Source organism: Wolbachia endosymbiont (group B) of Philonthus cognatus, from assembly GCF_947179345.1.
Classification (GTDB): domain Bacteria; phylum Pseudomonadota; class Alphaproteobacteria; order Rickettsiales; family Anaplasmataceae; genus Wolbachia.
Genome location: NZ_CAMXBG010000002.1, coordinates 807,402 through 865,072 on the forward strand (window position 1 = coordinate 807,402; position 57,671 = coordinate 865,072).

At 33.9% G+C, this 57,671-nt stretch carries 43 protein-coding genes, 1 tRNA gene and 7 pseudogenes (2 of these 51 cut by a window edge); 18 read left to right on the top strand and 33 right to left on the bottom strand.

The window, feature by feature from the left end:
• The 8 genes and pseudogenes from ONG78_RS08145 to ONG78_RS05730 all read left to right on the top strand — a co-directional run.
• Positions 1 to 550: the end of a TomO hydrophobic C-terminal domain-containing protein gene (locus ONG78_RS08145; protein WP_458694287.1), read on the top strand. 680 nt of this gene lie to the left of the window's left edge; only the last 550 of its 1,230 coding nucleotides appear in the window; its start codon lies off the left edge, out of view; it ends in the stop codon at positions 548 to 550.
• A gap of 237 nt (positions 551 to 787) precedes the next feature.
• Positions 788 to 1,135 carry a ferredoxin family 2Fe-2S iron-sulfur cluster binding protein gene (locus ONG78_RS05695; RefSeq protein ID WP_006013713.1) on the top strand — a complete coding sequence of 116 codons (348 nt, stop codon included), beginning with the start codon at positions 788 to 790 and terminating at the stop codon, positions 1,133 to 1,135.
• Positions 1,136 to 1,142: 7 nt separating this feature from the next.
• A complete protein-coding gene (locus tag ONG78_RS05700) occupies positions 1,143 to 2,156 on the top strand; it encodes a hypothetical protein (protein ID WP_264377899.1) in 1,014 nt (337 codons plus the stop codon).
• Complete coding sequence (locus ONG78_RS05705) at positions 2,140 to 2,541, top strand: cytochrome c-type biogenesis protein (RefSeq protein ID WP_010401557.1); 402 nt, start codon at positions 2,140 to 2,142, stop codon at positions 2,539 to 2,541. Before ONG78_RS05700 ends, ONG78_RS05705 begins: the two co-directional genes overlap by 17 nt.
• Positions 2,542 to 2,670: 129 nt before the next feature.
• Positions 2,671 to 2,796: pseudogene (locus tag ONG78_RS05710) on the top strand (IS256 family transposase); the annotation flags it as partial.
• 504 nt (positions 2,797 to 3,300) lie between these two features.
• Positions 3,301 to 3,714 carry a hypothetical protein gene (locus ONG78_RS05720; protein ID WP_264377900.1) on the top strand — a complete coding sequence of 138 codons (414 nt, stop codon included), beginning with the start codon at positions 3,301 to 3,303 and terminating at the stop codon, positions 3,712 to 3,714.
• 175 nt (positions 3,715 to 3,889) lie between these two features.
• Positions 3,890 to 4,423 carry an HK97 family phage prohead protease gene (locus ONG78_RS05725; protein ID WP_264374754.1) on the top strand — a complete coding sequence of 178 codons (534 nt, stop codon included), beginning with the start codon at positions 3,890 to 3,892 and terminating at the stop codon, positions 4,421 to 4,423.
• A gap of 101 nt (positions 4,424 to 4,524) precedes the next feature.
• Positions 4,525 to 6,771: a hypothetical protein gene (locus ONG78_RS05730; protein WP_264377901.1), complete on the top strand. Its 2,247-nt coding sequence runs from the start codon at positions 4,525 to 4,527 to the stop codon at positions 6,769 to 6,771.
• Here ONG78_RS05730 and ONG78_RS05735 read toward each other — a convergent pair whose 3' ends face one another.
• A complete protein-coding gene (locus ONG78_RS05735; protein ID WP_264374751.1) occupies positions 6,772 to 7,998 on the bottom strand; it encodes a CCA tRNA nucleotidyltransferase in 1,227 nt (408 codons plus the stop codon). It lies immediately after the preceding gene.
• Positions 7,999 to 8,500: 502 nt separating this feature from the next.
• On the opposite strand from ONG78_RS05735, the gene ONG78_RS05740 reads away from it, so the two are divergent.
• Positions 8,501 to 9,358, top strand: coding sequence for a WD_0033/WD_0034 family tandem repeat-containing protein (locus ONG78_RS05740; protein WP_264374750.1), 858 nt, complete (start codon positions 8,501 to 8,503; stop codon positions 9,356 to 9,358).
• A gap of 118 nt (positions 9,359 to 9,476) precedes the next feature.
• On the opposite strand, the gene typA is transcribed toward ONG78_RS05740, so the two are convergent.
• Entirely contained in the window at positions 9,477 to 11,306 is a 1,830-nt protein-coding gene (gene typA, locus ONG78_RS05745) for a translational GTPase TypA (protein WP_264377902.1), read from the bottom strand.
• 213 nt (positions 11,307 to 11,519) lie between these two features.
• Here typA and gltX point away from each other — a divergent pair, with 213 nt between their 5' ends.
• On the top strand, positions 11,520 to 12,869 hold the full coding sequence (gltX, locus tag ONG78_RS05750; protein ID WP_264377903.1) for a glutamate--tRNA ligase: 1,350 nt from the start codon (positions 11,520 to 11,522) through the stop codon (positions 12,867 to 12,869).
• On the opposite strand, the gene holA is transcribed toward gltX, so the two are convergent.
• The 5 genes from holA to ONG78_RS05775 form a co-directional block, all read right to left on the bottom strand.
• Positions 12,830 to 13,861, bottom strand: coding sequence for a DNA polymerase III subunit delta (holA, locus tag ONG78_RS05755; RefSeq protein ID WP_264377904.1), 1,032 nt, complete (start codon positions 13,859 to 13,861; stop codon positions 12,830 to 12,832). The two genes, gltX and holA, sit on opposite strands and share 40 nt — an antisense overlap.
• Before the next feature lie 5 nt (positions 13,862 to 13,866).
• Positions 13,867 to 14,049, bottom strand: coding sequence for a hypothetical protein (locus ONG78_RS05760; protein WP_264374746.1), 183 nt, complete (start codon positions 14,047 to 14,049; stop codon positions 13,867 to 13,869).
• A gap of 114 nt (positions 14,050 to 14,163) precedes the next feature.
• Positions 14,164 to 14,973, bottom strand: coding sequence for a metal ABC transporter permease (locus ONG78_RS05765; protein WP_007302687.1), 810 nt, complete (start codon positions 14,971 to 14,973; stop codon positions 14,164 to 14,166).
• A complete protein-coding gene (locus ONG78_RS05770) occupies positions 14,967 to 15,314 on the bottom strand; it encodes an Mth938-like domain-containing protein (protein ID WP_264377905.1) in 348 nt (115 codons plus the stop codon). The genes ONG78_RS05765 and ONG78_RS05770 overlap by 7 nt, the downstream gene beginning before the upstream one ends.
• A 3-nt stretch (positions 15,315 to 15,317) precedes the next feature.
• Entirely contained in the window at positions 15,318 to 16,184 is an 867-nt protein-coding gene (locus ONG78_RS05775; protein ID WP_264377906.1) for a 4-(cytidine 5'-diphospho)-2-C-methyl-D-erythritol kinase, read from the bottom strand.
• A gap of 74 nt (positions 16,185 to 16,258) precedes the next feature.
• Between ONG78_RS05775 and ONG78_RS05780 the strand changes: the two genes are divergently transcribed.
• Positions 16,259 to 19,528 (top strand): UvrD-helicase domain-containing protein, encoded by a 3,270-nt coding sequence (locus ONG78_RS05780; protein ID WP_264377907.1) that lies wholly within the window; start codon positions 16,259 to 16,261, stop codon positions 19,526 to 19,528.
• A gap of 165 nt (positions 19,529 to 19,693) precedes the next feature.
• On the opposite strand, the pseudogene ONG78_RS05790 reads toward ONG78_RS05780, so the two are convergent.
• The 6 genes and pseudogenes from ONG78_RS05790 to ONG78_RS05815 form a co-directional block, all read right to left on the bottom strand.
• A pseudogene (locus tag ONG78_RS05790) lies at positions 19,694 to 19,831 on the bottom strand (IS256 family transposase); the annotation flags it as partial.
• A gap of 60 nt (positions 19,832 to 19,891) precedes the next feature.
• Complete coding sequence (locus tag ONG78_RS05795) at positions 19,892 to 22,168, bottom strand: hypothetical protein (protein WP_264377908.1); 2,277 nt, start codon at positions 22,166 to 22,168, stop codon at positions 19,892 to 19,894.
• Between the two features lie 186 nt (positions 22,169 to 22,354).
• Positions 22,355 to 23,764 carry a group II intron reverse transcriptase/maturase gene (ltrA, locus tag ONG78_RS05800; RefSeq protein WP_264377598.1) on the bottom strand — a complete coding sequence of 470 codons (1,410 nt, stop codon included), beginning with the start codon at positions 23,762 to 23,764 and terminating at the stop codon, positions 22,355 to 22,357.
• Between the two features lie 375 nt (positions 23,765 to 24,139).
• The gene (locus ONG78_RS05805) at positions 24,140 to 26,686 is read right to left on the bottom strand and encodes a tetratricopeptide repeat protein (protein WP_264377909.1); all 2,547 of its coding nucleotides are present in this window, start codon (positions 26,684 to 26,686) and stop codon (positions 24,140 to 24,142) included.
• Between the two features lie 292 nt (positions 26,687 to 26,978).
• Positions 26,979 to 27,683, bottom strand: a pseudogene (locus ONG78_RS05810) (IS110 family transposase); the annotation flags it as partial.
• Positions 27,659 to 29,449: an ankyrin repeat domain-containing protein gene (locus ONG78_RS05815; protein WP_264377910.1), complete on the bottom strand. Its 1,791-nt coding sequence runs from the start codon at positions 29,447 to 29,449 to the stop codon at positions 27,659 to 27,661. The gene ONG78_RS05815 and the pseudogene ONG78_RS05810, both read right to left, overlap by 25 nt.
• Before the next feature lie 730 nt (positions 29,450 to 30,179).
• Here ONG78_RS05815 and ONG78_RS05820 point away from each other — a divergent pair.
• The 3 genes and pseudogenes from ONG78_RS05820 to ONG78_RS05830 all read left to right on the top strand — a co-directional run bounded on the left by ONG78_RS05820 (position 30,180) and on the right by ONG78_RS05830 (position 34,991).
• The gene (locus ONG78_RS05820; protein WP_264377911.1) at positions 30,180 to 32,546 is read left to right on the top strand and encodes a coiled-coil domain-containing protein; all 2,367 of its coding nucleotides are present in this window, start codon (positions 30,180 to 30,182) and stop codon (positions 32,544 to 32,546) included.
• A gap of 378 nt (positions 32,547 to 32,924) precedes the next feature.
• Positions 32,925 to 33,745 (top strand): annotated as a pseudogene (locus ONG78_RS05825) (IS256 family transposase); the annotation flags it as partial.
• Positions 33,746 to 33,971: 226 nt separating this feature from the next.
• Positions 33,972 to 34,991, top strand: coding sequence for an IS110 family RNA-guided transposase (locus tag ONG78_RS05830; protein WP_264377526.1), 1,020 nt, complete (start codon positions 33,972 to 33,974; stop codon positions 34,989 to 34,991).
• Between the two features lie 105 nt (positions 34,992 to 35,096).
• Here ONG78_RS05830 and ONG78_RS05835 read toward each other — a convergent pair whose 3' ends face one another.
• A complete protein-coding gene (locus ONG78_RS05835) occupies positions 35,097 to 36,335 on the bottom strand; it encodes an IS256 family transposase (RefSeq protein WP_019078875.1) in 1,239 nt (412 codons plus the stop codon).
• Between the two features lie 71 nt (positions 36,336 to 36,406).
• Here ONG78_RS05835 and ONG78_RS05840 point away from each other — a divergent pair.
• A pseudogene (locus ONG78_RS05840) lies at positions 36,407 to 36,652 on the top strand (transposase); the annotation flags it as partial.
• A gap of 19 nt (positions 36,653 to 36,671) precedes the next feature.
• On the opposite strand, the pseudogene ONG78_RS05845 reads toward ONG78_RS05840, so the two are convergent.
• From ONG78_RS05845 to ONG78_RS05890, 10 genes and pseudogenes are all read right to left on the bottom strand, one after another.
• Positions 36,672 to 37,019, bottom strand: a pseudogene (locus ONG78_RS05845) (hypothetical protein); the annotation flags it as partial.
• Between the two features lie 111 nt (positions 37,020 to 37,130).
• Positions 37,131 to 38,405, bottom strand: coding sequence for an ankyrin repeat domain-containing protein (locus ONG78_RS05850; protein WP_319606850.1), 1,275 nt, complete (start codon positions 38,403 to 38,405; stop codon positions 37,131 to 37,133).
• A gap of 176 nt (positions 38,406 to 38,581) precedes the next feature.
• Entirely contained in the window at positions 38,582 to 39,862 is a 1,281-nt protein-coding gene (gene ispG / locus ONG78_RS05855; protein ID WP_264377912.1) for a flavodoxin-dependent (E)-4-hydroxy-3-methylbut-2-enyl-diphosphate synthase, read from the bottom strand.
• A gap of 16 nt (positions 39,863 to 39,878) precedes the next feature.
• Positions 39,879 to 40,505 carry a TRP75-related protein gene (locus ONG78_RS05860; protein WP_264330408.1) on the bottom strand — a complete coding sequence of 209 codons (627 nt, stop codon included), beginning with the start codon at positions 40,503 to 40,505 and terminating at the stop codon, positions 39,879 to 39,881.
• 176 nt (positions 40,506 to 40,681) lie between these two features.
• Positions 40,682 to 41,239, bottom strand: a complete 558-nt coding sequence (locus ONG78_RS05865; RefSeq protein ID WP_007302667.1) for a hypothetical protein — start codon at positions 41,237 to 41,239, stop codon at positions 40,682 to 40,684.
• A 182-nt stretch (positions 41,240 to 41,421) separates the two neighbouring features.
• Entirely contained in the window at positions 41,422 to 43,530 is a 2,109-nt protein-coding gene (locus ONG78_RS05870; protein WP_264377913.1) for an FtsK/SpoIIIE family DNA translocase, read from the bottom strand.
• A complete protein-coding gene (locus ONG78_RS05875; RefSeq protein ID WP_214250092.1) occupies positions 43,531 to 43,809 on the bottom strand; it encodes a YggT family protein in 279 nt (92 codons plus the stop codon).
• Between the two features lie 183 nt (positions 43,810 to 43,992).
• A pseudogene (locus ONG78_RS05880) lies at positions 43,993 to 44,614 on the bottom strand (IS6 family transposase).
• Between the two features lie 66 nt (positions 44,615 to 44,680).
• Complete coding sequence (locus ONG78_RS05885) at positions 44,681 to 45,298, bottom strand: RDD family protein (protein ID WP_264374840.1); 618 nt, start codon at positions 45,296 to 45,298, stop codon at positions 44,681 to 44,683.
• Between the two features lie 22 nt (positions 45,299 to 45,320).
• A tRNA-Leu gene (locus tag ONG78_RS05890) sits at positions 45,321 to 45,403 on the bottom strand.
• A 102-nt stretch (positions 45,404 to 45,505) separates the two neighbouring features.
• Between ONG78_RS05890 and ONG78_RS05895 the strand changes: the two genes are divergently transcribed.
• The gene (locus tag ONG78_RS05895) at positions 45,506 to 46,948 is read left to right on the top strand and encodes a replicative DNA helicase (protein WP_139686507.1); all 1,443 of its coding nucleotides are present in this window, start codon (positions 45,506 to 45,508) and stop codon (positions 46,946 to 46,948) included.
• Positions 46,949 to 47,295: 347 nt separating this feature from the next.
• On the top strand, positions 47,296 to 48,792 hold the full coding sequence (locus ONG78_RS05900; protein ID WP_010407433.1) for a proton-conducting transporter transmembrane domain-containing protein: 1,497 nt from the start codon (positions 47,296 to 47,298) through the stop codon (positions 48,790 to 48,792).
• A gap of 6 nt (positions 48,793 to 48,798) precedes the next feature.
• Here the strand turns inward: ONG78_RS05900 and ONG78_RS05905 are convergent, their stop codons facing one another.
• The 5 genes from ONG78_RS05905 to ONG78_RS05925 form a co-directional block, all read right to left on the bottom strand.
• Entirely contained in the window at positions 48,799 to 49,458 is a 660-nt protein-coding gene (locus tag ONG78_RS05905; RefSeq protein WP_264377914.1) for a VirB8/TrbF family protein, read from the bottom strand.
• 44 nt (positions 49,459 to 49,502) lie between these two features.
• A complete protein-coding gene (locus ONG78_RS05910; RefSeq protein ID WP_264377915.1) occupies positions 49,503 to 50,297 on the bottom strand; it encodes a hypothetical protein in 795 nt (264 codons plus the stop codon).
• A gap of 36 nt (positions 50,298 to 50,333) precedes the next feature.
• The gene (locus ONG78_RS05915) at positions 50,334 to 51,185 is read right to left on the bottom strand and encodes a DNA polymerase III subunit delta' (RefSeq protein ID WP_264377916.1); all 852 of its coding nucleotides are present in this window, start codon (positions 51,183 to 51,185) and stop codon (positions 50,334 to 50,336) included.
• A 17-nt stretch (positions 51,186 to 51,202) separates the two neighbouring features.
• Positions 51,203 to 51,790 carry an L-threonylcarbamoyladenylate synthase gene (locus ONG78_RS05920; RefSeq protein ID WP_264377917.1) on the bottom strand — a complete coding sequence of 196 codons (588 nt, stop codon included), beginning with the start codon at positions 51,788 to 51,790 and terminating at the stop codon, positions 51,203 to 51,205.
• Positions 51,791 to 51,936: 146 nt separating this feature from the next.
• Positions 51,937 to 52,407 carry a hypothetical protein gene (locus ONG78_RS05925; RefSeq protein WP_127464170.1) on the bottom strand — a complete coding sequence of 157 codons (471 nt, stop codon included), beginning with the start codon at positions 52,405 to 52,407 and terminating at the stop codon, positions 51,937 to 51,939.
• A gap of 75 nt (positions 52,408 to 52,482) precedes the next feature.
• Between ONG78_RS05925 and miaA the strand changes: the two genes are divergently transcribed.
• On the top strand, positions 52,483 to 53,367 hold the full coding sequence (gene miaA / locus ONG78_RS05930; protein WP_010407423.1) for a tRNA (adenosine(37)-N6)-dimethylallyltransferase MiaA: 885 nt from the start codon (positions 52,483 to 52,485) through the stop codon (positions 53,365 to 53,367).
• A 367-nt stretch (positions 53,368 to 53,734) separates the two neighbouring features.
• Here the strand turns inward: miaA and ONG78_RS05935 are convergent, their stop codons facing one another.
• The 4 genes from ONG78_RS05935 to dnaK all read right to left on the bottom strand — a co-directional run.
• Positions 53,735 to 55,297, bottom strand: a complete 1,563-nt coding sequence (locus ONG78_RS05935) for a Mur ligase family protein (RefSeq protein WP_264378074.1) — start codon at positions 55,295 to 55,297, stop codon at positions 53,735 to 53,737.
• Complete coding sequence (metC, locus tag ONG78_RS05940; RefSeq protein WP_264377918.1) at positions 55,266 to 56,498, bottom strand: cystathionine beta-lyase; 1,233 nt, start codon at positions 56,496 to 56,498, stop codon at positions 55,266 to 55,268. The genes ONG78_RS05935 and metC overlap by 32 nt, the downstream gene beginning before the upstream one ends.
• A 7-nt stretch (positions 56,499 to 56,505) precedes the next feature.
• A complete protein-coding gene (locus tag ONG78_RS05945) occupies positions 56,506 to 56,790 on the bottom strand; it encodes a BolA family protein (protein ID WP_264374834.1) in 285 nt (94 codons plus the stop codon).
• A gap of 72 nt (positions 56,791 to 56,862) precedes the next feature.
• Positions 56,863 to 57,671 carry the 3' portion of a molecular chaperone DnaK gene (gene dnaK, locus ONG78_RS05950; protein ID WP_264374833.1) on the bottom strand. Its footprint extends 1,114 nt past the window's final position, so only the last 809 of its 1,923 coding nucleotides appear in the window; its start codon lies beyond the right edge, outside the window — the gene reads right to left on this strand; it ends in the stop codon at positions 56,863 to 56,865.

The window sequence follows — 57,671 nt, forward strand, 5'->3', positions numbered from 1 at the left end:
TAAAAATAAAATTGACTATCAAGATGAAAGTGGGGATACAGCTCTACATCATGCTTTAAGAAACTTACACTCCGATAAGTCAATGCTTTGCAAAGTTGAATCACTTGTGAGTGCAGGTGCGAGATTTTATGTTAAAAATGACCAAGGTGAAACTCCGTTTGATCTCTTGGTTGAATATGTTGAGAAGGGGTTTTATGGTCAAGCGTCAAGGTTAAGTTATGCTTGGAAGTTGCTTAACAAATGTGAAAATAAAGATGTACTAAGAGAGCTAAAATATAAAGATGGTACTACTGCATTAGATAAACTAAATGAGCTTCGTATTAAGTGTCGTAATACTTCTATCATAGTTGCTTCTACGTTAGCAGTAGTAGGAGTTGCTTTAGAAGTAGCTATTGCAGTTTACTCAGGAATGTTAGCGTTAGGGATAGGAATTGGAGTTTGTTGTCTTGTTGTTGCTGCAATCATATACCATTGTAATAGTCCTGCAAATTTATTGAAAGATAGCAATGCTGAAGTTGCAATTAATCAAATGGCATTAGTAAAATTATAACTTAAGATCAGAAGAAATGGCAGATCAAGTTCAATAATGTTAATTCAGTAATATATTTAGTAAAATCTAAAACTAAGAAAATTCTATACTTGCAACTCTGTGAGATGCTGGTGGTATCTATCTTACTTTCTTGATAGGAATATAGATGACAAGAGATAGGCAATGGAATTACAAAGAGTTTGCAAATATTAGTTATTATTTGTAGAATATAGAGAAATTAGTAGAGATTTTAATAGTATGCCATCCGTTACTTTTATTTTACCTGATGGAAGTAAGAAAAGTTATGAAGCTGCAGAGGGAGAAACTCTTCTTAATTTAGCCCATAGAAGTGATCCAGATCTGCTTGAAGGTGCATGTGAAGGTTCTCTTGCTTGCTCTACATGCCATGTGATTGTTGATCCAAAATTTTATGATGTTGTAGAAACACATAATCCTATATCTGATGAGGAAAATGACATGCTGGATCTAGCTTTCGGTTTAACAGAGACATCGAGGCTTGGATGCCAAATAAAAATCACAAAAGATATTGACGGTTTGTGCGTAACCGTGCCCAGAGGTACAAGAAATATATCATTAGATAAATAAGAGGATAATGCGTAAAATTTTTATCTATATTCTCATCTCCTTACCTTTGTTTATTCCTCTAGCGTATAGTGGTTTTTGGTATTTTTCTGCATTTAAGGTAAAAAGTCTTTTAACTGATTACATTAATGACGAAAAAGTTGATATTTCACATGATTTTAAGGGATTTCCTTTTAACCTAGTTTTTCGTGTAACGAATCCAAAATTTTCTAATGAGCAATTAACTGTTTCATCTGAAGCTTTAGTGATAAAAAACAGATTATTTGATAAGTCAGTATATATCTATATACCAAGCAATAAAGTAAACATTGCTGTCCGTAGTGATGAGAAAAAGAATATAAAGTGTCACACACACGTGAGTAGCCACTTTGTTGTTAAACTAAATGATTTACTATCTTCATTAAAATTCAACAGAAATAACACTGTAATAGACTATATAGATACATTTCGTTACGAAGATTATGGATTAAAATGTGATGTTTTAGAAAATCAGCAAAGTGTTATAACTGAAGTGAATGATAAAAGTAATTACATTCAATTTCACTTTGATAAAGAACTGAATGAAAATACTAAACTAGAATTTGATTTTTATACTTACCGTTATAAACATACTGCAAGTCCTGAAAATTACCTTAGTGTCGACGCTAAATTAGATTATGAATTTGTAAACCATATTTCAGCTTCTAAGATTAATTTCAACATAGAAAAATTTTTGATTGAGAGTAATAACTTTTCTATTGCTGCGAATGGTGGAGTAAGTAATTACAATTTAGTTACATCTTCATTTGAAGATAAAATCAATGTAGCCATATCAAATTATAAAGAATTAATTTCGTTTGTGACTAATGATTCAAAGACTGCAGATAAATTGGAAAAATCAATATCTTCCTTATCAGAAAAAATCACTGATAACGACATTCAATTTTCAATAAAGTACGACAATAATGTAGGTTCAGGCTTTATTGGAAAATTATCCACTACTGATTTTATCACTCAATTCACCAAGAATGAGAATAGTAATTAGCTTACTTTTTACATTGATATTCCATTTAAGCATAAATGCTTTTACTTTGGATGATAAACTAAGAGACGAAAGTATGGAAGAGCGAGCAAGTAGCTTATTTGCAGTAATAAAGTGTCCTGTATGCTCTGGTGAATTATTATCCGAATCTGAGTCTCAAGTTGCATATGGTATGCGTAAGACAATTCGCAAGAAGATCAGTGATGGATATACTAACGAGCAAATAGTTTCAGAATTAAAAAATTCTTATGGAGATTCAATTATCATTGTACCACCTGTAAAATCTAGTACCTACATTTTATGGTTTATTCCTTTTATAATTCTTCTTATTGGATGTTTTTTAATACGAAAATCAGTTCAGAAAATAGATAAGGTAGTAAAAAGATAACTATAGAGTAAAAGTGAGTTTACAACAAATGCAAGTAGCTACTATACGAACATGAGTTGGGAGTGTTAAATAAACTGTGTCAAACCGAGAAGTAAAGTAATAAATTGATAAAAAAATGGAGGTTTGACAATGAGTCAAGCAAACACAACTACCAGTTTGGTAGACTATAAAGAATTAGAAACAAATATCTTATCATCTATACGAGAAGGAAGACCATTGACAGGAAGAGATGGAGCATTAACACCATTTATAAAAAACTGCTAGAGGGAAGGCGTATTGTGCTATAAAGAAGGCAGGAGAGAAATGGACTATGCCTATACATGATTGGGCTTTAACTATCTCTCAACTTGATATCTTTTTTCCTGGTAGGTTAAAAATCGAGTTGAACTAAAAATGCGATTTGACACAGTTTATTTAACACTCCTGAAAATGCTACCACTGAACAACAAAATATTCAAGGACAGAGGACAGAGCATATAGCTACTTTTACCGTTATCCCAGTATTGTAAAACTGGGATAGCACTTTCTACTATGAAAATTATCTAAAATGTTCGTACAGTTTTTACTGAAATTACAACTCACTGCAAATCATATAGCTGGGTTTTGCAGTCCAGAAAAGCTTAATTTATTTTCTTTTAGTGATTAATTTAAGCAATCATATTAATATAGTAAATATTTACTTAATATACTAGTATTTACCTTGACTAAACAATTATAGTGCTGTATGATTTGTACTTAAGCTTTAATAGTGAGGTGTTGATGGACACACAAGAATTAGAAAACTTACAGAAAAGTTCATCAACAAAATCCCAAGATGCTGAGGAGAAAACATCAGAAGAGTTGGAAAGAAATTTAAACCTGAATGAAGCCAATAATAAAGGTCTAAGAGAAGTTGAGTTGAGAAGACAGAGAGTAGCTGAAACAAGTAAACTGGTTGGATCAATGATTGGAGCATTCTTAGGCACAATGATATATTCTAAAATCTATCAAGAATACGAGGGAGAAACATGGACAGAGTCATTAATGAATGGTTTTATAGCCGCTGTTTCTTTGGGATTTGGCTTCCTTCTAGGAAAAATAATTAATCCTACAAATGAAGCTGTTTCTACAAATCTGGAAAACGCTGCTGTTGAACAACCCAATGTGCAACAAACCCTACCCTTATGTATATAAAATGACAAATTTTATAACTAAAAAAGTACTTCCCCATTTTCAAAGCACTGCATACAATAGAATTATATTGTAGTGCCTTATACTCATCCTGAGATATAGGAAAACAATCTATACAACATTTTAAGCTGGCTCAGAGCGCTGGCAAACCCAATACCATAATTTACAAGGAGGACTTATGAATAAGAAATTTCTCTATTCACCATTATCAATAAAAAGCATAGAAGAAAACGGAGTATTTTCTGGCTATGCGAGCGTTTTTAATATAGTTGATAAGCAAAATGATCTGATATTACCCGGAGCATTTAAGAACAACTTAAATAAAAGTCAGATAAAACTTCTTTGGCAGCACAACCCAAGTGAGCCTATAGGTAATATTACAGATATTTGCGAAAATGATGTTGGCCTATATATAACTGCACATTTGCTTTTTGGTATTCAAAAAGCAGAGGAAGCATATTTAATGCTAAAAACTGGAACTATTAACGGTCTTTCGATTGGCTATATACCGATAGAGTATGATGTTGATCATGAAAGCGGAGCTCGAGTGTTAAAACAAGTGGAGCTATGGGAAGTTAGTTTAGTCACTTTCCCTGCAAATTTGTCAGCTCAGGTAATCAATGTGAAGAATCATTACAATGAACAAGAAATGTTAGCAAGAGCAATAGAAAAAGCAAATTCTGTGCTTACGAACATGTGTATTTCTACTTAAAATCTATAAAAATTTTCACACAATTTAACATTTATATTATTATTTATTTAATAATTATATTAATATATATAACTTCAATACTTTAAAAATTAGGTAATTTTATGGTAAATACTAAAAATAAGATTAATGACGAACCTAGTATTAAACAAAAGGAAAAAAAATATAGCTTATCCACTGTGCTTGCTTGGCTATATCTAAAAACAATCGGACGAATATTGCCAGAGAGGTGGAATAAATGGGCAGAGAGTATCCTATATTACAATAAAGTTATTGCAGATAATGGGGTTCAAACTGATGATCTTTTAGAATCTGAAAGAGAAAAGGAATTGAAGGATGAAAATGAGAAATTACAAGAAAAATTGAAAGAAATGAACGAACTTACAGAACAAGTAAAATTATTAGGAGAGGAAAAAGAAATATTTGCTAAATTTTTTGCAGCACAAGCACAGCAGATTGGAAACTTAAAATTAGAAAATGAAGAGTTAAAGTCTAAACTTGCAGGACTTAAAAAGAACTATAGTGAATTGGTAGAAATTGCACAAAAAAGAGGAGAAGAATTTTTAGCACAGTTCAAGGAAAAGTCTGAGGAGATATTACATTTGCAGAAAGAATTAATTGAGTGCAGCAAAGAATTTGCAAATAAAATAGAAACGCTCTCAGCAGATATAGAAGAAAAAGATGGGAAAATAGTTAGTTTTACGAAATTCAATGAAGTATTAGAACAAGAGAAAAAGGAAATGGAGAATAAAAATAACGCACAACAGCAAATCATACTTGATCGAGAGGAAAAAATAGACAAACAAGGCGCTTTAATTACTTCACTTACTGATAAAAATAAAGACATAAATGAAACTGTGAGGAAAGATAATGAAAGCCTAAGAGCGCAAAACACAGATTTAGAAAGTAAAGCTATTGAGTGGAAAAACAAATATGATACTAAAATAAAGGAATTAAAAAATCAACTTGAGGAGAAACAAGCAGAATTAGAACAAGCTAAGGAAAAAGATGCTGAATTAGAGGATCTTAGAAAAAAATTGAAAAATACTCAGCAACAATTAGTGCAAGAAAAGACTAATCTAAAAGATGAATTAAAGGATTCAAGTAGTAAACTAAATGCTGCTAAAGAGGAGAAAAAAGTCTTAGAAAGTGAAGTTGACAAATTGCAGGAAAAATCACAGAAATTAGAAGAAAGTAACGTTGAAATAAAGAAACAAAAGGCAGATTTGGAGGGAAAATTAAAATCTTCACAAGAAGAGAATAAAAAGTTACAAGAACAAGTACAGACATTAGAAAAAGGTAAAGAGTGGGAATCAGCTGGAATAGATGATAGCTTAAAGCAAACTTCTGCAAAGAAAGAGAAGCAGATTGAGCAGTTACAAGAGGAACGTAAGCAAGCAGAATATCAAGCGAAAGCTGATATTACAAAACTACAGGAAGAAAAAAGAGGTCTGTTAGTTAAAATAGATAGCTTAAAGGAAAATTTGTCAGTTGCGCAAGAACAGTTACAGAAACAACTAAAGTTAAATAATCAAGAGTTACTGGAATTGAAAAAAGAGAAGAGAAATGTTGATACAAAGTTAGAAGATATGGATAAAAAAACTAAAGAGGTAGATGCAATTAGTATAGCATCTACTACAAAAAAAACACTTTTTCATTCTATGAAGTCAAGCTTTTCAAATGGTTCTTATGATCTTTTCAGTAATAAGAAGCTCAAGGAATTTTTATCTCATAAAAATAGAGAGTTGAAAAAAGGTTTTCCTGAACTTGAAGGAAAACACTTTTGCCATAACGTGCTTGGTGAAACTATAAAATCTCTATCAAATCAAAGTGATGGTAAATTTGAAAGCAATAAGTTACTTGAATTATTAAAAAATAATTTGAAAAAATTAGCAAGTGAGATCATAGAAGCTGAAGTTAAAGGAGTTGTCAAAAAATATTGTAATATTGGAAATATAGATAAGGAGTTACGTGATGGTGTGTTAAAAGACAAGCTGTTACTTTCTATTAAAAAATGCATGAAAAATTTAAGTTGGGATGAGGAAGCTGCTAATGCAATTACAGATTCTGTCTTGAACAACTTTCATAGCAAAGATAATAGCAATCTCCAAGAAATTGTTTCGGAGGAGTTAATAAAAGGTAGAATGGAATTTTTTTCAAGTAATATCGAGTTGTTACAACTAGCATCAAGTATAAGAGATAAATTTTTATCCCCAGATCAGGGAATGTGTAATCAGACTCAAGGAGGAGTAAACGAGTATCAATTAACAGAAAAAGCTAAAAAAGAATACACACCTAATTCTTCCATGAGTCACACTACTATATCAAACATGAAGAGATTAGCTAGATAACTAGAGTAGGCTCTTAGCATAAAGTATTAGCTCCTCCTTTGTTAAAGTGTAGGAGCTGTCTTCCCAATGTTGTCGTAGCAATTCCAAGTTTCTACCTAAACTTTTCCCTGGTTGATGACCTATAGTTATTAAATCATCACCAGATAAAGGAAATTTTGGAATGTTAAACATCTTAGCAAATGAAATATACTCATCAACATTTATTCCAGACTCAATACCACAAATCTTCATTAAGTCACAATATAATTCCTTACCAAATAAAGATATGTATTTCTTTTGCTCTTTTTCTGAAAGCTCTGTTTTGATATTGTTTGATAATAAAAATAATATTTTTTTCTTTTGCTTATTTGAAAGACGTAAAAACTTGCTCACTTCTTCCCCAAGACTAACTCTATCTTCAGCAGTCCTAATAAGCAACGCTAATTTTGTTAGTGCATCGATTGTGGGATCTAGGAAAGGCGTATGGACATACGCTGAGGGTTTTGTAGGAGGTTTAGTGTTGATAAGAAGTGGTGAAGATAAAATTTCGCATTTTACTTCTTTTGGAATAATTTTTTGTAAAACATCAGATTTTTGCATGCTCTTAAGTGTCGGAGCAGGATCATTGCATTCCAAGAGTTTAAATATTTCTTCTCTTATCCTCTCTCCAGAGAGGTTTTGAATCATGTGTGAATGCTTTTTGCACACATCCAATATTTCATCACTTAAATCTCCTATGCATATTTTAGCGTGAAAACGAAACGCTCTTAAAATACGTAGATAGTCTTCCTTAATCCTATCTTCAGCGTTACCTATAAAGTTTAACTTTCGTGCTTTTAAGTCCTGAATGCCACCAAAGTAGTCGTATATATGGCCATATTTGTCTGCATAAAGAGCATTAAACGTAAAGTCGCGCCTTGAAGCATCAGCTTGCCAATCATTAGTAAATTCTACCTTCGCATGTCTACCGTCACACTTTACATCATGCCTTAGCGTTGTAATCTCAAAGGATCTTTTATTTAAAATCGCAGTAATAGTTCCATGTTTTAAGCCAGTTGGAATAGTTTTTATATTACGGAGTTTTAACGCTTTAACTGCTTGATTAGGCAGCAGATTAGTAGCAAGATCAATGTCGTGAATTTCACGCTGCAAAATTGAATCTCTAACACATCCACCAACAAGTCTTGCCTCACCACCAAATTTCTCTATGGCCTCAATAATTACACTAGTTTCGTGATCAATTTGCATTTAGGTTACACATACTGAAAATCATGTTACAAAAAATGCGAAACTTTTGCAAAAATCCTCATATAAAAATATATAGGCAGGAGAGTGGTAAAATAAGAGGGTAAAGTGATAGAGTAAGTCTACAACAAATCCAGTGCCTAGAAACTTATAAGTATAAAAGTAATGTTAAAATACAATGTTTTCGATGATTATAAAAAAGCTGGATGAGCTACTTGCATGACACCTTTGTAGCCTTCTCTTGTCATCCCAGTATCTGCTCAAGTAACTGACACTGGTTCCCTTTATGATGGTGTTATCCGAGTAGCTCATCCAGATTTTTATCAGGAACGTTGATTACTCCTTATTCTTCGCCCTTCCTGCACGCTTACGTTCATTCGGATCAAGTGTACTTTCATTGTCTATATACGCTCTCTAAAAAACCCTTTAATATTATTCTAGCGTATATTGACACATTAATTTTAATAATTAAACTACATTGACTTTAAAGCGAGGTTACAAAAATATGCTAAATCATCAAAATTTAACACGAAAACAAAAAGATTTGTATTTTCAGTTAAAAAGGGCCATATGGAATAGAAAGAGCATTAATAATATTTTAGAAGCAGCCTCAGAGAATGATTTACTAAAAGTTCTTACAGTTGGATATACTACACGATTTCCAAGAGGTGGGGGACGCACTCTAACACTGCTGAACCTTGCTATATATAAAGATAATAATGAATCTGTTGATCTTATTTTAACACACTCTAACAACAAAGGTATACTGCAAGAAATTCTTAAGACTTCAAGTACTATGAACTATACAATAAGAGGTTATACTTACACTTTGACACCACTTGCGTTTGCTATACATAGAAGTAATAACGAATGTATCAATTCTATTTTAATGCAGGCTCAATATAGTGGTATACTGCACAATATCCTTGCTTCTAAAGATATTGTACAGTTTCCAGGTCTGACGTATATCATCACACCACTTAACTTTGCTATATATAAAGGCAATAACGAATGTATCAATTCTATTTTAATAAGAGCTCAAAATAGTGGTATACTACACAATATCCTTACTTCTAAAGATATTATGCAATTTCCAAGCCTGACGTATGTCATCAAACCACTTGCCTTTGCTATATATAAAGGTAATAACGAATGTATCAATTCTATTTTGATACAAGCTCGAAATAGTGGTATACTACAAGAAGTCTTTATTGCAGTAAGTACTGTACTGTCTCCATATGTTGAATATACTTTAAATGCTTTTGAGCTATCTGTAGTTATTCATCAGAACGGTACTAATGTTAGAACTGCATTAGATAATGTATCTATTTCTCATAGACTACAAGAAAATAGAAGAACTTAATCAGTGTCCGTTCAACAGAGTGGCAAAAAAGCCCAGTATCAATAATGTCGTGACAGTACTTCTTCTCCTATCATGCAAGTAGTTACACTGGGATTCAGATTTTTATCAGGAACGTTGATTACTCTTTATTCTTCGCCCTTCCTGCACGTTTACGTTCATTTGGATCGAGGAATCTCTTGCGCAGACGTATAGACTTTGGAGTTACTTCTACCAATTCATCATCATCTATATACGCTATCATGTCCTCCAGTGTCATTATTTTTGGTGGAGTAAGCTTTATAGCTTCATCGCTACCTGAAGCTCTTACGTTTGTTAATTGCTTACCTTTAAGTACATTTATTTCTAAATCATTGTCACGACTATGCTGACCGACGATCATGCCACAATATACTTTATCCTGTGGCTTAATAAACATAATTCCCCTATCTTGCAGATTGAAAATTGCATACGCTACTGCTTCGCCTTTGTCTGTTGAAATTAAAACCCCATTACGCCTTCCGGAAATTGAACCTTTATGTGGAGCATAACTGTGAAATAAACGGTTGATTATACCAGTGCCGCGAGAATCAGTTAAAAATTCTCCTTGATAGCCAATTAATCCCCTTGATGGCACTAAAAATGTCAACCTAGTTCTGCCACTACCAGAAGGTCTCATGTCAGTTACTTCACCTTTTCGAAAGCTAAGTTTTTCCATGATGATTCCACTATACTCATCATCTACATCAATTACTACTTCCTCTATAGGTTCAAGTTTTTTGCCATCTTCTTCTTTAAACAGCACTCGAGGCCGTGAAACTGAAAGTTCAAAACCTTCCCTTCTCATATTTTCAATCAGTACCCCAAGCTGCAACTCACCACGTCCACCTACTTCAAATGCTTCACCACTTGGAGCCAAAGTTACAGTAATTGCAACGTTTGTTTCTGCTTCTGCATATAAACGATCTTTTATAACAGTTGAGGTAAGTTTTGTTCCCTCTTGCCCAGCAAAAGGTGAGTCATTCACGCTTATAGTAATCGCCATTGTTGGCGGGTCAACTGGAGTTGAGCTGATCGCAGTTGTAACTTCTGGTGCTGCTATAGTGTCTGAAACTGAAGCTTTCTCAAGTCCTGCAATGGCAATGATATCACCAGCTACAGCTTGCTCTACTGGAACGCGTTTTAAGCCAGAAAATGAGAGTAACTTAGTTAATCTCCCTCGCTCAACCACTTGACCATCAAGATCAATTACCTTAAGATCTGAGTTAACTTGCGCGATTCCTTGGTAAATCTTTCCTGTCAATATTCTGCCAAGAAATTTATCAGATTCAAGTAAAGTAACTAGCATAGCAAAAGGTGCATTTTGATCATAAACGGAAGGTTTTATGTAATCTATCACCGTTGAAAATAATGGGCTTAAATCTTTTCTCTCATCAGATAGCTCCTTAGCACACCAACCATTTCTACCTGAAGCATAGAGTACTGGAAAATCTAGTTGCTCGTTGGTTGCATCAAGGTTAAAAAATAACTCATATATTTCATTTAGTACTTCATCAATTCTGCTTTCTGGTCGATCAACCTTATTGATTATCACAATCGGTTTTAAATTTGCCTTTAGTGCTTTTGACAACACAAACTTAGTCTGTGGCATTGGACCTTCTGCAGCATCAACCAGTAGTAATACACCATCTGCCATGCAGAGCACCCTTTCCACTTCTCCACCAAAATCCGCATGTCCTGGTGTATCAATGATATTGATTTTCTCATCACCCCACATTATTGACGTACATTTTGCAAGTATTGTAATCCCACGTTCACGTTCTTGATCACCACTATCCATCACTCGTTCTTGAACTTCTTGATTCTCACGAAACGTGCCACTTTGTTTTAACATGTTATCAAGTAAAGTAGTTTTTCCGTGGTCAACGTGTGCAATTATTGCAATATTGCGGATTGATTTAAATTCACTCATTTCTTATCATTTCAAATTTAATTTAATAACAAGTATACGTATAATATATTTAGAGTAAATAACTAAAGCCGTGTATTCTAGGCAGATCATGGAACTCTAACAAAAAGGTTTCATGTTCGCTGTACTTTGTAGCAACTAACACCAAGACAAAGAAGAATCTTGCTTTAGCAGTACATTTATATAAAATTAAAATAAACTAAAGTAATCATTTAAATGCTAACAAGATTCGCTCCAAGCCCAACTGGCTACCTTCATGTAGGAAACATAAGAACTGCACTCATTTGTTGGATGTACACACGTAATCAAAATGGAAAATTTTTACTACGTTTTGATGATACTGATCTTGAGCGTTCAGATATCAAATATGTAGATAATATCATAGAAGACCTAAAATGGATTGGCATAAATTGGAATTCAAGTTTTAAGCAATCAGAGCGTTTTGAGCGCTATAACGAGGTGTTCTTACAGTTAATGAAAGAAGGTCATATTTATGCATGTTATGAAACAAGAGAAGAATTAGACACTAAACGAAAATTGCAATTAAAACAAGGTCTTCCCCCTATTTACAATAAAGGTGCGTTGCTTTTAACTGAGCAAGAGAAAATTCGTTATGAGCAAGAAGGGCGAAAACCACATTTCAGATTTAAATTGGATAGAAATAAAACTGTAAAATGGAATGATGAAGTTAAAGGCGAAATAAATATTGCAACAATTCATATCAGCGATCCTGTAATAAAAAGAGAAGATGGAATTTATACGTACATGCTACCTTCTGTTATTGATGACATTGACTTTAATGTAACCCATGTTGTACGCGGGGAAGATCATGTAACTAATACCGCAGTTCAGATTCAAATGATTCAAGCATTAAAAGCGAAAATTCCTATCTTTGCCCACCTTCCCCTACTACACTTTGATGATAGCAAAATATCGAAACGGAAAGGTGGGTTGGATATTAAGTCCATAAGAGAAGATGAGATTGAGCCAATGGCGCTAACTAGCTATTTAGCAAAACTTGGCACATCTGATCCAATAGAAGCTCATGTTGATATGCAGCCTTTAATTGACTCATTTGATATCAAAAAATTTAGCTCAGCATCTTTACAATTCAGCTTGAGTGAAATGTATAAGCTAAATAGCAAAGTGCTGCAACAAATGCCATTTGAAATGGTGCAAGATCGTTTAAGTCAAATTGGTTCAGAGTTTTGGTATTTTATAAGAAACAACATAAACAGGTTTTCTGAGGTGGCCAAATGGTGGCAAGTATGTAAATCCAATATAGAGCCTGTGGTTATTAATAAAGAATTTATAAAAATAGCGCTAAGCACATTACCTCAAGGTGATTGTAATGAAAATACGTTATCAGAATGGGTTAAAAATATTCGACAGACAGTTGATATAAAGGCAAAAGATCTATTTATGCAGTTGCGCCTCGCTTTAACAGGAACAGAAACAGGTCCAGAACTCGCTAAATTATTAATTTTTATCGGTAGAGAGAGCATTGTTGCAAGGTTAGAAGAAAATCACACAAAAGGTTTAAATGCACCGAATGTATTTGAATAACACCAATAGTTAATCTCATGCTGAAAGATCATTTTATGGTCCAAGTCAGTTCTTTTACAAGTCACTTCCAAGCTCATCAAATTTTCTAAGATCTTCTTAAGTTCTGAAAGTTGCAAACTTTTCAAATGAGATTTAAAACTCTGCAATTGTTTGAAGAACAATGGAGGACTCAGCTGGTCAATTGCAGCTTGTTCATTCATTCCATTTTGTATTAACAGCAAAACGCTTTCTAGCCGTAGAAAATAATTTGATATAATACGGATTAATGCTATCGGTGAAAAATTCTCTTGTAATATCAATACATCGGAAATTTTGATGAATTGTCCCATGTCTTTACTCACTATTGCAGAGCACAGATTATCAAGTGTAACATAATCATTGCCGGAGGTTGAAAAGCATAGATCTATATCAGCAAGTTTAAGATCTTTTCTTTTTCCTAGATATAAAACTAATTTTTCAAGCTCTGAATATATAGGCAGTTTGCTATGATTAAAATAAGACTGCAAGTGGTAGATTATCTCACTTGTGCACTCTATATCATTTTGTTTCAAGTAACTTGATATAATATCACAAAGATTACTACCGCTGTCCTTATAGCAGGTAATGACACCGAAAATTTTTGAGCTTTCCATATAACTTTTAGTTGTAGAACTATATGGAAGATCATTTGCGATCATTACTATATAATGATCGCCTATATTATGATCCAATATGTTTCTTAACTCTTTAGATATACTTCCACTGACATTTATCAGCTTAACTAACCTTTTTTTAGTAAACATCGAAATGTTTGCCAACTCGGAAAATAACAAGCCAGGCGACTTATTCACTACTGCAAAATCCATTACCTGAACTGAATACTCATTCAAGTTGGCAATTATTTTCTGTACAAAAATATCGACCTTACTATTGTCACTCCCATGAATTAATACACCACTTAAAGTATCGGGTTTCTCAAGGAATTTTTTAACTTTAGATGGCGTGATTCTCATGCCATCTATATTATATGATCACTATTTGGTGGTACATCATTTGATTGCACATCAGTTTCCAACAATTCTGAGCTTTCTTGATTTGCTGTATTCTGCATATCATCAGACACTTCTTTCTTTCCCGTAACATAATTATAAAAATTTTTTATAGGCTGTCCTATATATCTAGAAAAAAATCCTTCGGCCATATCTTTCACTCCACAAATTAACAATTAGCACATAAAAACAACGTAGCAAAAACTACTTTACGCTCAGATAGTTACACTCATTTGTTAATGAATTATGAACTTCCGAGACCAAAATTAAGTCGATCTACTTAACACCAATCTTATAAAATAAGCAATGATTAAATACACAGCTGCGATAAGTATAATTGCAGGTCCAGTTAATAAGTCAAAACTTGCAGATAATATCAAACCTGATACTCCAGAAATCACAGAAAAAACTGTTGCAACAATAATCATTTGCATTGGAGTTTTTGAAATGAGTCTTGCTGATGCAGCAGGTATTAACAAAAATGCAGCAATGAGTAATATTCCTATTAATTGAGCAGAAATTGCAATAAAGATAGCGAGTATAATCAAAAATTCTAGCCTAACAAAATTAACATGTACTTTCTCAACTGTTGCCAAATCTTGATTAATCGAAATCATCAGCCAATAGCGCCATCTAAATATTAATATCAAAGTAACTATTACGGAGGTTAGAAAAATTGATATTATATTACTTTGGTCAATCATTAATATGTCACCAAAAAGTGAGCTAATAATACTATTATTACCTGATGGAAGAAAAGACATAAGTATTAAACTCGATGATAAAACTACATTGGTAACTATGTTCAATATCGTATCAGCAGAGTATAATTTATTAAAATTAAGAGAAAGTAGTATAGCAAACATAATTGCAATGAGCATTATACTTACCGATGGGCTGATATTAAAGATCAAAGCAAGTGCAATACCAAGCAATGAAGAATGGGACAAACTATCACCCAAATACGATAACCTTTGCCATATCATAAATGACCCTAGAGCTCCTGTGACTAGGCTAATCATAATTACCGCAATTAGACTATTTATAAAAAAACTCTGTGTAAATATCTCTAACATGCTATCAGATAACTGACAACAAATCTATCTTCAGATATTAAAACGTTATGGGTTCTGCATGCAGAACCCGTCGTCATAAATTCAAAATTTAAATTCTTTTGCTCCATAAGATAAGACTTCATTGAACAATCGCGTATCTTACCAGTACCTATTATCAAAATCTCTATTTCCTCTGTTAAAAAAGATTTAAAATACTTCTTGTTATTTATATCACTTTCTTTCAATTCAATCACCTTTTCAGGAAAAATTATAATTGAGCCATGATATTCTTGATTATTTACCCAAAATCTTTCTTCCCTGTAACCATCTATAAGATTTTTCTTCTTGGAAATTAAGGGCATAAATCAAACTATTAATTCCGTGTCGCACACCCACCATTCTGGATATTCCTTTTTGATATTTGCCGCTGCAGCTTTTGCACTTTCTTCACTATCAAACATTCCAAAACACGCTACACCACTACCTGACATACGAGAAAGTATAGAGCCTTCTTGTGACTCTAGTGTTGATATTACATTCTGAATTTCAGGTACAAAACCTATTGCTGCTTCTTGAAGGTCATTTTTTGTCTCTTTAAGAAGCTCTAACAAATTCTCCTCAGTGTTATCACTCCACTTAATTGGATTAGAGAAATCCTCTTTATACTTGGAAAATACTTCTGATGTATTCAAAAACTTTTTTTTTGGTTTCACAAGTACCAGACTTATGGGTAAAGAGCATTGTTTAATGGGACATAATTCCTCACCAACACCTCTAACAAAAACTGGCTTACTATCTACACTTGCAGGCACATCAGCACCAACGCTTAAAGCTATATCACTTAAAATTTGCCTATCAATATCCCACAGCTCTCCTAGCGTGCGTATCACAGCTCCAGCATCTGAGGAACCACTACCAAATCCTGCAGCAATTGGTACATTTTTTATAACCTTTACAGTGACTTTAGTTCGTATAGGAGCGTACCTAAGCAGTAGACTCAATGCTTTCGTTATAGTATTATATCGATAATTTATTTTAAACTCAGAGTTTACAAATTGAACTGTAGAGTTATCATATCTAAAGTTTTTTTCTCCTACTTTTATCTCTAAAAAATTAGAAAGTTTAGCAAAGACAACCAAACTTTCAATTAAATGATACCCTCTTTCTTCTCTATTTATAATATGTAAAAAAAGATTGATCTTTGCAGGAGCCTTTACACAAAAACTTTCCATCTGTATATCTTCACTAACACTATCTTATTTACTATACTTGAAATGCCACTTCAGTCAAACTTTATACACTCCTAATGAGATCAAATGCCATAAATCCTAACTTCTCTGTATGGGTAAGTGCATCAGCTGGTACAGGTAAAACAAAGATCTTAATAGACAGAGTATTAAGACTTCTATTAGAGAATAAGAGAAATATTCTCTGCTTAACATTTACCAATGCTGCAGCAAATGAAATGGAGGATCGCATTTACAGTACACTTAGTAAGTGGGCAATATGTCCAGAGGGTATATTGGTCACAGATTTAGAACAATTAGCCCAGTGTGTGACCAGAGAAAATAAAGATTATTTAACAAGAGCAAGAAGGCTTTTTTCTGAACTGGAAAATCTTGGTCTTAATATTCAAACTATACACGCCTTTTGTTACAAATTAATCTCCAGCTTTCCTACAGAAGCTGGTATCGCTCCAAATTGTACGTTGAGCGAATGTAAAGAATTGCATTCCATCGTATTTGAAAAAACGCTTCATAACGAAACTGTGCAGGACGATATCAATATCGTTGCAGCTGAAATTGATGAAAATAAGCTGCGTGATTTGCTCTATACCTTATGTATAAAGAGATCAGCTCTAGAAAATAATTTAGGATATATAAAAGATAAACTAAGCGTCCCAGACAAGATTGACAATTTACAGAATGAAACGATTGAGCAGATAAAAAGATTAGCTAAAATATTAAGTAAGGGAAGCAAAAGAGATCAGAGTTACAGTGCGATACTTTATGATTGGTGTAATAGCACAAAATCGTCCGTACCAAATGTTATCATCCCAGTGCTTGACACTGGGATCCATATTTCTTTTTTTCTGGATCCCAGTGTCAAGCACTGGGATGATAACAAGATAGAGAACTTAGCTAAAGTATTTCTCAAATCAGAATCGTACGAAAAAAAGAGCATATCATCCATTATAACAAAGGGTGCTTTGGAAAAATTTGAAGACGTAGAGCAAATGATAGAAAGCATTCAAAATGCATTGTTTACCCATGTAAAGGACATAAATTCTTATCAAATATTCGGAAGAACCAGTAGTTTACTTAGTATATTTAAAGTATATGTTGATCTATATAATAATGAAAAATCAAAGAATGCACTGCTTGATTATGATGATATCATCAATTTAGCAACAAATCTCCTTAGCAATCCAGTCAATAAAGATTGGATATTGTTTAATCTAGACCAAAAAATAGACCACATTCTTGTTGACGAGGCACAAGACAATAGTATTAGTCAATGGAAAATTATAACAAATCTCTGCAATGAATTTTTTACCGGTGGTGACGAAAAGAGAACTTTATTCGTTGTTGGAGATGTAAAACAATCAATTTACAGATTTCAAGGAGCAAATCCCCATCTATTTAATTACATGCAGCAATATTTTCACACGAAAACCGGTGGCAGAGATTGGGTATCATGTCAACTTGAAAAGTCATTTCGCTCAACTCCAGAAGTTTTGATGCTTGTAGACAGAATATTTAACAATTTTCGTGAAGAAATATCTTTCAATGATAACAAGATAAAACATATTCCATATAGAGAAAACGATCAAGGGTACATTGAAATCTGGCCGTTACTGCCAAGGTATAAAGAGGAAGAGCAGCAAGCCTTACAAATTCATTTAACACAGAGGAAAGATTATGTAGTAAAGGATCGATTACTTGCTCAGGCAATAGCCCAAAGAATTCACAATTGGTTAAACGAAGGGCGGATTTTAGTCACCAAAGATCGCCATATAGAACCAAGGGACATTATGATTTTGGTACGGCAACGAAATGCGCTAGTTGACTACATAATAAGTGAACTAAAAAAAGTAAATGTACCAGTTATAGGCCGAGATTATTTTAGAATTATGGATTACATAGCTGTGCAGGACTTAATAGCTTTAGCTGAATTTTTGCTCCTCCAGGCAAATGATCTTGCTCTTGCAAATGTTTTGAAATCACCGCTATTTAACTTTACTGAGGACGATTTATTCAATATTGCATATAATCGTAAAGAGCAGTCATTGTGGGAAAAAATTCATGATTATCATGAGGTTATTTATAGCGAATTAAACTATCTGATTAACTTATCTCAGACAAAATCCCCTCTTACATTATTCACGCATATATTACGCAAAGGTAAAAAGAAATTTGCTGCAAGGCTAGGTCTTGAGTGCTTCGAGATTCTAGACGAATTTATGAACCTCGTATTGCAATTTGAGCACCCATCTCTTCAAGCATTTGTTCAGTGGATCAAAGAAAATAATCCTGAGATTAAAAACGATATGCAATCAGAACTCAATGCTGTACGAATAATGACAATTCATAAATCAAAAGGTCTACAAGCTCCAATAGTGTTTTTAGTTGACACAAATACAGTACCAAGAAACAGCGAAAATATTTTGTTTGATGCAACGGAAGCACCATTTTGGTGTGGCAAAAATAGTAATGCTTATTGTAATCAAGTAAAAAGAGAGAGAAAACTAGAGGATTATAACGAATATTTGCGTTTGCTGTACGTGGCACTTACGCGTGCTGAAGATGAGTTATACATTTTAGGCAAAGAGCCAGTGCAAAAGGGCTCTTGGTATGATCTAGTTATTCAATATGGAGCATTATATGAGAGGAAAAAACTATACTTACAGCCGATATTTAAAGAAAAAGTTGAAGTGCTATGCATGAATGCAAACTACCCTTCTATTTATAAAAAACGTGATTATTTTGATGTTCCAGTGATTTCACCTCCATCAAACCTATCAATGTCATTGCAGCACGTGACGCTGGAACCTGGAGAAAAAAAGCCAGTGTCAAGCACTGGGATGACAGATGAGAATGCTGGAATGACAAAAAGGAGCATTGGGACGACAGACAGCTATGCAAGAGGCTTAATAATTCACAGTATATTGCAATATATGCCCAAGATAGAGAAAGACAGGAGAAAAAATTGGGTTAGGAAATATCTTGATAGCATAAACACTAGTGAAGATAAGGATGAAATTTACAGCAAAATATTAACCTTTAATGAAAAATATGATTACCTGTTCGACTTGGAGGGCAAATCAGAAATTCCACTTAGTGGAACAATTGACGGAAAACCAGTATTAGTGCGGCTAGACAGACTGTGTATAACAGAAGACAAAGCAATCATAATTGACTATAAATCACACCATAACGTTTCTATTTCCTCATCAAATGAAATAAAAAAGCAAATGTTGATCTATAAAACCTTAGTGCAAGAAGTCTACCCAGATAAGCAGGTAGAGTGCGTGGTTATTTGGATGGAAGATTTAACCTTACAATCTTTGATCTAACTCAAAGGGAGTGTTAAATAAACTGTGTCAAATCGCATTTTTAGTTCAACTCGATTTTTAACCTACCAGGAAAAAAGATATCAAGTTGAGAGATAGTTAAAGCCCAATCATGTATAGGCATAGTCCATTTCTCTCCTGCCTTCTTTATAGCACAATACGCCTTCCCTCTAGCAGTTTTTTTATAAATGGTGTTAATGCTCCATCTCTTCCTGTCAATGGTCTTCCTTCTCGTATAGATGATAAGATATTTGTTTCTAATTCTTTATAGTCTACCAAACCGGTAGTTCTGTTTGCTTGACTCATTGTCAAACCTCCATTTTTTTATCAATTTATTACTTTACTTCTCGGTTTGACACAGTTTATTTAACACTCCCCTGCACAATTAACTCCTTTCAAGCCCTTATTATTCGCGAATTCTATAACAACCCTATTAAGTAAAGATGAAGGATCTACATTAGCTATACCTTGTTCCTGATTATTACTGTTAACCATTTGTTGCTCATCACACATCTTTTCAATATTGCCTTTTAAAATACTCAAAAACTTTTCATCTTTCAGACAAGCTTCTTTTGCAGCTGAATATAAAATATTTGGTATTTGGGAGTAACTCTCGTTCCTTACGTGGCCTGCTATATCTAAATATACTTTAAAAAAGTTAACATCTTTTACTAGTACATCAGATTGTTTAGCTGTTTTTTCAAATATCTTTTCAAATTCTTCTACGATATTCAGTGTGTTAGCCAGAGCTTCTTCAGGAGTAACAGAACAAAACTTAGGAAGAGGATATTTTTTATCTAAGAAACTTTGTAATAAGAAGAATCCTAAGCCAATATTGTTGCTGACACAAACTTCACTGCTAAATTGGCTAGTACCAGCTGTATTAGAATAATTTGCTGAGGTTTCAGGCAAAGCAGCTCTAAACCCACCTATAGAGCTTTTTATCCAACCAAATAAACCATTTATCCATGAAGATGGTCTTGTACCACTACTAATTGCGTACTCACTTCTACGATTTCTAATGTGCTGCCTATGTCTATGAGGTTGGTCAGATAACATCATAACTTCTGTGAAAACATCACTATAAACTTGATTCCTATGTTCTCTTTTTACAATATTTATATCTCTTGCAGCATTTATTTCCTTCTCATGATCTTTTAACACTATCTCTTTATCAGCAAATTTTATTGATAACGCTTTCATCTTAGGTATTTTATAGAATTTACTAAGTGTAATACTGCAGAGATTATCTTTAGTAATAGTCGAGTCAAAAGCATTAGTTATTATTAAATCACGGAAATTGTTACGAACAAAAGTATAGTTTCCTCCTTTTCTAGGCGTGATAAGCTCAGTACCTTTCTCCACATCTTGATTCGTTACTACAATAATCTCCTTATCCTTTTCAAATATCAAAGGTTGTGGTTTTAATTCTAATTCAGAACTTATTTTCATAGGCGCACTATCTGAGATAATATGAAGATTTTCATACCAATCCAAACCGTCTTTTAATCTTATTGTTAGCACTTCTAATAAAAAACTTTGTCCCATTTCTGTTTCTAACTTAACTAGCAAATCATTTCCATCTTGAAAAATTCTTGGCAGATTAATATGTATTTTCAAATCATCTTGTATTATTTTTACCACGTTACGTAAATCTAATGTATCTATGGAACTTCCTTCATCAAAATTATAGATGTTTACTTCTGGTATAGAAGAAATACTATGTTCATATCTTTTCTTACCTGAAGCTATAGTAATTACGTATATATTCTCACCACCATTTCCAATTAAGTGACTGTTATGGATCGGGTGATTGTGAAGCGCCTCAAATTTCCCATGGCCAACAAGTATAGATTCACCACCTGATTGCACAGCGATAGTCATATTGAGTTTATTCGCTATAGCTGGATAACTTTTTATAATTTCATCAATAGTTGTATTAGTACTCTGTATTGAATACAAATTTCTTTCCTTACCCACTTTTATTTCAGCGCTGTCTTTTAATTGATAGATTATATTGTTCATTATGTTATATGAGATAGCTATACTAAAGTTTCCATTTGCAACTTTTGGAAAAAAATTGAACTTTATGCTATTTTGATCTTTAACATCAACACTCTGAATATCAGCAAGCAAGTAGTCGAATATAAACCTATGATTACTTTCTAAATTAGTAAGTAATTTAACAGATGCACTACCTTTTTGAAATGGTACAATATAGCTAAAGTTACCTTTTAGTGCCAGACTATTTACTTCAGTATAAGGCCTAACTATTACTTGTATATTATAGGCACAGTTATTACTTTCTATTTGCAAATAATCAAGTTGTTCTTCGCTACCACTATTACCATCCAAAAATTTAGTTTTACATGCACTAAATATATGATCTGCCTTAGCTTTTCTACCAAGCACTCTTTCCACTGAATTAATTTTGAAGCCAGAATGACCACGGAGCTTATGTACGATAAGACCAATGTTTGCATTTAAATTAACCGCCACACTTACATCTTCTTGAGTCAATCCAGTGAGATCTAAGGTATCAATTCCACCCTTTCCGTACAAGGATCCTTCTATAAGATCTCCCTGTAAAACAAATATATCATTCTTATTTCCCCCATAGTATTCTTTAGAACCATCATTCACTACAAATATGTTCGGGCTATTCTTAAATCCTTTTGCATAATCTTCACCTTCTCCTAAATTAATTAGAGTATACCCTTCTGTTTTGTTATCAGATAAACCAATTGCATTTTTACATAAATAGTAGGGTCGAGAACTGGCGCGCCTCTTTAGGGTTTGGTGGCTGATCCATTATTTTCATGTTGGTCCTCAATCCAAAATTCCCATGTTTACGTTTCCAATTCCCGCCTCATCAAACGCAGCATGCGGATTTCCCGCACTACGCTTTCCTAGTAGATTCTTACCAAAGTTTATAACATATTGTGCTGGTAAGGCTTTCGGAACGTAATATCTTATTCTATAGTCCGAATATAGACCAAGGGTCTCATATATACATTCGCTACTCCACCTTTCCCAACCAAATCCTTTTGCTTTTCTGGCTTGCATCATATTGCGTCTTGTTTTCTTCTCTACCCACTGTTTAACGTAGCTGAAGCTTCGACTTGAGTTTCCTATTCTAAAGTAGTTTACCCACCCTCTCAATATTGGATTGATGATCTGAATCACTCTCCTTATTGGTTGCGATTTATAGTTACTGAATACCTTCTTCAACTTTTGAAGTAGGCTTGTTCGTGTTTTCATCTGTGGTGTTATCTGTACTCTCCACTTTCCTTGTTTTGTAATTTTCTTTCGAAAGTCAAATCCTAGAAAGCCGAATGTTTCTCCTCTCTTTAGATTGGCAATTTTTGTCTTTTCTTCATTTACACTTACTTCTAGTTTTGCTAATTCTTCTTGTAACCTTTTGTACACTAATTTCTCGAGCCATTCCCATCTCTGGTGCCCATCTATCAGTATCACTAAATCGTCTGCCCATCTGGCGTATTCTATACGTTGATATTTTTCTTCCCTGGTCACCTCTTTTGCTCTCTCTAGCATTTTGTCTACCTCATTGAGGTATATATTGCTCAACAACGGTGAGATCGGCGACCCTTGCGCTATTCCTCGTTTTCCTCCTACCTTAAGGATTAGCTTGATCAAGTGCATGATTTCTTTATCATTTATTCTCTTGGCAATTTTCTCCATGAGAATATGATGTCGTACGTTATCAAAATAGGATTTCAGGTCTACATCAATACATTTTGTATTGCCTTTGATTGCTGCTTTCGCTACTCTGCTTACTGCTTCATGCGCTTTTCTCTTGGGTCTATATCCATATGATCCGTCCTGAAAGTCAGATTCATATATCGGTTCAATTATTAGCTTTAGTGCACTTTGCACTATTCTATCCCGGATGCAGGGTATGTTCAACGTTCTGAGTTTTCCCCCAACTTTTGGTATTTCCTTTCTCCGGTTCCTATTTGGGCTATAGGTTTTGGTTATTAGTTCATGTCTTATTTGCTGAAGATACTTTTCTAAGCCTTCTGCCTCTATCGATTTGAATGTTACCCCATCAATTCCTGGTGCCCCATTGCTTTTCTTTGTTAGCTTATATGCTTCTTCTAGTGTCTCCATCTTGCAGACGTGTACATAGATTCCCCAGAATCGCCATTCCGGTTCTGCTTTCGCTTTGATATATATCTTTCTTCTCAGGTCTTGTAATTTTATTGGCATTTTTGTCATTTTTACCTTTACCTTCCTTTTGTTAAAAGATCTCTACTAGTAGGGTGCCTTTGCTCCATGGGCGTTACCCCACTTCTTCGCTACTACACACCCATCCGCCACCCTTTCATCTTCGGTTCATTTCCTGTTTTCCAGTTATAGAACCTACCACTCCAAGGTTTTTCTCCTTGGGATGAGGAGGGTTTCTCCAGTTGCTTTATATGTCCTTATTACCATGCTGCCACTATCACCCCGCTAAAGTAGGTATGCTGTATCATTCGTGTTTCAGCCTCCTATATTGCTTTCGCCCTGGTTCAGTGGGCTCGGCCTTTAGTACTTAGAGTTTTTCCGGGGCCACCCATGTGTTCGTTTTCACTGCGGCCTAGTAATTCGCCATTATCCTACGATAACGTTGTCGGTAGGCTTCAACATTTTGGTTTCCCTCCACATTGCTACCCTAGCTACAGGACTCCGACTTTTATCCTGGTGGGTCTGACTCCCACTGAACATCTTCACCTTCTCTGGACACACTGACCCATAACTCGAAGCAGGCTCACCATCTCCCCTTGGTAAACAAAATAATCTTCCACCGCTTGGATCATTCGGTCTTGTTCTGCTCCATTTTATATCATTTCTTTTTCTATCAAGTAGTACTGTACTGTTCAAATCTATCTCAAACTTAGTTGTGCATTCTTCAGTATGATAGCCTAATATCATTCCAATTGATGTTGGGTATGACATTTCACGACAAAAATCTACAACTGATTTACCAGTAGGAAAAACATAGCTTTGAATAGCACGATTCTCCCTTAAATACTCAAATCCTTGCTTAACTAATTGGTTATAAAGTTGTTTTTCCTCCATTAACTCTTCTATATATTGTTCAGGTTGCATACCTATAAATGCACGCAAACCTTCAATAAATTTTTCTCCTCCATTTAAATGAATCAGTTGATCAATATTTTCAACTCTCTTTACTGCCATGTAAACATCAGTTCCAACAAATACTACAGCGCCGATTCCTGCTCCAATAGGTCCAGTAACACTTGATACTCCTTCTAGTACTTCAAAAACTTCAGCAACTTCTATACCAATCTCTGCGCTATCCACTCCAAGATAAATACTATCTCCTATTACGCCAACTAGTGCTTCTTCAGTACTATTTTTAAATGCTTTTATCTGATTTACTAGATCATAAATAACAAACGCAGAAGTACCTCGAGCAAGAAAAGGTGATGCAACCCTTAAAGACCTACCAAGTAATGACTTTCCTTCTGAGAGTAAATTTAATCCTTTACGAGATGCAGCTTCAGCAACTTTAGCAAACCCTTGACCACCGGCTATAAAACCAACATTAATTGCTACACCCTGATAATCTCCATTAAAAAAGTCAGCTAAAACATTTTTAACCATCATTCCATGCATGGTTATGCTAGAGATTTTCTTTACTCTACTTAAATGATTCATGACTTTCTGATTACTGGTAAGCTTATCAACCAAATTGCTAAATCTACCCTTAACTTGAACTTTACCTGCTAGCTCAATTAGCTGAGAATGCTTTTCCTCTGGTAGATCTTTAATATAATTAACGAACTTTTCACTATCTATCTTAATTTTACTAAAATCTCTTTTCTCATCTTTTTCTGTGTTAAATTTATCTACATCTTCCCAAGAAAGCTCACATTCCCCGATCTTTACTTCTCTTTTTCTTCTTCCTAAACTTGTACTCGGCAAACATTCTTCAACTTTACCTTTTCGATATATTTTATCAGCCCTTTCTAGTAACTCTGTTGCTCTTTGATGATTACCTAAAGCTTTCTCAGCAAAAGCTAAATTTTCTAAGGCTATAGCTACTTCAAAATGATCTTCTCCATAATGCTTCTCTAAAATAGGCAAAGCCCTTTCTAGCAACTCACTCTGTTGCTGATAATCATTTAAAGCTCCATAATTGATACCCAGATTTACTAATGTTTCAGCTACTTCAAAATGATCTTCTCCGTAATGTCTCTCTAAAATAGGTAAAGCCCTTTCTAGTAAATCTTTTGCTTCTTCATAATCACCTAAAACTAGACAAGACATACCTAAACTTTCTAGCATTATCCCTACTTGAAAATGCCCTGTTCCATAGTGCTTCTCTAAAATAGGCAAAGCCCTTTCTAGTAAGTCTTTTGCTTCTTCATAATCACCTAAAGTTTCGTAAGAGTTACTAAGATTCGTTAGAGCTATAGCTACTTCAAAATGATCTTCTCCATAATGCTTCTCTAAAATAGGTAAAGCCCTTTCTAGCAAATCTTTTGTTCTTTGAGCATCACCCAAAATCTCGTAAACAACACCAAGATTTGCTAGAACCAGAGCTACGTAAAAATGATCTTCTCCATAATGTCTTTCGAAAATAGGTAAAGCCCTTTCTAGTAAATCTTTTGCTTCTTCATAATCACCTAAAGCCTCATAAGGGATGCTCAAGTTTATTAATGTTTTAGCAACTTCAAAGTGCTCTACTCCGTAATGCTTCTCTAAAATAGGTAAAGCCCTTTCTAGCAACTCCTTTTGTCTTTTGGGATTACCAAAGCTAAAATACCCATCACTTATCCATATTAATAAATTCTCAAGGTAATCTTCTTCTATTTTTTCTTTATCTTGAGGGTTCTTTTTTAACCAATTATCTATATGTGATAAAAATGCCTCTAAGTGTGGTAATAATTCTCGTTTCCTAAGATAGTCTTCTAATTTATCACCACCATAAGGAAAATTTGATTCTAGTAACTTGAAAGTCTCGTCCATAACCTCCTTGCTTTTACCCTCCTCTGCTAATGCTATTCTTGTCACTTCTTGAACTAATTTATGAGTACTCAACACACTTTGCCTTTGTTCACCATTCACCATAGAATATTTTACAAGTAAACGAACAGCTGACCTTAATTCCTCCTCACTACTCCCTGTCAAACCTAAAAATACTTCTCTCCTAATCTTCTCAGGTGCAAGATAAGAGATACCGTCTTGTTAGTCAACATAAAAATTTCCTAAATTGCATCATAAAACCAAAAAAAATACTTCCAATTCACAATCTGTGTAGCAGTACACAGATTATAGTTAGTGTATATGTTGATAAGTAAATTTCTGCTGTTGTGTATATGTAAAATCAATTTACTTATCAACATACACACTAACCAGCAACATTAAATAAATTTGTGTAAGATACTATTTCACATAAGATGTGATGGAGCACTTTTTGACTTTAAACTTCAGCTAATCTTCTAGCCTTATAATTCTTGATATGATCTGGATCAAAAGCCTTCCTTGAACTTAAAACACCAAAAACTATATGGAGTAACTTGCGCATTGCAGCTCCTACAATGGCCATGTTATGCTTGCCTTTCTCTTTTAACCTCTTACAAAAAGTCATAATAATAGGATTATGCTTTTTAGATACTATAGCAGGAAAATACATTGCCTTACGTAATGTTTGTGAACCTGATTTACTTAATCTGGGCTTGGCATATACAGATGAACCTGATGTTATATTCCGTGGTATAGTTCCAGCATATGATGCCAATTGCCTGGCATTTATAAAAACTTTTATATCAGAAATTTCAGCTAAAATAGCTACTGCTGATTCCTTTCCTATGCCTGGAACAGTTAATAGTAGCTGAAAATCTTCCAACAATTCTTTGTGTTGTTTTAATAGTTCATGTATGGAGTTTTTTATTGTTTCTATTGATTGCTCTATGTTCACTGAAAGATTTTCCCAAACATTTACAACTTTTTCAGGCAGTCTCTCTTTCTTTTCTAAATGATTATTTACTAATGTTAATTCATTTTTTAACGCAGCTGAACAACGATAAAGATGTTTTAATTTTTTCTTTTCAGAAGAAGGTGGTGTCCAACGTGTAGGTTCCTGTCTTTGACAATAATCTGCTATAATCTCTGCATCGCTACGATTATACTATGTATTTCATCAAGCTTTTTATCTACTTTCTCGAAACTTTCTCTACTTTCTTTTCTTCCCTCTGCAATAGAGTGTACTACCTTTTGACTAGCTTCCTGATGTCGACTCATTAATTCACTAAAGACTTTCTCAATCTCATTTTGATTACTTTCTATGTAACTTGATAGCTCATTAAAGTTTTTATCTATGAAATTCTCTAATTCATTGAAGTTTTTTTCAGCTTCCTGTTTCATTTCTTCTTTAAAATTGCTTAGTAACCTCTCTTCAATTAACTTCGGATCTTGCTTATTAATCTCATTCAATAATTCACCTTCCCATTCTTCATTTGTTTTCCCATCTAACTTTAAAACATACCTATACTCTTCTCTAGGAGGCTTTTCTTCACTGTATTCTCTCACGAATTTTTTTATTTTATTTTCCAACTCCCATTTAAAAAGAAGACGATAACCATATTTGCTAGTATCACTCTTTTCATCTATTCTCTTGTAGTATTTATCAGCACTACCATCACTCTTTATTATTACTAATCCCGCTTTATCAAATAGTTCTGCAGTATTCCATGAATTTGAATTTTTACTTTCTAAAGTGTGTCCTGGCTTAATGTGAGGAATAACAGTGGAGGTTTGTTTATATTTTTTTGACTTTCCAAAAACGATACCTTCAGTAATTGAGTAAGTAGAAAACTCTTTTTCGGTATTTTTTCTATAGTAATCAACCACTCTACTAACAGCATCTTCTGCTAATTTTGTCATTGCTCTCTGCCAACTTCCATCTACTTTAACTTGTACAAATTGGCTCTCAAAACTTTGAAAAATCTCAACACCAGATTTTACTAACTCTTCCCTAACTTTGATCGGATCTTTTTTAAATATATATAATTGATCTATCAGCTTTTTAAGCTCGTCTCTATTATAACTACTACCAATGCTGGATATTGCTAATCGAAGAACGTTAATCACAACAAGAGAAGATGCCTTTATTTTTGTTATCTCCACTCCTTCTGTTCCACCTTGTCCTGTTCCCATTATCGTATTAGCAAAATCAGCCCACTTACCTGTTTTTCCTTTTTGATTTTCTAGTCTTTCATAGTATTCTGATAAAGAGCGTTCATAAATAAAAACAAAATCTTCAACAAACTTTCTGAGCTTTTCATGCACTTCCTTCTCCTGTGCAGAAAGTCTTTCTACTTGACTAGAAGATTTTCTTAAATGTTCTTCTAAAGTCTTAATAATCTTTTCCTTATTTGATTGCTTAGCATTATCTAGTGGAGTTTTATCATCCTTATTTTTAATATTAATCTTTGCTCCTTTACTTAGGAGTAATCGTACTAATTCTTCATTACCTTTAGAAATAGCAATATGTAAAGGAGTATTACCTTGATTATTTTGAATGTTTACATCTATACCAGACACATTCAAAAGAAGTTCAACAATGTCTTGATGATTTTTGCTTACAGCAACATGTAATGGTGTATTACCACCATCATTGAGATCAGTATCATTAATATTTTCTACCTTAGTAACTAATTCTTTAATTGCATTAGTCTTATCTAGCTCAGAATTACCCGTTCTATGCTCACGTATCGCCAGAAACAATTTAGCAATGTTAATATCATCAGGATTATATTGACGTCTTATTCTCTTTTTAAGTTGAGAAGATTTACTGTTTTTTTGCTTATTTAGCTGCTCTTTCAACCGATCAATGATTTCTGAATTGATCCCTTTTTTTAGATTATTTACTCGATGTTGTGTCCTCAGCATACACCCCCTATATTACTTAAAGCTTTTATATAATAATTAGATACATCAGAAAAACAAATGATTTTTGGATATTATAGTATTTTATTGAAGTTTTTGAGCTGAGCTTGTATAAGAGCTTCGTTTTATCTTTAAATTTTATTTTCTCTACATTACCTAAGTTTTCCTTTATTATTATTAAATAGATTACTATTGATCTAGTATCATATTTTACTAAAAGTCTAATAAAAGTAGCCATTTCCGATAACTAAAATCAGCAAGCGTGAGAACTGTTTGTTTTGGGATGAGTGGGTCTACCAAATGATACATACGAACTTTTTTATATTCTGACTTTGCTATACGCTAAAACTAGCCATATTAGCCCATTTCATCCATATCTACATACGAACTGTTTTGCCTAAGCTTATTGAAATAATTTAAATCTTCTATTTTTATAACCTTATTTTTACGCTGCTTGTTCTCAAAAATATACGATCTTTTTTGCAATTTCAGAAGAGTCAATAATTCAATTCCTTATAACACTAATTAGTATGGTCTTTTCATTAAATTTATCCTCTCAAAAAGACAGTGCTTTATTCACCTGCTTTAATGGTATTATAATATTTTACACCTAAACCTACTCTATAAAAATTCACAATACGAATTAGTAAATAGATTATATTCAAATTGATTGTATTTATGATATATAGCGCATACAATATATTACTTGTTTATTTTAGTAGGGGGTATAGGTATGTTTAGTTTAAAGCAGGTAGTACAATATAATTTATTTGGTAGTAACGACCTTGAAGGCAATTCATCTTGTGAATTTGAAGATTTTCCTGAAGAGGTATTTGAGATTAGCAATGAAGAAAATCAAGCAATAGATAGTTTGAAAAGTAAAATAGAAAATCTACAACAAGAAAATTTTGATCTTAAAAAAAATGTAGAGTTACAAAAACACTATAAGAAAAGAGTAGAAGAGTATTACGAAGAAGTAAGTGAACTTACCAGAGAAATGCAAACCCTAGAAGGGAAAATTAAAAGGCTTGAAGTTGAATTACAAAGAAGGACGAGAAATTTAACTGAAAATGATCAAGACATCGAACAGCTAAAAAAGAAAATAGAAATATTATTATTAGAAACTCAGAACAAAAGTGATATAATTAAGAACTTAAATAATCAATTAAAAGAGGCAAAGAATGAAATTCAGTTAACAGACAAAATAAATGAAGAGTTACAGCAAAAACTGGTTTTGACTGAAGATGAGTTAAATAGAGTAAGAAAAGAAAGTATAGTGCTGATAAACAGTATAGAGGATTTGAAAGGTGATTATGAAAATCAGATATTAGAAAAAGAGAAGGAGCTTAATGATGTAAGAGATCAATTTTGTATTTATTTATCAGAGTATAAAGAACTATTTGCAGAATTCAATAGACTGCAGAAGGAAAACGAAAGTTTAAAACAGAAAAATTTCTATATTAGTAATGAAGTGTCTCTTGCAGATGAAATAAACAAAGAAAACGTAATAGAAGAAATAGCAAAGCTTCAGTTTGTACCTGAAGTGAAAATTAAACATATTATTGATAATAATGACCAAGAATCAACCTTACCAGATAGAGAAGCAGAAAATTATCGAACAAGTGAAGATAAAAACCTTGAAAATAATGATTTCGAGATTGGAGTATGGAATGAAGCTGACGATGAAAGTAGCGATGACCAGAAATCAACCTGGCTATATGGAAAAACAGAAAATTGTCGAACAAGTGAAGATGAAAACCTTGAAAATAATGATTTCGAGATTGGAGTATGGAATGAAGCTGACGATGAAAGTAGCGATGACCAGAAATCAACCTGGCTATATGGAAAAACAGAAAATTGCCGAACAAGTGAAGATGAAAACCTTGAAAATAATGATTTCCCAATTGAAGTATGGAACGAAACGGATAGTGAAAGTGACGATGACAACAATGTTAGCCCTTGCCCTGATTATGATGAAAGTTTTGGTAGGCGTTACAGTCAACTATTCTATGATGAAGCCATAATTCATAAAGAAAAAGATACTTTTGTTTTAATTCGTCAAAAAGATTCTTTTTCTTTAGCGAAAGTAAAACCGAATACAAGAGAAGAAGAAAAGTATGAAAGTATTTGGCAAAAAATAAATAAGATCCATGATTATCTGGACATTTTAGGTTACTCTGGTAGCGAAGAAGATTATGAGGAGTGCGAAAAAGAACTTGATAAAGTTATAAACGAAGCACTGAAACAAGGAATAATGTTCACTTTTCCATATAAATCTGATATGTCCTTGATAGATCGTATAGCTGACACATTCCCAAAGCTATATTTATCTGCTGACACTACTCGAATTTATGAGTTTTTACACAAGAAAAAAATATTTCAGATAATATCAGAAGGTGCATCTTTAAACAGATTTAGCGATGAAGAGCATGGAGATGTAGTAAACGTAATTTGTTCAGATAAAGATACCTTAGGTCAGCGAAAAGCAAACCTTTCAAAGCTGAAGGAGTTAGCACTTGAAAGTATTATAAGTAAAAGTGAGCAAATTGATAAACATGACTTTGAACTAGAAATAGATAATGGATATTTTTGTATAGATTACCCACAAAATAGTACTATTGAAGTTGCAAAGATATTCAATAATCAAAAAGCTAAAGATTTAAATCTAAATATTGGTATAGTTCAAGTTGGAAAAAGTATAATTAGAGTTGAAAACATAGAAGGAAGGAGAAATTATACAGACATCTCAGGAGATATCATTGAAATGTCTTTTACCACTGAAGTAGGAGAGATCAGTATTCATCTATGTCCTAATGAGAAAGATAGTAATAAAATAGAGGTGAGGCTTGTCGATGAAGTAAGATTTAACAAATTAGAGAATAAATCAAGTTTAGGGCTAAATTGTCTATTAGGGGGGAAAAGTGTTTTAACAGCTATAGAATATGGGTATTTTAAAAGAAATAGCAGCGTATTTGAAGAGTTAGATAAGGCTATTAAACAGTCAGATTATACAATAGAAAATCCATCTAGCTTTCTAGAGGGGGTTAATAAAAATCAACTACTCAAAGTAAATGCAAGGAGATATGGTCCAGGATTATGATAATACAAATTATCTGCATTATACTAAAATGTAAAAACAAGAGGAGCGAAGATGCTTTTTAATTTAGAGCCAGGCAGTGTTGGTTATAGTGATAAACATAGGATAGGATTGGAACTATCAAAATAAATGATAAAGAAAGAAGGAACTATAGCCCTTCTCATAATAGTCCAAAAAGAGTAAGATATGGATTTATAGTAGTGAAGGTAAGGATGCCAGTAGCATATAGTTATGACTTAAGGAAAAGGGTAATGGAAACGTTGGAGGTGGTGTAACAAGCTTTTTGCCTACCATTTGTCTATTAAGCTTGGGGAGTGTTAAATAAACTGTGTCAAACCGAGAAGTAAAGTAATAAATTGATAAAAAAATGGAGGTTTGACAATGAGTCAAGCAAACAGAACTACCGGTTTGGTAGACTATAAAGAATTAGAAACAAATATCTTATCATCTATACGAGAAGGAAAACCATTGACAGGAAGAGATGGAGCATTAACACCATTTATAAAAAAACTGCTAGAGGGAAGGCGAGATAGAAAACCATTTGTCGGCTGAAAGCGAAGAAAACAACCGAAGAAATTCAAAGACTTTACGGACAAGTATTTGAACTATTGACACCAGGAGATAGAGAAGGAAGTTTCGAGCCACAAGTAGTCAGAAAAAGGCAAACAACCGAACTTGAAGCAAAGGTTTTAAGTACATATTCCAGTGGCATGGGATATAGCATCGCATGTAGAAGAAATATAAAATATCTGCAGCAGAGATATCAAGTATTACTGACAAATTGTTACTGGTAATCAACGAATGGCGCAGTCGTCCGCTGCAATCTGTATATCCAATAGTGTTCATGGTTTTTTAAGGTCAAGGAGGACGGGCATTGTGTAAGCAAATGTATGTATAACATATTAGCAAAATGGCAGAAAAGAAGTTTTAGGCTTTTATATAGCAGAAAGTGAGGGAGCTAACTTTTGGCTAGGGATGTTAAATGACTTAAAAGAGAAAGGAGTAGAAGATATCCTGATTGTATGTGTTAAAAAGCTTTCCTAAAGCAATAAACAGTGTATTTCCTAAAGCAGAAATGTATAGTACATCAGATAAGAAATTCACTGAAATATGTATCGAGCAAAAGTTTTCATGAATGATTTGAAAAAAACATATCAAGTAGAGAAATAGCCGAGAATTATTTACTTGAACTGGAGGAAAAATAGGGAGATGGTATGAATAAGTATTGCTTGGTTGGAAGCAAGAGAAGATAATGACTTCTCAGAGTGGATAGGTGGCAGGTTGGATGTTTTTCTGAAGCACTTTCTTGCCCAGGGAGTAGAAAGAAGACTTCGTGGGGGAGATTAACTGCCCCTGCCACCGAAAATCATCGTGAGGCTCACAAAATGTGATGACCTCGTATAGGAGTTTGGAACAAGAGGAAAAAATATGCGTCACATTGGAGTCGATTTACATACCAATAGTTTTACTGTTTGTTACTTACAAGAAGGGAAACCTGAGCATATTCAAACGTTTCGCTTAAAAGACTTGGATAATTTCACCAAAGATCTTCAAGAAACAGATGAAGTAGCCATAGAGGCAACAGGTAACAGCTGTTTCTTTTATGATGCAGTTTCACCTTACGTTAAACGCATAGTAATAATTGCTCCTGGGCAGTTTGAAGTTGTTCGTCGCTCTGTGAACAAAACAGATAAGCATGATGCACGAGCTATTGCTTTCTTTCTCAGCAAAGATATGTTGCCTGAGGCAAGGTGCAAAAACAAACAATGCCAGCAGTTAGCTTCTCTTCTTCAAATGAGAGATCAGTTAGTAAAGTCACGGGTATCTTTAATCAATAAAGTTCATGGTCTTTTTAATTACCATGGAATAAAAATTAAAAAAGAAGTACTTACAACTAAAGTAGGATTTGAACGTGCTACTCAAAAGCATAATTGGGATCCTTTAGAAAAAGTTGAAATTGAAGTGATTAGCTATCATTTAGAAGCTATCCGAGAAAGCCTTAAAAAGCTTGAAAAGGAAATTATAGCTTTCGCTAAACAACTTCCTGGGTTCAGCAATCTTATCAGCATAAAGGGAATAGGTCCAATTTCTGCAGCTGTTTTTATTGTAACAATCGGAGACATTAATGATTTCCGTAGACCTGAGAAACTTACTGCATATTTTGGAGTTGTACCAAGAGTTTCTCAATCTAATCAGCAATGTACAATTGGAAGAATTACCAAACGAGGGTCAAAAATAGCGCGTACTTCTTTAGTTCAATGTACTTGGATTGCTGTACGTTACAGTCCTTACTTGAAAAGCTTTTATGAACATATAAAAAAGAAGCGTGGTTCTGCTAAGGCTATAACTGCTACTGCTAGAAAATTTCTTATAACTATTTTCTACACTCTTAAAAATAACTGTGTTTTTAAAGATTTTACAAAATTTGAAATTTCTACTGGACAATAATCATAGGAGAAAAATATACTTTAGTTTTGGGAGAATAATTGGGAAAATCTGTCTAGTTATTTAAAATATTCGGGAGTGTTAAATAAACTGTGTCAAACCGCATTTTTAATTCAACTCAATTTTCAATCTGTTCGGAAAGAAAATATCAAGTTGAGACACGGTTAATGCCCAATTTTGTACAGACATTGTCCATTTCTCTTCCACCTTTTTTATAGCACAATATACCTGTTTGTACAAGGCACTTATGCTGGTAAATGAGCCCTTGGTTTTGGTAAATTTTCTGATTTGTCTATGCAGGCCCTCAATTGGATTTGTAGTGTAAACCAGCCTTTTCACTGGGTCAGAATACTTAAAATAGCCAGACAAATTTTCCCAATTATTCTGCCAAGACTTTATAACCATTGGATATTTCGTGCCCCATTTTTCATCCAGCTCCAGCAAATAATTTTCAGCAATTTCCTTGTTTGAAGCCTGATATATTTTCTTCAAATCGCTCATAAAACTTTTCACATCTTTGCTAGACACATATTTCAGCGAGTTCCTTATCTGATGCACTATACATAGCTGCACCTCTGCATTAGGGAACACGCTATTTATAGCCGTAGGAAAGCTTTTCAGCCCATCTACACAAGCAATTAGAATATCCTCTACACCCCTTTCTTTGAGGTCATTTAACACACCGAGCCAAAAGTTAGCTCCCTCACTTTCAGCCAAATAGAAGCCCAAAACCTCCTTTTTGCCTTCTTGATCTACACCTAATATGTTATACATGCATTTGCTTACACACCGTCCGTCTTCTTTGACTTTGAAGAACATGCCGTCCATGAAAACTATCGGATATACAGACTGCAGCGGTCGACTGCGCCATTCATTTATCACTGGCAGTAATTTGTCGGTAATGCTTGATATCTCTGCCGCTGATATTTTGTGGTCATAAATTTCTTCAACATGCGATGCTATATCTTTGTAGCCCATGCCACTTGCAAACATACTCAGGATCTTTTTTTCAAGCTCAGGATGTAGATTAGTTTGCCTTTTCTTAACCGCCTGAGGTTCAAAACTCCCATTTCTATCTCTTGGCGTGAAGAGTTCAAATGATCCTGAACTTGTATTCAAAGTCTTTGAATTTCTACCATTTCTTCGGTTGTTTTCTTCGCTTTCAGTTGACAAATGGTTTTCTATCTCACCTTCCAGGCTCACCTCTAGCAGTTTTTTTATAAATGGTGTTAATGCACCATCTCTTCCTGTCAATGGTCTTCCTTCTCGTATAGATGATAAGATATTTGTTTCTAATTCTTTATAGTCTACCAAACCGGTAGTTCTATTTGCTATTTTTTGACTCATGTCAAACCTCCATTTTTTATATCAATTTATTACTTTACTTCTCGGTTTGACACAGTTTATTTAACACTCCCAAATATTCTGGCCCTGTAAGAAAATTAATTTATACCACAAATCCTATTGAGGGACTACATAGACAGATCAGAAAATTTACTAAAACCAAGGGCTCATTTACTAGCACAAATGCCTTGTATAAACAGGTATATTGTGCTATAAAAAAGGTAAGAGAAAAATGGACTATGCTTATACATGATTGGGCTTTAACTATCTCTCAACTTGATATCTTTTTTCCTAGTAGGTTAAAAATTGAGTTGAATTAAAAATGCGGTTTGACACAGTTTATTTAACACTCCCAACTTGTCCGGGAATTGATAAACTCAAGCATATTTCTCTCCTTAACATAACTCTACTCATAGCCAGATATATGAAATTTTCAGTGAGTAAATCTTATTCTTTCGATAGTCTTCTATTCCTAAAGCAAAAGTCCTTTCTACAACACACCTTCTTGGCTGTACTTTAAACCCCTCATTGGTAGTAGCTAAAGCGGTGTGTCTTTGTTTACTTAGAACCTACATGAAGGCCTTTTGACAATCTCAATATCCATACCATATTCTTCCTTTATATGATTTTTTAAATTTTCTCCTTGGTACCCCATCACATTTTTTTAACTATAGTATATTTTTTTCTTACTTTCCTGTATGATACTCTGGGGTAGCTTTCTATTCTTGTCCATTCCCTTTGACTTAGGTCTGCTGGATGCTTTTTTCTCATCTTTACCCAGCACTAAAACTTTAGATATTATAGCCTTTTACTAATCTCTGGACAAGCTATAGCTTCGGTAAACTCAGGAGAAGGTTCTTTTGCAAAAAATGCAGCATGTACAGCATTTTTAATGAAAAAACACGCGGCAAGTGCAAATATTGCTGTTGGTATATAACACCAAGGAGAAGCTATACTAAAAAAAGTAGCAGAAGCTACTGTTAAGCAACAACAAGTAAATATTGCTTGAAGCATAATATACTGTCTATCAACACCACCATACTCGGCCATTAATTTTCTAACTTTGTTATTGCTGCCGTATGGTAAACAAAATATCTTAATAAAAGCTGTTACACTATTAGTAGCAAGATATGAATCACACTCTATTGCTCTTGGTAAGTAATATTTTTTATTTGCATTAGGATCTGCACCATATTGCAGAAGCAGTTTTACAACCTTCTCTCTCTCATGCCAATTTTCACGACATTCCACCGCTTTATGTAATGCCTTATTGAGGCTTTCACTTTCTTTATAAGCACCATGTTTTAAAAGCAGTTCTACAATTTCATAATGCCCTCTAGAAGATGCTTTATGTAATGCAGTATTACCATATTTATCTTGTATGTCAAAATCAGCATTATACTGTAAAAGTACTTCTACAGTTTCATAATATCCCTTGCCACAGGCTTCCATTAATGGCGTTGTGGATGACTCATCCTTTACATTAGGATTAGCATCGTGCTTTAACAACAGTTCCACAACCTTACTATTTCTGAGAACTAAAGCACAATGTAATGGTACTATGCCACAAAGCACTTCTATGTTAGGATTAGCACCATTTATTAAAAGCAGATCAAGGAGACTTAAATCTCCACAGCTTTCGGCTTTATAGAAAGCAACTTCTAGTGGTAATAAAGATCCTGAATGCATTTCATTGATGTAATCACCAAATCTTCCATCTTTACCGCTTTTGAATTTGGAAAAAAGCTTTTTAAGAAACGCTATATCCCGATTATATAGAGCTCTATATAAGTAAAACCTCAAATCTTCAGGCGAATTAATTTGATTTAAATTTTTGTCAGTTAGATTTGTAACCTCTTCTATATTTTTCTCAGTGAGAAATTCATATGCAGTACCTAGCTTTTTGAATTTCTCCTCATTTTGTTTCTTCACAATCTCACTTTCACCTGAATGTTTATCAGGATGATATTTCAAAGCTAATTTTCTGTACGCTGATTTAATTTTTTGTTCACTGGGCGCATCGCTTGATTCAAAACCTAATATTTTTAAAGCTTCGTCTCTTTGTATGGCCATAATGTTTCTTTAATAAATTTATATATATAGTTTATTATATAATATCTATGATATAAAATCAAGTAATTCCCGATAATCTAGAAAAGCAAATTTTTCCATTAGCTGGTTTTAGAAAAATTTAACTCCCTCTTATAAAACTCATTTTTAACATTAGATTTACATTAATCATGAACCTGTTACGTGTAATTCTTCTCCACATAATCACTAATAATTGCCTTAAATTCTTCAAAAATATTATCACCTTGTAAAGTTTTGAAATATTTGCCGTCTTTGTAGACTGCTGAAACAGGTTTTTCTCCATACCCAGGCAGGCTGATCCCCAGATTTGCATGTTTGCTCTCTCCAGGACCATTTACTATGCATCCCATAACAGCAACTTTCATATACTCTACACCAGGATTCTTTTTCTTCCATACCGGCATATGAGTTTTTATGTAGCCATTTACTTCCTTAGTTAATATACGAAAACGATCGCTACTTGTGCGTCCACAACCAGGACATGAACTCACCTGAGGGTTAAAGTAGCGCAAACCTATAGACTGCAGTATTTCCTGACATACTACCACCTCATTAGTGCGTGATTCACCAGGGCGCTGAGTTAAAGAAGCCCGGATAGTGTCTCCAATACCATTTTGCAATAAATAAGTAAGCCCTGCTGTGGTATTTACTACGCCTTTGTTACCCATACCAGCTTCGGTTAAACCCAAATGCAGCGCATAATTGGAAGATTTTGCAAGTGCCGTATAAACTAAAATTAAATCCTGCACTCTACTGACTTTACATGAAATGATTATTTTCTCTGCATTAAGGCCAATCTTTTCAGCTTTTTTTGCACTACCAAGAGCAGACATTACAAGCGTCTTACGTAATATAACATCAGAAGTTTTTGGATTACTAGATAAGGAGTTTTCATCCATTAATTTTTGTGAAAGGTACTTATCAAGACTACCCCAATTTACTCCAATTCTGACAGGAAGATCATGCGTTATTGCATACTCTATAATTTTTTCGAATTTTTCATCACGTTTATCACCAAAGCCTATATTACCTGGATTTATCCTAATTTTACCCAGAATTTTAATGTTGTCTGGATAATCCTGAATCAGCCTGTAGAGCTCATATTGTCCACAGCCTACTAATATCTTACCATCAAAGCCTTCTTTATTTATTTCCTCTACTATATAAGGTATTGCTTTTGCTACTTCCTCTGAGTTCAAAGCAATTCGCACCAATTCTGAACCTGCATGCGCTAGTTCTATTACTTCTTTTGCATATTTCTGAGCACTGCTTTTTATGTTGTCAGAATCTATATGTGCACCAAGTGCCATGGATTGAACAACTATAGGATTATTTCCACCTATCTTCACTTGTCCAACTTTTACAGTATGAGTTTTATGCCTGGAAACCGGCGATGACTCATATGCATCATCACTCAATGTCAGGTCTCTATCTAGCATATTATTAATCGTGACACTATTTTACTGTGTCAACTACACTGCCAAATGAACTTGAACCATTTAAACTATGCTGTGGTGTTCTATTTAGATCAGTAATAGAATCATGAGAGCACGTTCTTCTTGATGGACTTTCTTTTATAGTAACATTTATAGGGGAAACTTTTTTTTCTCGTGTTGAAGTAACTTTTTTCCCTTTTTGTTGTTCACTTTTATGCTGCTTACTTTCATACTGAGAAACTGGCTCTTGATCTATAAATACAGCACCCTTTAAACGTGCAAGATTAATACCATGCTGATTGATCATAGCATCCTCCCCATCTTCAACTATGCAAGCTCCCACGTTGTTTGGCTCGTTATCAAGGCTAGCAATTTTTTTTTCTTTTAATTTTTTGATTAGATCTTCTTTATTTATAGCTAGATCTTGTAACTTTTTTTTCTTGAGGAGCTCCCTACGCTTCTCATACAGTTTATATGACTCAGCAAAATCCTCGTCTGCATGAAAGTTTGCACCACCAGGGTTACCAGGAGGTATGTACCTCTTACTGAACTTTACCTTAGACTTCGCTTCAACATTATGTACAGTAAAGAAACTAGAAACCAAAAGTATTAATATAAATAAAACTTTAGAAAAGATCTTAAGCATACTATAGTGAATATTGTGCTTTAAAAGATACCAATTAACAAACTTCAAGTAAATCAGAATCTCTACCAACTTTATAATACAAACATCTTTCTAAAAAATTTACTACCAAAACCTACATAATCTAAAGGAAATTTAAGGTGTTACAAATTTTACGTAACACCCTTTCAAGAAGAGCATTACACTCTTCCTTGCTGTAAGTTATTCTTCAATTTTTCGGTATCATTCACATTATTAAACTTTCCGCTTGGCATATCCTGAGACAAGTCGTTTTTCTTCTCTTTATCAAGCTTAACTCCCTGATAGATACAGAATGCAACAAAACTAGTTACAGCTATTGCAGCAACAGCACTGACTATGGCACAAGTTAGTATTGCTTGTTCTTGTCCCCCTACCATGTCTGCAAATGTTTCTACTTTTTCTTCTAAGCCTGTAAATTTTTCTTGCAAGCCGCTTAAGTGCTCTTGCATAGCTTGAAACTGCTCAGTACCAATCTTGTCTTCTAATGCACCAAAAACTTTTTCAAACTGCTCAACATCTATCTTTTGAGCTTCTTGCCACTCTTTTAATGCACTAAATACCTCTTCAAACTGTTTAGCATCTATCTTTTGAGCTTCTTGCCATTCTTTTAATGCGCTAAATACTTCTTGAAACTTTTTAGCATCAATATTTTGACTTTCCTGCAATGCTGTTACATCCGATTTATCAAAACCGAATACAAATTTGGTTATACCCATTTTTAACCCCCTAGCTAATTAATATATTACTATTGTACGTTTTTAGTAGTTAATTTAGTATTAAACACTATACAACTGGGATCCAATAAGAAATATCTGGTCATGCGCTGGAACTTTTGAATTCCAGTTATGCAAGAGATCTATTGATCTTAGAAATAACTTTCCTTGGTTTAAGTTAAGGGTTATTCTACCAATATCTCTCTCTTTCCTGAGTAACTCGGAGCACTGACAATACCTTCTTTCTCCATTCTTTCAACAATATTTGCAGCTCTGTTATAGCCTATTCTAAGTTGCCTTTGAATGTAACTAGTTGAAACCTTTTGATCTCTCTGAATGATGGCCACTGCTTGCTTGTATAGATCGTTCTCTTCATCTTCTGTTTCACCTTCTGATTCCGCGAAAGAATTTTCATCTTCTTGAGTGATTTCCTCCATGTAGTTTGGCTCACCTTGCGTTTTTAGATGATCAACTATATTTTGCACCTCATCATCACTTACAAATGGACCGTGAACTCGAATAATCTTACCACCAGAGGCCATATAAAGCATATCACCCATACCGAGCAATTGTTCAGCCCCTTGTTCACCAAGTATTGTACGGCTATCTATCTTAGAAGTAACAGCAAAACTAATTCTTGTTGGAAAGTTTGCTTTTATCACACCTGTTATCACATCTACAGACGGACGTTGCGTTGCCATTATGATGTGTATTCCTGCAGCACGAGCCATCTGAGCTAAACGTTGAATAGAGCATTCTATATCTTTGCCAGCAACAAGCATTAAATCTGCCATTTCATCTACAATCACCACAATATACGGAAATGTCTCCATTTTAATCGGTATTTTTTCAAACAAAGGTTTACCCGTTGTTGAGTTAAAGCCAATCTGTACAACGCGTTCCAATTCTATTCCGCTATTCATCGCTTCTGTAATTTTTTGATTATAGTTTATTACATTCCGCACATTTAAATATGACATCATACGATAGCGATTTTCCATCTCTTTCACGATCCACTTAAGAGCAATAACAGCTTTTTTTGGCTCTGTTACCACTGGCGTTATTAGATGCGGTATTGCATCATATATTGAAAGCTCAAGCATCTTTGGGTCGATCATTATCATCTTGCATTCATCAGGACTTAATCGATAAACAAGCGACAGAATCATCGTGTTAATCGCAACTGATTTACCTGATCCTGTAGTTCCGGCAACAAGCAAGTGGGGCATTTTAGTCAGATCTGCAATAATTGGTTTTCCGCTTATTTCCTTGCCTAGTGCAATCGGAAGATTTAAGTTTGCATTTTGGTATTCTGGCGATTCCAGTAAATCACGCAGCATAACAATTTCTCGTTCTTTATTTGGCAATTCTATTCCCATTGCATTTTGTCCACGAATTATTGAAATACGTGCAGAAAGTGCACTCATTGAACGTGCAATATCATCTGCAAGACCAATCACTCTTGCAGATTTTGTGCCTGCTTGTGGTTCAAGTTTGTATAAAGTCACAACCGGTCCATAACATACACTTATAATTTTTCCTTGCACGCCAAAATCACTTAGAACCTGCTCGAGCAGAGATAAATTCTTATTGCTCTCTAATGCATTCAACTGTTTTCTCTGCACAGATTCTTCTACTTTAGAAAGTAAGTGAATGCTTGGAAACTCAAACTCGCTAGAAGGTGGTTTAAAAATCTCTTCGGTATCTTTTTTCTGTCTTTCTTTTGGTTGTTGTCTAGTGGTTCTATATTTTTCTTCTACTACTAACGGTGCTATTGAATAATCAGTAGTTTTACGTAACCTGAAAAACAGAACCTTTGTAAAAAGGGAAAATATTTTTTTACATAGGAAAAGCAAAGAATAAACCGTTCTCTTCCAACCAATCAATCCTACAATACCTATTGATGCTACTACTGTGAATATGTAAAACGGGCAGTGGCCAATTAGAGTATTGCCGACTATTCCACTGTGCATGTACCTAGTAGTGATACCGAGCGAAAGTTGCGCTAATGTAGCACATATTCCTAAATTGATTAATATTAAATAGAGAATTTTCAGCAGCCTTTTTGATATCAAAAAGTAAACTATGGTTGTAGCTATTGTAATACTAGCGAGTCCAAGAAATTGAACCAATATATCAGCTAAATATGAACCTACTACTCCGCCCAAATTTGTTACTTTCTCATTTGTAGCTGTATTTAAGGATGGATCTTGATAATTATAGCTAAAAACCGATATATATATATACATTAAGAGTAACAGGTATATCGCTGATTTTAGCTGTTTTTTTAACATCTACTTAAAGTAATAAGTAATTGTATATTTTACAAAGTGAATTGCTATTATCAATATCATCACGGATAAATCTAATCCATTGAATGGTTGTATATACCTTCTGATAACCTTTAGTGGAGGATAAGTGAGTCTGTTTAAAGTTTGCATTATGCTGCTTACAATCTCATTATACATGTTAACTACATTCAATTTAATCAACAAATCGAGAGCAACTGAGCATATTAGAACGAAGCTGTAAAGATCAAGTAACAGGTTAAGTAAGTATATGATTGGATGCATATTACTAATTTATACTAAAGTCTATTATGTGTAGTGATATATATAAAATCAAGCCTCACAATAATTTTCATGCTGAAACAGGTATAAACAATAACTGATTAGTCTGTTTATCAACTGATATGTCGGTTCTGTCGCATCTATAAACCATAGGAAAGAAGATCATTAAAGGTGGGATTATAGGAGTTATGAAGCCATTAACATAGCAAAATTCTCAAAAGTAGAAACATTATTTTAATAATTTGTCTTTTTTGAATCATACGAATATTTTCTATGCCTGTGATGGTAATCTTTGCGGAATGGAAGCTTTTAAACCCAAGCATTGGCTTTATTAGTTTTTTGATAAATCTATCAACAATATTATTTAGATATTTTATTTGAAGAACTGTAATCTTCAGAAATTTCTGCATTCAAATCATCAAGAGCAGCAGTATTACTGCCGCTTTTATCAATTACAATTTTCTCAGGAAGATAGTTACTCCTGAAGGCTTTACGAAAGAATGCAAGTGCTGCAGACTTGTCTCTACTAACACACAAGAGTACAGTATATAAATAAACCCATTTACCGTTTAATTTAATGTAAGTCTCTCCAACTACTACCAACCTGCTTCTTTCTTTTCCTTACTGCCTCATCTATCAGTGGTGATAACCCACCTTTGTAACGTAGCATTTTGCTCCCCTTATACTCATCATTTCTTCCAAATCTCGATAGCTCAAAGAGAATCGACATTTCATGTATACAGATAACATCCTCTGAAAAGCTAAATCCTTTGAAATATGGCAACAATTTTTGATTGATACGAAACATCTTTGCTTTTTTTTTAGACAATTATATCATTCTTCTTTCTACTTCCCTACAAATGCGACAGAACCCTTAATCCACTCTATTATGTTCTGAGACCATACATCTAAGACTTTTACTTGTTACAACTACTGTGCCTGCAATCTTATCGTGCCAAGTTTGGCAACGTTTGTCGAAGCTTGCCCATATGAAACCTAAGAATAGTGGTGAAGTTGACAATATAAAGGAAAAAAACCTCTTTATTGCTTGTTTTAGAGTCAATTTTTCAAAAGTTTGTGCATTTACAACTCTGAGTCCAAGTAATAACTTTCCAGGTGTAGCGCCAAATCTTATCCACATATATGCTACATAACTAAAAAGCATAATAAATTGAACTATCTGATTTAGAACTAGTAACTTGATTAGTTTACTCTGCATTGCTGTTTCCTCTGCAGATAATGGTGTTTGCATCTGATATTTCGCAGCAATTTGGCCTAATATTTTACTGCTCTCTGAGTTCATGAAGAGTTGGCTTAAGGCTTGGCCGCAAAGCTGCAAGAACAAAACGATGATAATTAAATCAAGCAGCACTGACAAATAGCGTCTAAGTCCTGTTACGTAACATATTCCATTTTCATCTTTCTTTACCCTTTGAATAGCATTTATCGAAGAAAGAATGGAAAATAAACGATTAAAAAATTTGTGTAACATAAAGCATTTTCCAATATTTGAGTGCCCCTGGCCGGACTTGAACCAGCATGCTTTTGCAAGCAACAGATTTTGAGTCTGCCGTGTCTACCATTCCACCACAGGGGCCTACTTTAATGCTATAAACAACACAGGATTAGTCAAATTTTTTCTCTTTCAAGTAAGGACTGAATATTCTACAATAATCAATCATTACTCTGAAAACTTAAAATGAATGAATTAGCCAATCTTATTGATTCAAGAGAAGAAATATGTAAATTGCCACACAATTTAGAAGCAGAGCAAATGCTCATTGGTGCAATGGTTCGTGATAATAGAATTTGTGATGCAGTCGAAGATATAATTGCAGCAGATAATTTCTATGATCCACTACATCAAAGCATTTTTACCCAGATATCTAAAACCAGAAAACACGGTATAGTTGCTAATGAACTGAGCCTCAAGATGTTTTTCGAGAATGATAAAGCATTTGCCGAATGTGGTGGAGTTGAGTACCTAGCAAAACTTGCAGCAAAGGCAAGCATTGCGCTTGACATCTATAGCTTGACCAGAATAATCCGTGATACTTATTTAAGGAGATGCTTAATCAAGCTCGGGCAGGAGATAGTTGACGATAGTTACAACTACGACATTGAAAATCCTGCACAGGTACAAATTGAGCAGGCAATGACAAAGTTGTTCAACTTAGCAGTAAAAAAGCAAGGTGATAAGACATATATAAAGCTTGCAAGTTCAATTAAAGATGTGGTTGAGAAGATCAGCAAGCTGAAGAATAACCCAGAGGCTCTAGGTATTACAACCGGACTTCAAGACCTAAACCAGCTTCTTGGTGGTTTGCAGAAATCTGATCTGTTAATTATAGCTGCAAGGCCCTCAATGGGAAAGACAGCATTGGCGCTGAACATCGCACTTAATGCTTGTAAGATTTTGCAAAAAAGAACAGATAAACAACATTATGTAGCATTCTTTTCACTTGAAATGTCAGCAGAGCAATTGACCGCAAGATTGATTACTATAGATTCAGGCATTGGTTATTATAAGGCACTGACTGGGAGAATTAGTGATTTTGAATTACACGAATTCATTAATGCTAGTACAGATCTATCCGAATTACCTTTCATCATAGATGACACTCCTGCGTTATCAATTAGTGCTCTTCGTACCAGAATACGTCTTCTCTATCAACTATATAATGTAGAGTTGGTCTTTATCGATTATCTGCAGTTAATTCGAGGAACAACAAAAAGGAGTAGTGAAAATAGAGTGCAAGAAATCTCAGAAGTGACGCAGGGTTTAAAAGCAATTGCAAAGGAACTAAATATTCCCATTGTTGCACTATCACAGCTCTCTCGTTCTGTTGAGCAAAGGGATGATAAAAAACCACAACTTTCTGATTTACGTGATTCAGGAAGCATAGAGCAGGATGCGGATATAGTAATGTTCCTTTATAGAGAAGAATATTATGAATTAAGAAAGCAACCAAATGAAGGAAGTAATAAACATCGAGAGTGGCAAGAGAAAATGGAGAAAATTAGAAATATTGCAGAACTGATCATTGCAAAACAAAGAAACGGGCCAATTGGTAGTGTGAAACTACATTTTGACTCCAATAGAGGTGCATTTAAAGATTATACAGAAAGATATAGTCTGTAGCGGTTTTGAGTAATTCTGGAAGTGTTTAACAAACCATACGTGCCAAATTAAGTAGCTATCGTGAAATATAGCAATATTTAAGATTGGCATTTTATTTGTTACATTTATTTTTTTAGGAAATTCCTACCTAGGATAAGATATTTTTTTAGAAAAATCTATAAATTACTAACTTTATTACTTAATATATAAAATAGTTTTTTCTTATTTCCTTTCTTCCTTACGCCACTTTTTCTTAACTTGATGCGTATGGTTTATTTAACACTTCCGATATACAACTAAAAAATAGCAAATTCTCTATAACTTGAATATAATTTTAGCTTTACCTAAACAGAAAGATGAATTACTTAATGGATTTTGTTTTAATATCTCTTTCCTTGCCACTTTTTATTACTGAGAATTATTTGTTAATTACTGCGTTGATCCCACTTTTAAGTGCATTAGCTATTTCTTTTACTAGTAAATGGCCCAGAGTGAACAGTAGCGTTACTGTTGCTTCTTCTATGCTTCTGTTTGCGTATACATCTCTATGCACTTTATATTTGGTGTATGGTGATCATTCTCAATTTATTCTCATGGATTTTGGTAATAATTTGCATATTAGTTTAAAGCTAGAGTCTAGTGGAGCAATATTCAGTTTATTAATATCATTTTTGTGGGTACTAACCAGTATATATGCAATATGTTATATGAGAAATAACTATGCTGATAGCAATCACTCAAGTTTTCTATGCTTTTTTTCAACATCAATCAGTTGTGCAATGTTTATTGCTTTTTCTGGAGATTTGCTCACTACATTTGTCTTTTATGAGCTTCTAACTATTAGTACATACCCTCTGATTACTTACAACTCAACAAATGAATCAGTAATTGCAGGACGCTATTACTTTGGTTTACTATTTTTCTCTTCTTTAGTATTATTTTTTCCTGCAATAGGCCTATTATATAATGAATTCCATACTTTAGATTTTGTAAGTGGTGGAATATTCAAGTTTGATACTTCACTCATCACTTTTATTGCAGTGTGTTTTGCTATGCTGATTTATGGAATAGGAAAAGCTGCATTAATGCCAATGCATTTTTGGTTACCAAAAGCAATGGTTGCACCAACTCCTGTGAGTGCACTATTACATGCTGTTGCTGTTGTGAAATCCGGAGTTTTCATCATCATCAAAGTTATATTATACACTTTTGGCGTCGATAATATGCAACGTTTTGTGCAGCAAAATTGGTTTGCTGGAGGGTGGCTTCCGTACGCTGCTGGATTTACTATCATTACTGCATCGTTGATTGCATTAAAGCAAAAGGAATTAAAGAAATTGCTTGCTTACTCTACCATCTCCCAATTGTCGTATATTATATTGTTCGCTTCAATTTTTAGTGAATTCAGCATGAAGATTGCAATCTTTCAATTAGTTTGCCATGCATTTGCAAAAATTACTTTATTTTTTTTTGCAGGTATCATAATAACGAAAACGGGTGAAAAATATATAGATAGAATTCACGGTATAGGACGTAGTATGCCAATTAGCATGATAGCATTCACTATAGGTGCATTGTCCATGATAGGAGTACCTCCTGCTCCGACTTTTTGGAGCAAATTTCTCATCTTTCAAGCTGTTTTCAACTCTAGTAATGTAACACTTTCTGTGTTTGTAACGCTAGTGTTAATTGTTAGTACTATACTCAATGCTCTATACTTTTTACCAATAATTTACAACGCCTTTTTCTCAAAACCTTCTAGAAATTATTTTATTAAAAAGACACCAATGCTTCTAGTTTTACCCCCAGTTATTACTGCTATATGCACTTTAGTTATTTTTTTTAGCTACCAAATAATGTTATAAATATAATCATCTATATTTATAGCTATTAACAATAAATTTAAATGGCACTATTCCAGCTAGAGTTGCTTTTATATTTGACAAAGTGAAGCTGACCTCCACAGCATAATCTTTCATCTTCTTATTTTGCTCAGCTGTAAAAACTACAGTAGCGTTTCCAACAAATGTAACTAAGTTCTTGGTCAACCGGTCAATAGATAATGTTGTTACGTTTATGTTGGTAATTTTTCTTGTGGATGAAACAGCTTCATTGTTCACTTTTTCCTGAAAGTTTTGGTAGATTTTGTATACAGAATTGTTTTTTATAAAATTTTCTTGATACTTTGGCTCAACAGTCCGAGAGGACTCATATGTTTCAATATATTTACTTATTAAATACCTTGCTATGGAAATGTACTCATCTTCTTTTTTACTAAAACTAAGTTTATGTATTGCAGAGAACTCATCTTCTGTGTGGTTCATATACTTCACAAAATTTAAATCTTTTTTAACAGGAAGTAATAGGTATATGTTTAGTAGTGATAAAAATAAACATACTAAGAGAAGTAACGCTATTAACGCCATCCAAGATCTTTCTACAACGCAGAACAGGTATCTGTGGCAATACCATTCAACTGCTTTCCTGAAGTAACTTTTGTTTTTTACTGATTCAAGTAATTTATCTTCCATAATACAAACCCAATTATATAATATACTGGATACTCTAAAAAACTTTAAAATATGTCTAAATTTTCCAAAATAGGATGAATTATTATATCACCTTGTTCTGCAATAAGGTGAAATTTATCAATTTTGCTCACATCTAAATTTATCATTTTTACACTGAAGCTTTCAGGATCATAAGTATTACTTTCTGCACTTTTGTGATAATTATAGTAGTGTAATTTATTTTGATCATCAAAATAACCAAATTCATCAGCAAGAGTTCCCACTTTTTTGCCTTTACCGTCTCTGACTAGCTCAAATAGATCAATTACATGGTTTTCAGATCCAGGCTCAATAGATCCTTCTACAGCAAAAAATTTAGGTGCATGACCAACATACTCCTTAAGTTTTAGATTATTAGTCTTTTTTATACTACCAAAATCCATGAGTTTATATTCATCTGAAAGACCAGAATATTGTGGATCATACTTTTTATATTCAAAAAACTCATTACCTAAAAAATTACAAAACGTTAATTTACAATCATCGTGATTGGATTGAACAACTTTAAAGTAATGAAAATCTCTAGGGATCTTTACTTCCTCTTTCGTAATATGATTACGTACAACAAGTTCATCATTAATCATATGATAGCCAATTCTCGGCAAAGTAGCTATATTGATTGCCTTGTTTAGCTTAAAATTTGCCTCATAGATGCCACTTGATAGCTCCTTCCCTTTTTCTAAAGTGACGTCTTGATCTAAAGATGTATTCTTGATTAAACTCAATTCTTTCTGCATGTTCAATATGGTTTTTGTTAAAACTTCTATTGATTGCCATACAGTTAATTTATTATCAGTCAAATTATATAATTTAAGTATTAAATTAGCAGAATTTTATCATAAATTTATGTTAAAAGTATTATATTTTTGTGTCATGATGTTAACTACATTAGCTAAAACATGCTTTTTATCTAAGCGAAATTGCTTTGCAGCAACGAAAAGTTCATCTATTTCTTTCCATTGACTTAGTAGAATTTCAACATTATTTACTTCTTTCTTTATACTTTCTAAAATAGAGGTTTGAATTATATGTGATGCTAGTTCTAGCTCAATCTCACTATTAATTATTTTATTAACTATATCAGAATTATTTAGATTACGGAAAAATGTATAAAAATGCTTATGTGACTCATAAGCACCACTGTTTATTGCATTTATTATTACTCCCGGAGTTCCAGGAAACAAAGTAATGATCTCACTAAATATTTTATCGTCGAATTTACACTGAGATGAAACAACCTGCTTTGTTTCATCGTAAGTTAATGGAAGTAAATTCAGCTGAAAACACCTACACCGGATGGTGGTTTGTACATCATATGGCTTATGGCTAATTACAAATATTTTAGAATTTTTTGGCGGCTCCTCTAATATCTTTAATATTGCATTTTTAGCATTGCTAGTCATTGCCTCCAAGCTATCTATTATAGCTATCTTATATTCTGATTGAATGGGGCTTAAGTGCAGAAAATTTTTCATTTCTCTCACCTTTTCCACTCCTATTGTATCACCTTCAACAATGTGTAAGTCTAATGCTACTTCATCGTAATTTTTGATAAGAAACCAATTAGAAAAGGATTGTGCAAGTGTTGCTTTCCCTATACCTTTTTTACCACAGATCAGCCAAGATTGAATAGATAAATTGTTCATTATCTTTTTTTTTGCTTGGGTATGGCCTATCACTTTTCTCATTCTTTCCCCTATAGATCTTAGTTTGAAAATGCGTTATTTATTGTTTGTAATGAAATTTTGCCTTTCCTTAAAACCTTAATCTTATCTCTAGTTAAGTCAATAATAGTAGATTCTATACCAGAAACTAATTCATCATCTTCAATTACTGCAGATAAGTGTTGCTTAATAGACTGAGGTATATCTCTTGCTTTGCATATACTTTTTTCTCCTGAAATGTTAATACTAGTTGCAACTACTGGAGTTTTCAGTTCATTTAATATTGAAATCGCAATAGGATGATCAGGAATTCTTATGCCTATACTATCTTTAAAGAACTCATTTGGTAATATACTGTTATCTTGAAGTGGTAAAATATAGGTCATTGGTCCAGGAGAAAAGTAGTTTATTAAATTGATATATTCTTCTTTTACCTTTGCTATATTTGTCAAACTATCAACATCACTAACAAATATAGAGAGTGGCTTGTTTTGAGAACGCTTCTTTATCCGGTATATTTTTTCTATAGATCCATTATCTAGCGCATTACAAGCAAGAGCATATACTGTTTCTGTTGGAAAGCATGCTAACAAATTATTTTGTATTGCGTTTATTACTTCAAATACCATATAGCTAAAACTTATGTCTACAATAGCTCTGGGTTTACCGTTATCTCGCTATATGGTAGCAATTAAGATACCGAAATGGCTAGCACGCATCTGTTGTATACTACAGTAAATTTTATTAGCAACTGCTCGTTTTTACAACAGATTTACTACAATCCGAACTCCGCATTGATTTTATCGACTATCTCCTGTGGTGGATCATCTCCCCATCCTGAATATAAAATCTCTCCATAATCTGCAACATCTATAGAGCCAGTTCTACTTTTTGCCAGAAACATTTCTCTTTTATCTTTATCAACTAATACATAGTGCCAAGCTGATCTTCCTCGATCTTTACCACGAACTAGATATATGAGATCTGATCTACTTCTTCTTGTTGCATCAGCAAAGGATCTTTCATTGATAGTTCTGCTTTTACTCTTTATGCCGCCACTTTCAGAAAAAGCTTCCTTGGCTTCAGCTTTTTTGTTTGCCAATTCAGAAATTTTTCCTTTTGCTCCTAGTGCATGTTCTTTGGTATTTTGAGATGAATACTTACTGGAAAAACCTCCTCTTGTCTCATTAGAGGTCCTATTTGTAAAACGCTTAGTAAACGAGTTATCGTTATCATTTTCTGCCATAAAAGTCTCCAAATTTTAGATTGTAGAATCCAAATTTTTACTACACCCTATCATAGGTTAGTTAAATTAATATAAATGAAAGATAATATAGTAATTATTACAGGAATTACAGCCTCAGGTAAATCAGAATTATGCGATAACTTGATAAAAAAGTATAAAAACATTAGCATAATAAACTGTGACTCAAAGCAGGTATACAAAGAGATTCCCGTAATTACTGCTCAACCACCAAAGCAGAAAGAATTTTATAGGCTATACGGTTATGTTTCAGCAAGAGAAAATTATTCCGTAGGTTTATGGCTAGAGGATTTAAAGAGGGAAGTTAACAACGCGCTGAAAAATTCACGAATACCCATCATCACTGGAGGAAGTGGGCTTTACATTAGCAGCTTAATCAAGGGATTATCATCGATTCCACAAATAAGCCAGGAAGTGAGAGAAAACGTAAATGAACTTAGGAAAAATTTAAGTAAAGAGGAATTCTACAAATTAGTGCTAAGCAAAGATCCAAGGATTCAAGGTAAAATATTTATTAATGACTCACATCGCCTCTCAAGAGCACTTGAAGTTATCACTGAAACTGGCAAGACAATCTTTGTATGGCAAGAAAATAGACAGCCTCCTTTGTTCAATAATTTTAAGGTATATACAATTCTACCTAAACGTGAGGATATATACCGAAAAATAAATTCTCGTTTTATTGAAATGGTTGAAAATGGAGCAATTGATGAAGTAAAAAACCTACTTAGCATGAACCCATCTCCACATTTGCCAGCTATGAAAGCACATGGAGTACCAGAAATTATAAGATACTTAAAAGGGGAGATTACTTTAGACGAAGCAATACAGATTGCTCAAACAAACACAAGGCATTATGCAAAACGCCAGTACACTTGGTTTAAAAATCAATTTCCTAATTCTCAAGTGATTGACTGTGCAAATAAATTGACAGAATTTTAGATATTTTGATTATTATGTATTATATTGCTATGCCTATGCAAACTTTTCTTGATAGTATTAAACTTTTTTCTTAAAGAACTTTCATCATTGCCTAAATTGTGATTATTAAATTCTTTGTAAAAATATTCTTACTTATGAAGCGCTACTATACCTGTAAGAGCCTTTATCACTAAATGAACTATATCACGCAATATTTCATCCTCAATTTTTCTATATTCTCTCACTAATCTTGTAACCACAATCTCCACTTTCATATCCTTGTATAGCTCTTCTCATAATAGTAGGAACAAGATAAGATAGTGATTTAGTGTAACAAGAAGGTAAAAATGCCAGCAGCGTACAGTTATGACTTAAGGAAAAAAGCCATTCAGGCGTTGGATGAAGGAGAGAGCAAAACAGCAGTAGCAAATTTTTGGCCCTCTCTAATAACTTCAACATCACTAAATTCAAGGGATTGGCCTTCTATTATTTGGAATCTTTCATGTCCTTTTCCTGCAACTAGCAGAATCATATTTTCATCATGTGCTATATTTATACCTTTCTCTATAGCTTTTTTTCTATCTCCTATCTCCAGTGCATCAGGGCAATGTAACAAAATATCGTGACGAATTTTCCCCGGATCTTCATCACGCGGATTGTCATCTGTGACTATAACTTTACCTGCAAGCATTTGTGCTATTTTACCCATCTCTGAACGTTTTGTTTGATCACGATTCCCGCCACAACCGAACACTAGAACTATCTTTTTATTGAAGTGCCATTTTAAAGACAACAGAGCTTGTTTGAGTGCACTTGGAGTATGAGCGTAATCGACAAATGCAAAAGTGTTCACTTTTTCCATTCTTCCAGATGGAGAAGCGAGTTTATCTATACACATTCTTTGATAGTCCATACCAGATGAAATAACTATACCGATTGCACACAACAAATTATATGCTTGAAATTGCCCAAAAATCGGAAAAAATGCGTTATAAATTTCATCACCGATTTGAATTGTCAGGTATTGACCATTGGCAGTGGGTATCTGCTTTAATAAAGTAATGTCAGAGTTTTTTTTTCCATAGGTTATAACTTTGTTGCCACGCTTTTCAGCTATGTTGAGCAACTCTCCATATTCGCCTATATCTGCATTTAAAATCGCTGTTTTTTCTTTTGGCAATACCTCATCAAACAACCTTTTCTTGCCCTCAAAATACTCATCGATACTTTTGTGATAGTCCAAATGATCTTGAGAGAAATTAGTAAAAGCTGCAGCATTGAGCCTGAGTCCATGGATTCTGTATTGATCGATTCCATGGCTTGAAGCTTCTAATGCTAAGTGTTCTACGTTCTTATTATTTATGTCACGCAATGTGGAATAAAGATCATCTGCACTTGGCGTTGTAAGGCTATTATCTTTTCTATTATTATTGACACATGTTCCCAGTGTTCCTATAGACGCTACATTATCTTGCCAAATCTGGCGACAAAATTCCACCACTGAAGTTTTACCATTCGTACCAGTTACAGCAGCAACATATTTAGGTTGTTTGAATTGATAAAACCTGCTGACTATTTCACTGTATATTCCTTGAGGGTCCGAGTGGTAAAGCACTGCAAAACTTGGAGTACTTGTCATTCGAGTAGCGGACACTGGAATCCAGTTTTCATTATACAATTGTCTAGTATGCTTGTTTACAATTAAATTTTCTGGATCCCAGTGTCTGAGCACTGGGATGACATCTTTCTTGGCCCCTTGTATTACAACGTCTACACAGTTGTGTACACATCCATTAGGAAGACATGTTACGTGTTCTTTACTCCTTTCTGACACACAAACAAAAAGGTAACCTTCTTTAACTCTCTTAGGATTACATGTGACGCCTTTGATTTCAATATCAAAGTCAGCATTTACAATGTTATGCAGTAGCTCTTTCAGTCTCACAATCATCTTTAACACTTGAACATGGCAGTCTTATTAATGCAGTATTCAAGTCAAAAATCAAATCTTCAGGATCTTCTAGTCCGCAAAATATTCGCACAAAACTTCCACCACAATCTGAATTCATTACAGATCTTGAAATAGATCTATGGTCTATTGGTAATATCAAACTGTCACATCCTCCCCAAGAAGCACCAATGCCGAAAACTTTCATGTGATCAACCATGCAGCCTAGTTCTTCACATGAATATTCTCTATCCAGTGCTATACTGAATGTGCCGCTTGCTCCTTTGAAGTAACTTTTCCATAATTCGTGTTGAGGATGGGAGGGAAGTGCTGGATATAAAACCTTTCTAACTTTTTGCTGTGCTTCTAGCCACTTTGCCACTTCCATTGCTGTATTTTGGTGCCTTTTCATACGTGTGTGCAGTGTTCTTAGTCCCCTGTGTGCAAGGTAGCAGTCGTGCGATTGAATGGTTACTCCATAATTTTTATAGCTCTCATAAAGCAATTTAAAAATTTCACCTTCAGCAATAATAGCTCCCATAACTAAATCTGAGTGACCGGCTAGATACTTTGTCACCGCGTATAGTGCAACATCAATTCCATAATCAAGCGGCTTAAACAACAAAGGAGTGGCCCATGAATTGTCACAAACGGTTACGATTCCACGTGCTTTAGCAACTTTTACTATATGCTCTATATTTGAAATCTCAAACGTTATAGAACCAGGAGTCTCAATCATGATGAGTGAAGTATTACTCTGAACTAAATCAGTTATATCCTGTGTCGGATTATAAAAAGTTACTTCTACTCCTCTTTTTGGTAGCTCATTTTCGGCAAATCTCTTTAGCCTATAATAACTATTATCTTGTATCAGGACATGTGAACCTGCTTTAGTGAAAGTCAAAATAGCAAAAGTAAGTGCAAATAATCCAGAAGGGTAGATGAGTGCTTGTCCCCTACCCTCAATTTCAGCCAGTGCATTTGAAAAATAATGAACAGTAGGCGTACCAACATTACTATAGCTGTAATCCCTTGCAACACCATCATTGATCACATCATATATACTCTCCCCATTCGCTGCACTTAAGTAATCCTTGTAAGTAGGAAATAATATGGTAGAAGAATGATAAACTGGCGGGTTCATAGAACCTTTATAGTCACTAAATTTTCTTCCTGCTTTAACTAATATAGACTCTTCGTTCACATTTTTATTATTTATTTTTTAGATTGTATTCGCTTTGCGTATACAAGTGAAGAGAAATCGCATGTACTCGTTCTATTTCACTCTTTAATAATTCATAGATCAATTTATGCCTCTTTAAAGAGCTCATTCCAGAAAAGTCGTTAGATATTAATACTAATTTGATATGTGAAGGTAGTGTCGAAGAAGAAGCAAAATAATGATCTGCATGCTTCGCTGACTCATCTATAACATTAATACCAATTATACCTATTGAACCGCGCAGCTTTTCTTCCATCGTTTTAATAATATCCATAATGGTTCCTTTAAGCAACAATACGCTCCTCTTGTCATCCCACAGTATCTGGGCACTGGGATGACAATCGAATTACTTATTCTCTTCTTTATTATCTATGTCTTGATAATCAGAATCTACTACTTTTTCTTCCTTATCATTTGGATTTCCTTCTGATGAAAAGCCATTTTCAGCACTGTTTTGCTGAGATGCTTGATACATAGCTTCTCCAAGCTTCATAGAAAGTTGAGAAAGATTAGTAACCTTCTGTTGTATTGAATCAGCATCATCAATGTTGTCAGATTTACTCACTTCCTTTAACTCATTAACTGCATTTTCAATAGCAGATTTATCTTCTGGAGAAATTTTATCACCATATTCTGTCAAAGATTTTTCTGTAGAATGAACTAAACTATCCGCTTGATTCTTCACTTCAATAAATTTCTTACGCTTTTCATCTTCTTGTGCTTTTTCCTCAGCTTCTCTCACCATCCGATTTATTTCATCCTCCGATAAACCACCTGAAGACTGAATACGTATTTTTTGCTCTTTTCCAGTAGCTTTATCCTTTGCAGAAACATGCGCTATTCCATTTGCATCTATATCAAATGTCACCTCAATTTGAGGAACCCCGCGAGGAGCAGGTGGTATTCCTTCTAAACTAAACTGACCAAGCAGTTTATTATCAATCGCCAATTTTCTTTCACCTTGATGTACCTTAATTGTAACGGCTGTTTGGTTATCTTCTGCAGTTGAAAACACCTGAGATTTTTTTGTGGGAATAGTAGTATTACGTTCAATAAGTGGAGTGAATACTCCACCTAGAGTTTCAATACCAAGAGAAAGTGGAGTTACGTCAAGTAGTAATACATCTCTTACATCACCTTGAATGATTCCCGCCT

Bases quoted from the DNA above. Each gene is read 5' to 3' on its own strand.
- ONG78_RS05870 (WP_264377913.1), bottom strand. From the start codon at position 43,530: ATGTTAAAAAAACAGCTAAAATCAGCGATATACCTGTTACTCTTAATG.
- ONG78_RS05860 (WP_264330408.1), bottom strand. From the start codon at position 40,505: ATGCTTAAGATCTTTTCTAAAGTTTTATTTATATTAATACTTTTGGTT.
- ONG78_RS05875 (WP_214250092.1), bottom strand. From the start codon at position 43,809: ATGCATCCAATCATATACTTACTTAACCTGTTACTTGATCTTTACAGC.
- ONG78_RS05915 (WP_264377916.1), bottom strand. From the start codon at position 51,185: ATGAGAAAAGTGATAGGCCATACCCAAGCAAAAAAAAAGATAATGAAC.
- ONG78_RS05700 (WP_264377899.1), top strand. From the start codon at position 1,143: ATGCGTAAAATTTTTATCTATATTCTCATCTCCTTACCTTTGTTTATT.
- ONG78_RS05830 (WP_264377526.1), top strand. From the start codon at position 33,972: ATGCGTCACATTGGAGTCGATTTACATACCAATAGTTTTACTGTTTGT.
- ltrA (WP_264377598.1), bottom strand. From the start codon at position 23,764: ATGACAAAAATGCCAATAAAATTACAAGACCTGAGAAGAAAGATATAT.
- ONG78_RS05945 (WP_264374834.1), bottom strand. From the start codon at position 56,790: ATGGATATTATTAAAACGATGGAAGAAAAGCTGCGCGGTTCAATAGGT.
- ONG78_RS05730 (WP_264377901.1), top strand. From the start codon at position 4,525: ATGGTAAATACTAAAAATAAGATTAATGACGAACCTAGTATTAAACAA.
- ONG78_RS05775 (WP_264377906.1), bottom strand. From the start codon at position 16,184: ATGGAAAGTTTTTGTGTAAAGGCTCCTGCAAAGATCAATCTTTTTTTA.
- ONG78_RS05815 (WP_264377910.1), bottom strand. From the start codon at position 29,449: ATGCTGAGGACACAACATCGAGTAAATAATCTAAAAAAAGGGATCAAT.
- ONG78_RS05835 (WP_019078875.1), bottom strand. From the start codon at position 36,335: ATGAGTCAAAAAATAGCAAATAGAACTACCGGTTTGGTAGACTATAAA.
- ONG78_RS05720 (WP_264377900.1), top strand. From the start codon at position 3,301: ATGGACACACAAGAATTAGAAAACTTACAGAAAAGTTCATCAACAAAA.
- ispG (WP_264377912.1), bottom strand. From the start codon at position 39,862: ATGCTAGATAGAGACCTGACATTGAGTGATGATGCATATGAGTCATCG.
- ONG78_RS05905 (WP_264377914.1), bottom strand. From the start codon at position 49,458: ATGGAAGATAAATTACTTGAATCAGTAAAAAACAAAAGTTACTTCAGG.
- ONG78_RS05850 (WP_319606850.1), bottom strand. From the start codon at position 38,405: ATGGCCATACAAAGAGACGAAGCTTTAAAAATATTAGGTTTTGAATCA.
- ONG78_RS05820 (WP_264377911.1), top strand. From the start codon at position 30,180: ATGTTTAGTTTAAAGCAGGTAGTACAATATAATTTATTTGGTAGTAAC.
- miaA (WP_010407423.1), top strand. From the start codon at position 52,483: ATGAAAGATAATATAGTAATTATTACAGGAATTACAGCCTCAGGTAAA.
- ONG78_RS05770 (WP_264377905.1), bottom strand. From the start codon at position 15,314: ATGCCCTTAATTTCCAAGAAGAAAAATCTTATAGATGGTTACAGGGAA.
- ONG78_RS05780 (WP_264377907.1), top strand. From the start codon at position 16,259: ATGAGATCAAATGCCATAAATCCTAACTTCTCTGTATGGGTAAGTGCA.
- ONG78_RS05895 (WP_139686507.1), top strand. From the start codon at position 45,506: ATGAATGAATTAGCCAATCTTATTGATTCAAGAGAAGAAATATGTAAA.
- ONG78_RS05735 (WP_264374751.1), bottom strand. From the start codon at position 7,998: ATGCAAATTGATCACGAAACTAGTGTAATTATTGAGGCCATAGAGAAA.
- gltX (WP_264377903.1), top strand. From the start codon at position 11,520: ATGCTAACAAGATTCGCTCCAAGCCCAACTGGCTACCTTCATGTAGGA.
- ONG78_RS05725 (WP_264374754.1), top strand. From the start codon at position 3,890: ATGAATAAGAAATTTCTCTATTCACCATTATCAATAAAAAGCATAGAA.
- ONG78_RS05920 (WP_264377917.1), bottom strand. From the start codon at position 51,790: ATGGTATTTGAAGTAATAAACGCAATACAAAATAATTTGTTAGCATGC.
- ONG78_RS05900 (WP_010407433.1), top strand. From the start codon at position 47,296: ATGGATTTTGTTTTAATATCTCTTTCCTTGCCACTTTTTATTACTGAG.
- holA (WP_264377904.1), bottom strand. From the start codon at position 13,861: ATGAGAATCACGCCATCTAAAGTTAAAAAATTCCTTGAGAAACCCGAT.
- ONG78_RS05885 (WP_264374840.1), bottom strand. From the start codon at position 45,298: ATGTTACACAAATTTTTTAATCGTTTATTTTCCATTCTTTCTTCGATA.
- ONG78_RS05865 (WP_007302667.1), bottom strand. From the start codon at position 41,239: ATGGGTATAACCAAATTTGTATTCGGTTTTGATAAATCGGATGTAACA.
- ONG78_RS05740 (WP_264374750.1), top strand. From the start codon at position 8,501: ATGCTAAATCATCAAAATTTAACACGAAAACAAAAAGATTTGTATTTT.
- ONG78_RS05765 (WP_007302687.1), bottom strand. From the start codon at position 14,973: ATGTTAGAGATATTTACACAGAGTTTTTTTATAAATAGTCTAATTGCG.
- ONG78_RS05760 (WP_264374746.1), bottom strand. From the start codon at position 14,049: ATGGCCGAAGGATTTTTTTCTAGATATATAGGACAGCCTATAAAAAAT.
- ONG78_RS05925 (WP_127464170.1), bottom strand. From the start codon at position 52,407: ATGGCAGAAAATGATAACGATAACTCGTTTACTAAGCGTTTTACAAAT.
- typA (WP_264377902.1), bottom strand. From the start codon at position 11,306: ATGAGTGAATTTAAATCAATCCGCAATATTGCAATAATTGCACACGTT.
- ONG78_RS05935 (WP_264378074.1), bottom strand. From the start codon at position 55,297: ATGATTGTGAGACTGAAAGAGCTACTGCATAACATTGTAAATGCTGAC.
- ONG78_RS05695 (WP_006013713.1), top strand. From the start codon at position 788: ATGCCATCCGTTACTTTTATTTTACCTGATGGAAGTAAGAAAAGTTAT.
- ONG78_RS05705 (WP_010401557.1), top strand. From the start codon at position 2,140: ATGAGAATAGTAATTAGCTTACTTTTTACATTGATATTCCATTTAAGC.